Consider the following 57,671-nt stretch of genomic DNA (forward strand, 5'->3'; position numbering starts at 1 on the left):
TTTGATTGTCTTTTTTTATTTTATATCAATTTCAGTATGGTTATTCAACCAGTCTTTTGCCATTTCGAATGCAGATAAATTTTTGCTCAATTCTAGTGGTTTCTCCTTAAGTAATTTTAAAAATTGTTGATTGACTAAATCAATTGTGTAGCGTTCTGCTTGATTTAGCTGTTGTTTTTCTCGGTTTGAAGCGTAATAATTATTTTTATTAATAAAATTGAAATAATCATTGACCAATTCCCAAAGTTCAGGAATTCCTTTTCCGATTAATCCAGAACCGATAATTGATTTTCTTTTCCATTGAGAAGATTTGGTTGGTAAAAATTGCAATGAACGAACAATGTCTAATTTTGCATCTTTCACTAATTTTTCTTGAAATGAATCTGATTTATTAACGAAAATCAAATCAGCCATTTCCATAATTCCGCGTTTTATTCCTTGTAAATCATCTCCAGAACCCGGAAGTTGAAGAAATAGGAAGAGATCTGAAATTTCATTTACTAAGGTCTCAGATTGTCCAACACCAACAGTTTCAATCAAAATATTTTCAAATCCTGCTGCTTCACATAATAAAATTGCTTCATATGTACGTGACGTAACACCGCCTAAAGAGCCGTTAGAGGCGCTTGGACGTATATAAGCATTCTCTTCTCGAGATAAGTCTTCCATGCGTGTTTTGTCGCCTAAAATACTTCCTTTGGAAAGTGAACTACTAGGGTCAATAGCTAAAATTGCTACTTTTTCATCTTTACTCAGAATATATTTCCCCAGAGATTCGATAAAAGTACTTTTACCAACACCAGGAATTCCAGTAATGGCAATTCTTTTTGACGTTATGGAAACAGGTAATAAACTAATGATATGTTGCGCTAATTTTAAATCGTCTAAACGATTGCTTTCGGCAAGTGTAATAGCTCTTGATAAGGCAAAACGATCACCTTCTTTTATTTTTTGAGCAAGTATTTCGGGGTCAATTTTTCGCATAAGACACAATCTTAGATTAAAGATAAAGTCTTAATTAAGAATAAAAAAATACAATCGAGATTTGTGAAATTATTTTATATAGCTCTTGTATTAATTGGTGTAAAAAATAAAATGAATATAAATGAATATCTATTTAAAATTCAGTTGTATAAACTTTATTAATTCGTGATTATGAATTTTTTTGTTCCGCTTTAATTCTTTTTATAAAAGCAGAAGGAGATTCGTTCATTATTTGAGTAAAAGTTGTCGTAAAAGTACTGTGAGAAGCAAATCCGCAATCGCTTGCTAAATAGCTTACTTTCGTATTAATGTATTTCGGCTCATTTTGAAGTCGATTTACAATGTAATTTACTCTCAACTCATTCAAATAAGAATTAAATTGTTTTTGACGATGAGTTTTAATGATTTCGGAAAGGTATTTTGTATTCGTTTCAAATTGTTTTGATAATGAAGCAAGATTAATATCTTTCTTAGTAAAGCCTTTATTCTTCTCAAATAATTCTAATTTTCGAAGTAAATCATTTTCGGTTTTAGATGAAATGCTAAGATTATTCATTGGTTTTTCCTCAATGATAACCTCTGTTGGCGGAGTTGGAGGAATTATTTTATTTGTAACCTCTTGTTTGATTGGTTCAGAAGGAATTTCTTTAATTTCTTTTACAGAATTAATTTCTTCAGTAGAAATTTCAGTTGATTGTTTAGTTTTTTTGGAAACAAAGTAAATAATTAATCCTAAGATAATTATAGCTAAAACTATTAATGAAATGATTAACCAAGTTTCCATTTTTGTAAAATTTATATTCCGAATTAATAAAATAAAACCAATTGATAATCATTAAAATACTTGTTTTTTTCTGATTATACTATTGTAAAAATACTCCGAAATTTTGAAATAAAAAAGGCTAACTTTTAAGAGTTAGCCTTTTTTTGAAATTCATCTTTGCTTGGAGAACAACCACAGCCTTTTGAGCATCCGCCTCCTTTTGAGCTAAATGAGCTTCTAATTAATTTTACAACATACCAAACTGCAAATCCAAAAAGGAAAGCGATAAAGATATATTGTATCCAAATATTGTCCATACTATTATTTTAAAAAATGATATGCAATGAATGCAACTACATATGCTAAACCTGTCATAAACCCTGTCTGAATCAATGTCCATTTCCAAGAATTTGTTTCTCGTTTTACGATCGCAATTGTACTCATACATTGCATTGCGAATGCATAAAATAACAACAACGAAACTCCTGTAGCAAGGTTGTATGCTGGTTCTCCTGTGTTTTGATTAATCTCATTTTTCATACGAAGAAGTAAACGATCTTTTTGACCATTGTCCTCAACATCAACCTCTCCTAAACTATAAACTGTTGACATCGTTCCGACAAAAACTTCACGCGCTGCGAATGATGAAATTAAACCAATTCCCATCTTCCAATCGTATCCTAAAGGCTCTACAACTGGTTCTATAACTGATCCTAATCTCCCTAAATATGAATGTTCTAATTTGTAAGAAGCAATTTCATTTGCCAAATCTTCTTCATTCATTTTCGGATGATGAGCAGTTACAATTTCTTCTGCATTTTTGAATTGTTCTCCAGGTCCGAAAGTTCCTAAAACCCAAAGAATAATCGAAATTGCAAATATGATTTTACCCGCATCAACTAAAAATCCTAATGTTTTTTCCCAAACATTAATTCCAACATTTTTCCAATCAGGAAGTTTGTATGTTGGCATTTCTAAAATTAGGTAACTTTTATGTTTCGCTTTAATGATTAAATTTAATAAAATAGCACTTCCTAGTGCGCCTAAAACACCTAAAATGTACATCACAAATAACGCCAAAGCTTGGTAACTTAATCCGAAAATATGTTCGTCGGGAATAACCAAAGCAATTAAAACGATGTAAATTGGTAAACGAGCCGAACACGTCATAAAAGGCGTTACAAGTATCGTTAATAGACGTTCTTTATCATTTTCGATATTACGCGCAGACATGATTGCAGGAACGGCACAGGCAACACCAGAAATTAATGGAACGACACTTTTTCCACTTAAACCGAATGGTTTTAACCATCTGTCCATTAAATAAACCACGCGACTCATGTAGCCCGTTTCTTCCATTATTGAAATGAATAAAAACAAAATGGCAATTTGCGGAACGAAAACGGCAATCCCTTCTATACCTGGAATTATTGCACCTCCAATAATTTCGTTGATAGGTCCTTCGGGAATTAAGCTAATTGCTTTTTCGTCGATCCAACCAAATAAATCTTCGACCATTGTCATTAATGGTGCAGACCACGTATAAACAGCTTGAAAGATTAATAATAAAATTCCTAAAAAGATGATGTATCCAAAAATCGGATGAATTAATGTTTTATCAATTTTATCGGTTAAGGTTTCATTTCCGTCAAAATTATACGAAATAATATCGTTTAATTTATCCTCTAAAATTTTATTTCGATCTAATGCTTCTTTAACTTGTAATCGTTTCGAAACAATAGAATTTTCTTTCTTAATTGTATCTAATTTACTTAGATTTTCTTTCGATTCGAACGGAACTTCTTTCTGAGAAAGATATTGCCAAGCTAAATAATCAGATTTAAGATTAAATTCATTCTTGATTTTTTCTAGAATAGAAAGATGCTCTTTCGGAATTTCGTAATGACGATTATATGGAGTTGCTTCTTTTGTAAAAGCTTCTACCAATTCATCAATTCCTTCGCTTGTACGCGCGTTTGTTAAGTATATTTTTGTTTGAAGAAAATCTTCTAACTTTTTCAAATCAATATTTAGTCCCTTGCTTTTGATTTCATCTTTCATATTGATGACAAAAATCGCAGGAACTTCTAAATCTCTAACTTGTTGATACAACAAAATCGATCGTTTTAGATTAGATGGTTCACCAACAACAACCGCCAAATTTGGGTAATGGTTATTGGTTTTGTCTCCTAAAGTTTTGAAAACAATTTCTTCATCCAAAGAGCTTGGATAAATTGTATACGTTCCGGGAAAATCTGTAATTTGGAATTTATTTCCATTTCGTTCTATTTTACCTTCGCGTTTTTCTACCGTCACACCAGGGTAATTCCCAACTTTTTGACGAAGATTTGTTAATTTATTAAATAACGAAGTTTTACCAACATTTGGGTTACCAATTAAGGCAATTTTATAATGATTCATTATTTTTTTGTTATCAAAATTTTATCGGCTTCGTTTCTTCTTAAAGCTAAAACAGACTTGTTAGAGATGATACTAATGCAAATAGGACCACCAAACGGAGCCTTATTTTTTACCAATAAACTTGTTCCCGGAATAAAGCCCATTTCGTAAAACTTAGCAGGTATGTCTTCTGTACTAAATCCAGTTACAACTGCTTGTTCACCAATTTTTAAATCTTTTAAAGAATAATTTTCAACCATTTCTACCAATCTATCTATGATTTTACTATATGCAAAGATATTTATTTTTAATTAATCCAAATAGAAGATATGTCATAGTTTTTTTATCTTTCTAATTAAATTTCAATGAATTCAAGTGTCTAAATTCAAAAATTTGATTATCTTTGCACTCAATTTTCATTTATAAACATTAATTTATGTACGCAATTGTAGAGATAGCAGGGCTTCAATACAAAGTTGAAAAAGACCAACAATTGTTTGTAAACCGTTTAGCTGGTGAAGCAGGTGACGAAGTAAAATTCGACCGTGTTTTATTAACAGATAACGGAACAATCACTGTCGGCGCCCCAGTTATAGACGGAGTTACCGTAGTAGCTAAAATCGTTGAACACGTGAAAGGAGACAAAGTAATCGTTTTCAAAAAGAAAAGAAGAAAAGGTTACCAAAAGTCTAACGGTCATCGTCAACAATTCACTAAAATTGAAGTAGCTTCAATCGGTTAAGATTGAGCTGAGATTAATTATTAACTCTTAAAAACAAAACGAAATGGCACATAAGAAAGGGGTCGGAAGTTCGAAAAATGGTCGTGAATCACATTCGAAACGTTTAGGTGTTAAAATTTTTGGTGGACAAGCAGCAATCGCTGGTAACATTATTGTTCGTCAAAGAGGTACTCAACATCATCCTGGTGATAATGTAGGAATCGGTAAAGATCACACATTATTCGCTTTAATTGACGGAAAAGTAGTTTTCACTAAAAAACGTAACGATAGATCTTACGTTTCAGTTGAACCATTATCTTAATTGATAATTCGACAGCGAAAATGCTAACAATATAAAAGCTCGAACTTATTGGTTCGAGCTTTTTTTGTTCTTAAAAACTAATCAATCCCTATAGCGTTTTCGTTATATACATCTTTTGATTTAAGATTAATTTTTATATTTTGTTTAAGTAACATTTCTCGAAGAGATTTTCTTCTGTACATTGGATCAATAAACTGTATAACTCCTTTTTTATCAAAAAATATTGCAAAAGTTGTTGGATTATATGAAAACATATTCTCAGAATCTAAAGTCTTTAATTCTTCTGATTTAACAGGTTTTAAAAATGAATATTTTTTAAAATTAATGTGATTAGAGTCAATAATTATAATAGAATAACCTTTATACTCAAATTGAGAATACTCATGGGGAGGAATAATAAAAGGAAGTTTTTTCTCATAAAACATAACTTCTATACCAAAATTTGAAAAATATATTTCTTTTTCTGGATCTGTTTTAGAAAGCTTCATTAATAAAAATTTATCCATTTTGTTGTTTTTAGAATCTTTTTCGCCTAATTCAATAAATACATCTATCGTTTTTTGAAGTTGTTTGTCTTTATAAACAGAATTGAATGTTGATGAACATGAACAAAAAAATAGAATAAATGAAAGTAAAAAGTATTTCATAACTAGTTAATTAATAGAACTAAAATACAACTTATTTCAACCAAAAAAGCACTCAATTCCTTGAATGCTTTTTTGATTTTATATTTGATGAGAAACTGAAATAAATTCAGTCTAAAACTACTCTTCGTCTTCCGTTTCAACTCCCCAACCTTGTGCTGTTAATGGAACCATTTGTTCGCTTCCGCGTGTAATCAAATAGTTTTCTTCGTTTTTACCAGTTACATGACCAATCACCGTTAAATGCGGATTTCCTTTGATTTTTTCAAAATCTTTTTGATTAATTGTAAACAGCAATTCATAATCTTCTCCACCACTTAATGCACATGTTATTGGATTAATTTTGAACTCTTCGGCTGTACGAATCACAATAGAATCTAACGGAATTTTTTCTTCGTAAATATTAATTCCAACACCACTTTCTTTCGAGAGATGAATAATTTCAGAAGATAATCCGTCCGAAATATCAATCATAGAAGTTGGTTTAACTTTCAATTCTTTCAAAAGATTGATAATATCCAAACGAGCTTCTGGTTTTAATTGACGTTCAATTAAATATGAATAGTTTTCGAAATCTGGTTGATTATTAGGGTTTACTTTTGATACTTGTGCTTCGCGTTCTAATACTTGCAAACCAAGAAAAGAAGCACCTAAATCACCAGAAAGTACAACCAAATCATTTTCTTTTGCACCATTTCTATAAGCCAAATCTTTTTCTGGAGCAGAGCCAATCGCCGTCATGCTCAAAACAAGTCCGCTAACAGAAGAAGTTGTATCGCCGCCTACAATATCAATATTGTATTTGTCGCAAGCGTATTTCATTCCGTTGTAAATTTCGTCCACAGCTTCTATCGTAAAACGATTCGAAATTGCCATCGAAACCAACAATTGTTTTGGAATAGCATTCATCGCCAAAATATCACTAATTGCCGTCACAACCGCTTTATAACCCAAGTGACGCAAAGGCATGTACGACCAGCTAAAATTTACACCTTCTACCAACATGTCAGTAGAAACCACAATTTTATCTTTTTTGTAATCAAGAACAGCTGCATCGTCGCCAATTCCTTTAATAGAACTTTCTAATTTGATCGGAAAACCTTCTTTGATTTGATTAATTAAACCAAATTCTCCAATTTCGGCTAAACTTGTTTTTGAAACGTTTTTATCTTCTAACATGATTTTATTTTTGAGTAAAGATTGAAGGATCTATATTTTCTGAACGAAAAGGTAAATTGATAATATCTTGTTTCGACATTGTTTTCACGGTTTGTCCTTCAAATGATTTTTTAATATTTTCTAACATTTCTGTTGGTGGTGCTTGCATTTTTCTTTTCGACATCGAAAACCAAACACCTGTCAATTCAGAATGACAAAGATGTACACCATCTTGGTTATATAAATTATGAATAAATTGATAAATCATTCCATCTTCCGACATTCCACCAATTTCTACCGAAATATAAATTTCTTCACCTTCCATTGCTTCCTTAAAAAAGGAAAATTGTTCGTGCAAAATAGCTGGTCCAATTCCATATTCAGCCAAATTTTTCATCGAAATGCCATAATCTCTCAAAAAAGCAATACGTGCAAAACTTGTAAAATTCATATACGAAGCGTTCGCTAAATGGCGATTAGCATCCAAATCTGACCATCGAACAATGGTTTTTTGAAAATATTTATTATTCATGAATTGAAAAATTATTTAAGGTACAAAGTTACGGATTACTATTTACACGAAAATGATAATATTTTTAATCATCGTAAATAATAAAAAACAATAAGATTTAACATCAAATTAAAATATAGATATTTAATATTTTGTATCTTTAAAAAGCTATTAAACAGACAGATTATGAAAAAAATATTATTTCCAACAGATTTTTCAGAAACAGCAAATAATGCGTTTTTGTATGCGTTAAATTTAGCCGAAAATCAAAATGCAGAATTGTATGTTTTGCACGCTTTTCAGTATCCAATGGTAAGCGGAGGAATCGATGCTGGTATTTTGCAAGATGTTTATAATACAATTGAATTAAATAATTTCGAGAATTTAAAAGATCATATTCCGTTCTTGAGAAAAATGGCTGAGGACAATGGTTTTGCAAATGTTGATTTGAAATTTTTTGTAAAAGAAGGAATGCTTTCGTTTGTGTTGCCAACATTTATCGAAGATGAAAAAGTAGATTTTGTGGTAATGGGAACAACAGGAAATACAGGATTTGACAAAGTTCTTTTTGGTTCGAATACGATGAATGCAATCAAACATCTTAAAATTCCAGTATTGAGCGTGCCAAATGGTTACGAATTCAAAGGAATAAATAACATCGGATTTACGACAATTTTCCAAGATAAAGACCGCAAAGCCTTAGATTATTTAACAGAAATCGCTTATCGTTACAAAGCAAAAGTGCATTGTTTACACGTTTCGAAAGATGGAAATTATGATATTCCGACGCTTAATCATTGGAAAGAATATTATAAAGATGAGCCTGTAGATTTTTCTATTTATACTGCGGATGAATCTGTAGATGCAGTTTTGGAATTTATTAAAGAAGAAAAAATTGATTTGTTGACAGTTGTTAGCCGTAACAAAGGCTTCTTTGAGAAATTATTTTCGCCAAGTTTTACAAAGAAAATTTTGACGCAACACAACGTGCCTTTGTTTGTTTTCCACGAATAAGATAATTTATACTGAATATACAAAGCTCAATCTATAGAAATAGATTGAGCTTTTTTCGTGTTGAAATGAAATTATTCGTAACTTTTGAGTACAAAACACGAAAAGATGAAAAAAATATTGTTCCCAACAGATTTCTCAGAAACTGCCAATAATGCCTTCTTATATGCACTAAATCTTGCAAAAAGTATCGATGCACAAGTTTATGTGTTGCATGTTTACGAATTGCCAATGATTACTGGAAGTTTGAGTGCTGGATTGATTCAGAATGTATATGAAACTGTAGAATTAGGAAGTTTTGACAACTTCAAAGATAATATTCCGCAACTAAGACAAATTGCTGATGAAAATGGTTTGAATGAAATTCCAATCAAGTTTATCTTAGAAGAGGGAAATTTCTTATACATTCTACGCGAAATTATTGGTGAAGAAAGTGTTGATTTTGTGGTGATGGGAACGGACGGAAATACAGGAATTGAGAAAATGCTTTTCGGTTCGAATACGATAAATGCGATTACATCGATGAAAGTTCCAATTCTTAGTATTCCGCATGGAATGTCTTTCAAAGGATTTAAGAATATTGGTTTTACCACAGTTTTTGATCAAAAAGATAAAGATGCGTTGAAGTATTTGATTGAGATTGCAAATCGTCATCATGCAAAAATTCATTGTATGCACGTTTCGAAAGACGGAAAATTTAATCAACAAGCAATGAAAGATTGGCAAGATCAGTTTGCTGGAGATCCAATTGTATTCGAAGTTTATCATGATGCAGATCCTGTAAACGCGGTGTTGGATTTTATCAAGGAAAAACAAATCGACTTGTTGACGGTTGTGAGTCGCAATAAAGGATTTTTTGATAAGATTTTTTCGCCAGGATTTACAAAGAAAATTGCAAATAAAAATATTACACCTTTGTTCGTTTTTCATGAACAAAAGTCTTAAAAGGAAATGTGAAAACATTTCCTTTTTTTGTCAAAAATTCTGTTAAAAATAAAACTTTACCTTTGCCTCGTGAAAAAAATAGCCATAGTAGGAGGTGGTGCAGCAGGATATTTTGTTGCAGCAAACCTTGGAAAAACTGTAGGACAACAAACTATATTGTTTGAACAAGCAAACTTACCGCTTCAAAAAGTACGCATTTCGGGTGGAGGAAGATGTAATGTGACGCATGCATGTTTTGATCCGCTTGATTTGGTCGAATTTTATCCGCGAGGAAAAAAGGAATTATTAAGTGTTTTTTACACGTTTCAACCGGGTGATACAATGGCTTGGTTTGATGAGCGCGGAGTAGAATTGAAAATAGAAGACGATAACCGTATTTTTCCTGTTAGTGATTCTTCACTTTCGATTATAGAGGCTTTGACAAAAGCGGTTGATCAAAATAAAGTACAATTGAATTTCTCGGACGGTGTGCAAGAGATCAATAAAGTTGATGGAGGTTATGAGTTGATAACAAAATCAGGAAAACATTTTTTTGAAACGGTGATTGTGACAACAGGAAGTACGCCTAAATTTTGGAAAAGTTTGAAGAATTTAGGTTTGAAAATTGTTCAGCCAGTTCCTTCTTTATTCACATTTAATTGCAAAGACCCTCGAATTGAAGGTTTGATGGGAATTTCTTTCGAGAATGCTGAAGTCAAAATTAATCAACAAAAATTAGAGGCAGAAGGTCCATTGCTAATTACACATTGGGGATTTAGTGGTCCGGCGATTTTGAGATTATCGGCTTGGGGTGCTTTAAAATTAAATGAAAGCAATTATAAATTTGAGACTGAAATCAATTTTGTAAATCAATCTAAAGACGAAATCATTTCATTTTTGAATGATAAAAAACAAGTTGATGCCAAGAAAAATGTGCATAAAAATAATCCATTCGATTTTCCGAAACGTTTTTGGTTTAGTATTCTGAGCTATTGTAGTGTAGATGAAAACAAGGTTTATGCAGATTTATCGAAAAAACACATCGAAGCAATTGCAACAGAATTGACGCAAGGGAAATACCAAATTAATGGAAAAAGTACGTTCAAAGATGAGTTTGTGACGGCTGGTGGAGTAGATTTGAAAGAGATTGATTTTCATTCGATGCAAGCAAAAAAAATCCCACAATTGTTTATGGCCGGTGAGGTTTTAAATATTGATGCCATAACAGGTGGGTTCAATTTTCAGGCGTGTTGGTCTGAAGGATATATTATATCTGAAAAAATCAAAGAAATTTATCAATAGTGTATATTTTACACGAATGTTATTCTGGCTGAAAGCCTTAAGAATAAAGATTTTTTCAAAATTTATTATGTTAACATAACATTATTATAAAATTATGTTATTTTTGTTTAAAGGAATTATTAAAAACGAACAAAAAATATGAAGAAAATTTTCTTAACCTTAGCATTAATCGGCTTATCTTCTTCTGCATTTGCAGGTGGATACCGAGTTGCTTTACAAGGAGTTCGCCAAGCAGCATTGGGGGGAACTTCTGCAACACAAACTCACGATGCGAGTGTTGCGTTTTATAATCCTGCAGGTTTAGCTTTTGTTGATAGTAAATTGAGTATTGCTGTCGGAGGTTTTGGTGTAAAAACTGACGTAAAATGGCAAGATCCAATGACGTTACAAAAAGCAGAAACAGATAATAAATTAGGAACACCAATGTATTTGGCAGTTAGTTACAAGCCTGTAGATGATTTAGCAATTGGATTGAGTGTTACGACACCTTTTGGTAGTTCGGTTACGTGGCCAGAAGATTGGCAAAACAAAGCAAATATTACACATATTGACTTGAAAGCATTCAATATTCAGCCAACGGTTGCATATCGTTTTTCTGATTGGTTTAGTTTGGGTGTAGGTTTCATTTATACACACGGAACAGCTAAATTAGAGAAAGTACAAACAGTTGCTGGAAATGATATTAAACTTAAATTAGAGGATAAAGATGCTCATGGTTTAGGATTTAATGTTGGAGCAATGTTCAAGCCAACAGATAAATTTGGAGTTGGAATTGCGTACCGTTCTAATGTAGATATTTCTGCAAACAAAGGTGATGTTACATGGTCGAATGTTCCTTCTGGAATTGCATCTAATGTGCCTTTTAATACAGATAAATGGAATACAACTTTACCATTACCATCAGAGTTTACATTTGGAATGTCTTACAAAGTTTTACCACAATTAGAACTTTTTGGAGATGTAGTTTGGCAAAACTGGACACGTTATAAAAGTTTAGATATCAATTTATATAATGATGCTTCTAATACTTTCTACACATCATCTTCTACGAAAAACTGGAAAGACAATACATTATTCCGTTTTGGAGCTGAGTATACTTTCAGCGAGATGATTGTTGGACGTGTTGGTTATTATCACGATAAATCGCCAGTGCCATCAGCTTATTGGTCATCAGAAACACCAAGTTCTAACTTAAATTCAGTTTCAGCTGGATTAGGATTTAGATTCGAGTCAGGATTTAATGTTGATTTATTTGGATCATATGTAAAAGGAGACGAAAGACATATTGATAATATTCAACAAAACTTCTCTGGAGATGTTAAAATGCGTGCTATAAACTTTGGTTTAGGCGTATCGTACAACTTAAAATAAGACAAAAATGAAACACTTAAATAAAATAGTATTAGTTGCATTAGCTGCTACGATGTTTAACTGTAGCGAAGATTTCGAACATCCAATTGAAGATATTCAAGTTTCTGCTGGTGAAGCAAACTTTTCTACATATATCGCATTAGGAAACTCGTTAACTTCTGGTTATAGAGATAATGCATTGTACAAATCTGGACAAGAAAATTCTTACCCAAACATGTTAGCTGGATTGATGAAAGCTGCAGGAGGAGGAGAATTTAAAATTCCATATATGTCAAATGATACAGGTGGATTTACTGATTTACCAGGTTTTCCAGGTAAATTGAATTTACAAATTGTAAATGGAGCTTTAACACCAGTTCCAAGTGCTGCGGGTGGAGCTTTAGATATCTTAGCAGATAAAGGAAAGTTTCAAAATATGGGAGTTCCAGGTGCTAAGTCTTATCATTTAGTTGCGCCAGGTTATGGAAATCCAGCAGGCTTAAAAACTGATCCAGCAACAGCGAATCCTTATTTTGTACGTTTTGCAAGTGGTGCGACAACTTCTGTAGTTGCAGATGCAGTTGCTCAAAAGCCAACATTTTTCTCTTATTGGATTGGGAACAATGATGTATTAGGTTATGCAACATCTGGAGGAGTTGGAGTAGATCATAATGAAACAAATAATGTTGATCCAAGAACTTATGGAAGTAATGATATTTCTAATGTAAATGTGGTAAAATCTACAATTAATGATGGATTAAAAGCATTAACATCGGTAGGAGCAAAAGGAGTTATTGCAAATATTCCTTCTGTAACATCTATTCCATATTTTACAACGGTTCCATACGCGCCATTATCACCTGCAAACCCAAGTTTTGCATCAATGATTGATGAATTGAATGCAACTTATGCAGGATTAAATCAAGTATTTGATGCGGTTGGAGCTTCAGAAAGAAAAATCTTTTTTTCTAAGAATGCTGCAAGTGCTGTAGTAATTAAAGATAAAGATTTAGCAGATTTATCAGCTACAATCACTGCTGCACTTACTCCTAAAATTGGAGCTGCAAAAGCAACTTTATTTGGGATGATTTATGGTCAAGCTCGTCAAGCAACAGCGAAAGATTTATTGGTTTTAACTTCTTCTTCTGTAATTGGAAAAGTTGATACAAATCAAGTTGCAGCGTTAATGAAATTAGGATTAACTCAAGAAGAAGCTGGTAAATTAGCAGTAGTAGGTGTTAGTTATCCAATGACAGATAATTATGTATTAACAGCAAAAGAAACTGCGAAAGCAGAAGCAGCTGTAATTAAATACAATGCAGCAATTGCTGAATTAGCAACTGCTTATAATTTAGCTTTAGTTGATACATATTCTGAAATGAAAAAATTAAGTTCTCAATCAGGAATTAAATATTACGGACAAACATATACAACAACTTTCGTTTCTGGTGGAGCGTTCTCATTAGATGGAGTTCACTTAACAGGAACTGGATATGCAATTGTCGCAAATATGTTTGCTGATGCAATCAATAAAAAATATCATTCAACTTTAAGACATGTTTACCCAGGGAATTATCCAGGTATTGCAATTCCTTAATTGGATGTTTAGATAATAAAAAATCCGCTCATCGAGCGGATTTTTTTATTTGATTATTTTTTTAGAAATAATTATTTCAATTCTTCATTTCGCATAAATTCTTCTGCTTTTTCGACCATATTTTTCGATCCACAAAAGAAAGGAATGCGCTGGTGTAATTCTGTAGGTTCAATATCCATAATGCGTTGGAAACCGTCAGAAGCTTTTCCTCCAGCTTGTTCTGCAATAAAAGCCATTGGATTACATTCGTACAATAAACGTAATTTTCCGTTCGGATTATTTGTTCCAGAAGGATAAATATAAATTCCTCCTTTCAACATGTTTCGGTGAAAATCTGAACATAAAGAACCGATGTAACGAGAAGTGTACGGACGATCTTCTTCATCTGCCTGACAATATTTGATGTAATTTTTAACTCCTTGAGGGAATTTCACGTAATTACCTTCGTTAACTGAATAAATATGTCCATCTTCTGGAATACACATATTTGGATGAGATAAATAAAACGTTCCAATTCCTGGGTTTAATGTAAATCCATTTACACCATTTCCTGTTGTGTAAACCAACATTGTCGATGTACCGTAAATCACATATCCCGCAGCAACTTGCTTGTTACCTGGTTGTAAGAAATCTTCTTTTGTAACAGGTGTTCCAGGTTCAGAAACACGGTGGTAGATAGAGAAAATTGTTCCAACAGAAACATTTACGTCGATGTTTGATGAGCCGTCAAGTGGATCAATCAATACAACATATTTACTGTTTTTTGAATTTTTTGAAGGTTGAATCGCGATAAAATCTTCGTTTTCTTCCGAAGCAATACCACAAACAACTTCGCGTTGCGACAACGTTTCGATAAACGTATCGTTTGCGAAAACATCTAATTTTTGTTGTTTTTCTCCTTGGACATTTTCATTTCCGAATTCGCCTAAGATATTTACAAGTCCTGCTTTGTTTACTTTATAATTAACAACTTTTGTCGCTAACTTAATAGAACTCAGCAATCTAGATAGTTCTCCGGATGAGTAAATAAAATCTGCTTGATTTTCTATGATAAACTCTCCAAGAGTTTGATGAGAATTAGTATTCATAATTATGTTTTGCTGGTCAAATATCGGAATAATAACTCAATTTTATATCATTTCAAACGTTTGAAATTAATCTAAATACGTGAAAATCATCATTCAAATTTATTTTTTATTTTAATTAAATTCGGTCAACATATAAAGTGTAGTTTGGTTATATTTGCAAGTTAAATATTTACAAAAAAAAATTTTTATAGAAATGAAAGTTTTCAAATTCGGTGGTGCTTCGGTGAAAGATGCAGCCGGCGTTAGAAATGTTGCGAGTTTATTGCAATCTGTTGGTTACGAAAATACATGTATCATTGTTTCTGCTATGGGCAAGACAACAAATGCATTGGAAGAGGTAGTCAAACGCTATTTTGAAGAACAAGATTTCGAAAAAACAATTAACGAAGTAAAAGAACAACACATTGCTTTAGCGACAGAATTATTTGATAATCCAGCTGAGGTTTCGAACGAAATTTCGCAATTTTTTGATGATATTGTTTCGTTTTTAAGACGTAACAAATCACCAAATTATAGCTATGTGTATGATCAAGTGGTTTGTTGTGGAGAGTTAATCTCGACAAAAATCATCAGTATGTATCTTAATTCGATACAAATTAATAACGAATGGTTAGATGTTCGCGATTATATCAAAACAGATAATACATATCGTGAAGGAAAAGTAAATTGGGCATTAACAGAAGAAAGCATTAAACGTTTACCAAACACAGGTTTGTTTATTACCCAAGGTTTCTTAGGTTCTGATCCAAACTTTTTCACAACAACTTTAGGGCGTGAAGGTTCAGATTATTCTGCGGCGATTTTTGCTTATTGTTTAAATGCGGATAGCATGACGATTTGGAAAGATGTTCCTGGAGTTTTGAATGCTGATCCACGTTATTTTGATAATGCTGAGTTGTTAAATCATATTTCTTATGAAGAAGCAATAGAGTTGGCGTATTATGGTGCATCTGTTATTCACCCGAAAACGTTACAGCCGCTTCAACAAAAAGAAATTCCTTTCTTCGTAAAATCATTTATTAATCCTACAGAAGCAGGAACAGAGGTAGCGAAAGGTCAACCATTAGATCCAAAAGTACCTTGTTTTATCCTAAAAAGAGAGCAACATTTGATTCGTTTATCAAGTAAAGATTTCTCTTTTATTACAGAAGATAAATTGAGCGGAATTTTCAATAAACTATATGATTATCAAATCAAAGTAAATTTGATGCAAAATTCAGCAATTTCACTATCTTTATGTTTGGAGGATAAATATGACAACTTAGAAAAGTTTGTTGCAGATATGAACGAAGAGTATAAAGTGCAAGAAGAAAACAATGTTTTATTGTACACAATTCGCCATTTTGATGCAGATTCTGACAAAGTTGTTTCAAAAGAAAAAGAATTATTGCGACAAACAGTGCGCGAAACATTACAAATAGTTGTTAAAGCTTAAATGAGTTTAATCACGACACAAGATATCTATTCAGCTTCGGGTCTTTCTAAAATTGGTGTTTTAGGAAAGCCTGTAGCTTGGGCATTGAAAAAAGTTTTCAGTATAGATCAGTTAAACGATTTGTACAATCGTGGAAAGCATTTGAAATGCGAACCTTTTTTGGATTATTTGATTGATGATTTGGGAATGGATTACGAAATCCATGAAGAAGATTTGAAACGTATTCCAAAAGAAGGACCTTTTATTATTATTTCTAATCATCCGCTTGGAGCTTTGGACGGAATTATTTTGATGCATTTTATGTCAAAAATTCGTCCTGATTTCAAGGTGATGGGTAATTTTTTATTGCAAAAAATTAAACCATTAGAACCGATGATTATTCCAGTTAATCCTTTCGAAACACGTAAAGATGCATACAGTAGCCTTTCAGGAATGCGCGATGCGTTAAAGTTGTTGAGAGCTGGAGGTTGTTTAGGGATTTTTCCTGCGGGAGAAGTTTCTTATCGTGATGAAGATAGTAAAATTATCGACAGAGAATGGCAAGAATCAGCGATGAAGTTGATCAAAAAAGCGAAAGTTCCTGTTGTTCCAATGTTTTTTAGAGCGCGAAATAGTAATATTTTTTACCGTGTAGCGAAGATTCATCCAGATTTTCAAACGGCAATGTTGCCAGCTGAAATGATGAAGAAAAGAACACGACCAATTCAGATTCGTATTGGAAAACCAATTTTACAAAAACAACAAGACGAGCATGTGTCTATAGAAGATTATTCTGAGTTTTTGAGAAAGAAAACATACATGCTTTCGTCTTATTACAAACAAAAAAGAAGTTTAACTCAAGTATTGAAAAACCCTTCGAATATTGAGTTGAAAATGCCGAATTTACCAAGCTTATCTTCTTCTAGTAAAAAGGTTAAGCCGATTATTTCGGAAACAGCTTTAGACTTATTAATTCAAGATATTGAAACTTTACGAAAAGATGAACAAGCATTATTGTTTACAAATAATAATTACGAATGTTTCTTTTCTACAGCTCAACAAATTCCAAATATATTAAGGGAAATTGGTCGTTTACGCGAGATAACATTCCGTGCGATAGGTGAAGGTACAAATGATGAAATTGACCTTGATCGATTTGATAATCATTATCACCATTTATTTTTGTGGGATAAGGATACGAATAAAATTGTTGGAGCATATCGTATGGCGATTGGTTCGGAAGTGTATGAAAAATATGGAATTAATGGATTTTATGTTCATGAATTATTCAATTTTGATCCAGAAATTCATCCTTTCTTCAAGAAATGTATCGAAATGGGACGTGCATTCGTTTCAGCTGAGTATCAACAAAAACCGATGCCATTGTTCTTATTATGGAGAGGAATTGTGCATGTAACGTTGAGAAATCCAAATCAGAAATTTATTATTGGAGGAGTGAGTATTAGTAATCAGTTTTCTGATTTCTCAAAATCTTTGATGATCGAATTTATGAAATCTCATTATTATGATTCTACTGTAGCGCAGTATGTGAGAGCGAAAAATGAGTTTAAAGTTAAGCTGAAAGAGGAAGATAAAGAATTTATTTTTGATGAATCTGAAGCTGATTTGAATAAATTTGACAAGCTAATCGATGAGCTTGAACCAAATATGTTGAGATTACCTGTTTTGATTAAGAAATACATCAAACAAAATGCAAAAGTGATTGCTTTCAATGTTGATCCTAAATTTAATGATGCAATTGATGGCTTAATGTATATTAGAGTTTCGGATATTCCAGAATCTACTGTTCGTCCTGTTTTAGAGGATATTCAAGCAGAACTTGATAAAAAAATACAATCAGGAAAATTTGACGGAAATCTTATCTAAGGTTTCCGTTTTTTTATGTATATTATGTAGTAAATTTATTACTATGAATTTTACATTTTGTCTACTTTGCACATTATTCTTGATGAATAGTTGTATTCCAAAAAAATCAGAAGCGCCAATAGACTTTAATTTAGAGCAAGAGTCTACACTTAATTTAAGAGATTATGGAACACCTATTTCTACTATTCCAATATTAAGTTATCCTAATACTGAACAAAAAAAAGAAGTAGGAAGCGATGCTTTGGTTGGAATATCGATAGAGAATGCTGACCAATATTTAAGTCAGCTTATTGATGCAGATAAGATTGTTCTAAATGAGAAAAAGATTCGGCTGATTATTGATTATCCCCTTAAAAAACCTGTAAGTTTTGATCTTCAGAATGACAAGGGTTTTACGCGACGAGATTTGATTTTAACGATACAGGAAAAGTATAAATAAGTTTATAAAGAAGAAGAGGAGTCTGCTGATACAAAACCAATTCCTTTAGAAAAACGTGAAGGTTTAATCAATCGAAATGAAACGAATGGTAAATATGGGATTTGGGGTCATGATTTAATCGATTTGTATTTAACGGATATCGAAGTTTATAAAGATGATAAAGGAGAGGTGACTCTCGTTTTGTATATAGATTCGTAAATTTAAGACATAAAAAATGCGCTCAACCTAGTTGAGCGCATTTATATTTTAGCTTCGCTATAAATTATTTAGCAACTGCTGTAGAATCTGCTGCTGGAGCTGCAACTGCTGCCGAATCAGCTACTGGAGCTACTGCTGAATCAACTACTGCTGAATCAACTACTGCTGTAGCTGAATCTGTAGCTGGTGCTTCTTCTACTGGTGCTTCTTCAGTTTTCTCTCCACAAGATACTGCTCCTAATGATAAAGCTGCTACTGCAACTACTGCGAAAAATTTTTTCATCTTTTTAAATTTTAATCGATTAATTTGATATGTCAAAGTTAGAATGATTTTGACCCGATATAATAAAAAATCATTGTAATTATTTTGTAAAACGATTTTTATTTTACAAAATATAGAATTACAATTATTTAAACGTTGAAATTTTCCGAAATTATAAAATTTATAAAACAAAAAAATCCTCAAATTCTATAATTCGAGGATGATTTTTTGATGTATTTTAAATGATTATTTTAAAACTTGTGCTTCTAATTTGAATTTTTCGATTTTATTTGAAATTAAATCCAACCTCAAATTATGAATACTTCCGATATGCGAAGTCTGAAATTCTTTGTGCGGTACATAGGTTCCGTTCTCTACTGATAAACCAACTTCTCTGTAAGCATCACGGAAAGGTGTTCCATTTTTGATCGCTTCATTAATATTTTCAACGGTATAAATCGGATCATATTTTTCCTGATTCATATAGTTATCTTTAATCTGAAGCTGGGGAATCGCAAATGTTAAGATGTCAATAATATTATCAAACTGCATCATTGGTTCGAATAATATTTCTTTCAAAATTTGATAATCGCGGTGATATCCACTTGGAAGATTATTAATCGTCATCATAATATCATTCGGCAATGCCTGAATTCTATTGCAATGCGCACGAGTTAACTCAAAAACATCTGGGTTTTTCTTGTGTGGCATAATCGATGAGCCTGTTGTCATTTCGTTTGGCAACTTCACAAAAGCTAAATCTTGTGAATTGTATAAAACCAAATCGTATGACATTTTAGATAAAGTTCCACAAATCATTGCCAAAGCTGTCGCAACAGATTTTTCTGTTTTTCCACGAAGCATTTGTGCACCAACAGAAGAAACTAAGATTTCTGAAAAACCTAATTCTTGCGTTGTTTGTAAACGGTCAATTGGGAAACTTGTTCCGAAACCTGCACCTGAGCCCAAAGGATTTTGATCAGAAATTTTATATGCAGCCTCAAAAAAGTATAAATCCGTCAACAAACTTTCTGCATAAGCAGAAAACCACATTCCAAAACTACTTGGCATCGCCGCCTGAAAATGCGTATATCCTGGCAATTGATGATTCTTAAATTCATCTGCTTTTTGTAAGAAAATCTCAATTAAATTGACAATTTTCTCTGTTGTATGTTTTAAGTACTCTTTTTCAAAAAGTTGAATTGCAACCAAAACTTGATCATTTCGAGAACGCGCAACGTGAATTTTTTTTCCAGCATCGCCAGTTTTCTCAATTAAAAAAGCCTCAATTTTTGAATGTATATCTTCGTAATTTTCGTCGACTTCGAAATTATTTTCCGCAATCAGAACCAAAACTTCATCCAAAGCAATTTGCAAAGCATCATTTTCTTCATTGGTAATCAAACCTGTTTTTGCCAGCATATTTGCCTGCGCTTTCGACGCTAAAGCATCGTATTTTGCAAGATGAGCATCTAATTCTCTGTCTTTTCCAACAGTAAATTTTTCGATTTTATCATTAATGGTAAAACCTTTGTCCCAAAGTTTCATATCTATAATAATGAATTAAGGGCGCAAAGTTAGTAAAAAGTTGTATAATATCTCATTAAAGTTGTATAATTATTAATAATCATAAATATTTATTCATATTGAATATTTTTGATTGTTTTTTGAGAATGTTTAGACGATTGATAGCATTTCGAAAGATTGATTATTGAATGTTTATTAATATTTCGAAATAATTCAATTTCGTAAAAAAATGACCCAAAAATTATGGAGTTGATATTTTAAGAACCTTTTAATTTTTAACTTCTATTTATTTACGTTTAAAACATTGTTAAAGTGAAATTTAGACCTTTTTTATAATAATTCTAAATTATTGAAATATAACTAAAATATATCATTCTTTGATGAAAAATCTTTACTATAAACGTAATTTTGTGTACCAATTTATAGCTAAACGCGTATTTGTTTAGATGATTGTTAATGTAAGTTTTAGAATAAAACTCAGACTCAAATGCTTATGTATGTTGAGTTTGTGTGAGTTAAATTATTAAAAATTACCCTCCGAAAAAATTACATACTTAGTTTGTATTCTGATAACAGTGGTTGCCTATGCCAAAAATGATTTTTGTTGAAAATAATTTTTGCATAAGATGTGACGATACAGCGAAGTGTTATTATATAATTCATTTTGATTGGATGAAATCAGGTGTAAGTAGCTTGGTTTTAAACAATCTTTAATATTAAAAAGAAAAGATAGATAATTATGAGTCTTTACCAAGAGTATCTTAACGAGATTGAAGAAAGAAAAGGTCAAGGTTTACATCCAAAACCAATTGATGGTGCAGAATTACTAAGTGAAATCATTAATCAAATTAAAGATGTTAACAACGAATACCGCGAGGATTCTGTTAAATTCTTTATCTATAACACATTGCCAGGAACAACTTCTGCTGCAGGTGTAAAAGCAAAATTTTTAAAAGAGATTATTTTAGGAGAAGCTACAGTTGCTGAAATTACACCAGCTTATGCTTTCGAATTGTTATCTCACATGAAAGGAGGACCATCTATCGAGGTTCTTTTAGACTTAGCTTTAGGAAACGACGAAGCAATTGCAAAACAAGCTGCTGAAGTTCTTAAAACACAAGTTTTCTTATACGATGCAGATACAGCGCGTTTAGCTGATGCTTTTAAAGCAGGAAATGCAATCGCAAAAGATATTTTAGAAAGTTATGCAAAAGCAGAGTTCTTTACTGAATTACCAGCAGTTGCAGAAGAAATTAAAGTAGTTACTTACATTGCTGCTGAAGGTGATATTTCTACGGATTTATTATCTCCAGGTAACCAAGCGCACTCTCGTTCTGATAGAGAATTGCACGGCCAATGTATGATTACGCCAGCTGCTCAAGCGGAAATTAAAGCATTACAAGCGCAACATCCTGATGCTTCTGTGATGTTAATTGCTGAAAAAGGTACAATGGGAGTTGGTTCTTCTCGTATGTCAGGTGTTAACAACGTGGCTTTATGGACAGGAAAACAAGCATCGCCTTACGTTCCTTTCGTAAATATTGCGCCAATTGTTGCAGGTACAAACGGAATTTCTCCAATTTTCTTAACAACTGTTGATGTAACAGGAGGTATCGGAATCGATTTGAAAAACTGGAAAAAACAAGTTGATGCAAACGGTGATGTAGTTCGTAACGAAGCGGGCGATCCTGTTTTAGAAGAAGTTTATTCAGTTGCTACAGGTACTGTTTTAACAATCAATACAAAAACTCAAAAATTATACAATGGAGACCAAGAGTTAATTGATATTTCAAGATCATTGACTCCTCAAAAAATGGAATTTATCAAAGCGGGTGGTTCTTACGCAATCGTTTTTGGTAAAAAAATCCAAACATTTGCTGCTCAAACTTTAGGTATCGAAGCTCCAGCAGTTTTCGCTCCTTCAAAAGAGATTTCAAATGATGGTCAAGGTTTAACTGCAGTTGAAAAAATCTTCAATAATAATGCAGTAGGATCTACTCCAGGAAAAGTTTTACATGCTGGTTCTGACGTTCGTGTTAAAGTAAACATTGTTGGTTCTCAAGATACAACTGGTTTGATGACATCGCAAGAGTTAGAAGCAATGGCTGCTACAGTGATCGCTCCAACAGTAGATGGTGCTTATCAATCAGGATGTCACACAGCTTCAGTTTGGGATAAAAAAGCACAAGCTAATATTCCTAAATTGATGAAATTTATGAATGATTTCGGTGTAATTACAGCGCGTGACCCTAAAGGTGAGTATCATGCAATGACTGACGTTATCCACAAAGTATTGAATGATATTACAATCGACGAATGGGCGATTATCATTGGTGGTGACTCGCACACACGTATGTCTAAAGGTGTTGCTTTCGGTGCCGATTCAGGAACTGTAGCATTAGCTTTAGCAACTGGTGAAGCTTCTATGCCAATTCCAGAATCTGTAAAAGTAACATTCAAAGGAGAGATGAAACAACACATGGATTTCCGTGATGTGGTTCACGCTACTCAAGCTCAAATGTTGAAACAATTTGACGGTGAGAATGTATTCCAAGGTCGTATCATCGAGGTACACATCGGTACATTATTAGCGGATCAAGCGTTTACATTTACAGACTGGACTGCAGAAATGAAAGCGAAAGCATCTATCTGTATTTCTCAAGATGATACATTAATCCAATCGTTAGAAATTGCGAAATCTCGTATCCAAATCATGATCGAGAAAGGAATGGACAACAAAAACCAAGTGTTACAAGGATTAATCGACAAAGCAAACAAACGTATCGAAGAAATTAAATCGGGTGCTAAACCTGCTTTAACTCCAGATGCAAATGCTAAATATTACGCTGAAGTAGTAATCGACTTAGATATTATCGAAGAGCCAATGATTGCCGATCCAGACGTAAACAATGCTGATGTTTCTAAACGTTATACACACGATACAATCCGCGATTTAACTTACTATGGTGGAGATAAACACGTAGATTTAGGTTTCGTAGGATCTTGTATGGTTCACAAAGACGATTTAAAAATCGTTTCTCAAATGTTACGTAATGTAGAAAAAGCGAATGGTAAAGTTGAGTTCAAAGCTCCTTTAGTTGTTGCGGCGCCTACTTACAACATCATCGACGAATTGAAAGCAGAAGGTGATTGGGAAATGTTACAAAAATACTCAGGATTTGAGTTTAGTGACTTATTGCCAAAATCTACTGCGCGTACAGAATACGAAAACATTATGTACTTAGAGCGTCCTGGTTGTAACTTATGTATGGGTAACCAAGAGAAAGCGGAAAAAGGAGATACAGTAATGGCGACATCTACACGTTTATTCCAAGGTCGTGTGGTTGAGGATAGAGATGGTAAAAAAGGAGAATCTTTATTAGCATCAACTCCAGTAGTTGTTTTATCAGCGATTTTAGGACGTATTCCTAATATTGAAGAATATAAAGCTGCTGTAGAAGGTATCAACTTAACAAAGTTTAAACCAATTTCAATGAACTAATCGTTCGTAGAAAATGATATATTAAAGGCTAACATTTCGGTGTTAGCCTTTTTTTTGTTATAAATATATAATCTTGCAAATAAATAAGTTAGAATTGATTTAAATAAGGTTATTAACCATTTATACACGTTAAATATTAAATAATTCAGTATATTGGGGTATGTTTTTTGATAAATTAAAACCAATTAAATAAATCAATTATTATGGCATTTGATATAAATATGATTAAAGGCGTTTATGCCAAAATGCAAGAACGTGTAGATGCTGCGAAAACTATCGTAGGTCGACCTTTAACGTACTCAGAAAAAATTTTATATGCTCACTTGTTTGACGGAAAACCAACGCAAGCGTATACAAGAGGAGAATCTTATGTAGATTTTGCGCCAGATCGTGTAGCAATGCAAGATGCAACTGCTCAAATGGCTTTGTTGCAATTTATGCAAGCAGGAAAAACAAAAACGGCTGTTCCTTCTACGGTTCACTGTGATCACTTGATTCAAGCTAAAGTTGGAGCAAAAACCGATTTACAAGAAGCAATCAATAAATCATCAGAAGTATTTAATTTCTTAGAATCAGTTTCTAATAAATATGGAATTGGATTCTGGAAACCAGGTGCAGGAATTATTCACCAAGTAGTATTAGAAAACTATGCATTTCCAGGAGGAATGATGATTGGTACCGATTCTCATACGCCAAATGCAGGTGGATTAGGAATGGTAGCAATTGGTGTTGGTGGTGCCGATGCTGTTGACGTAATGTCTGGAATGGCTTGGGAATTAAAAATGCCAAAATTAATCGGAGTTAAATTAACAGGTAAATTATCTGGTTGGGCTGCTCCCAAAGACGTTATTTTAGAAGTTGCTGGACGTTTAACTGTAAAAGGTGGAACAGGAGCAATTGTAGAGTATTTTGGAGAAGGAGCTGAGTCTTTATCTGCAACAGGTAAAGGAACAATTTGTAACATGGGTGCAGAAATTGGAGCAACAACTTCAATCTTCGCTTATGATGATGCTTCAGAAAGATATTTAAGAGCGACTGATCGTAATGATGTAGCAGATGCTGCAAATGCTCACAAATCTTATTTACGTTCTGATGATGAAGTTTATGCAAATCCTGAAAACTTCTATGATCAATTAATTGAAATCAACTTATCTGAATTAGAGCCTCGTTTGAATGGTCCTTTTACGCCAGATTTAATGACACCAGTTTCTAAAATGAAAGAAACTGCAGCAGCTAATGGTTGGCCTTTAGATGTTGAATGGGGATTAATCGGTTCTTGTACAAACTCTTCTTACGAAGATTTGACGCGTGCTGCTTCGATTGCGCAACAAGCTTTAGACAAAGGTTTAGAAGCAAAATCATCTTTCGGAATTAACCCAGGTTCTGAGGTAGTTCGTTATACAGCCGATCGTGATGGTTTATTAAAAACTTTCGAGGATTTAGATGCAGTTATCTTTACAAATGCTTGTGGACCTTGTATTGGTCAATGGGATCGTGAAGGAGCGGATAAAGAAGAAAAAAATACAATCGTTCACTCATTCAACCGTAACTTCAAAAAACGTGCGGACGGAAATCCAAATACATATGCTTTCGTAACATCTCCTGAAATGGTTGCAGCGATTGCAATTTCTGGACGTTTAGATTTTAATCCATTAACAGATAAATTAATCAATAAATTTGGTGAAGAAGTAATGTTAGATGCTCCAAAAGGAGAGGAATTACCAACAAAAGGTTATGCTTACGAAGATAATGGATATCAAGCACCAGTTGAAGACGGTTCTCGTGTAGAAGTGATCGTAAATCCAAATTCTGAGCGTTTACAATTATTAGAAGGTTTCAAACCTTGGAATGGTGAAAACATTATGGGTGCTAAATTATTAATAAAAGCATTTGGTAAATGTACAACTGACCATATTTCTATGGCTGGACCTTGGTTACGTTTCCGTGGACACTTAGATAATATTTCGAATAATACTTTGATTGGTGCTGTAAATGCATTCAATCAAGAAACAAATTCAGTTAAAAATCAATTAACAGGAGAATACGGACCAGTTCCAGACACTGCACGTGCATATAAAGCGGCAGGTGTACCTTCTGTAATTGTTGGTGACGAAAACTACGGAGAAGGTTCTTCTCGTGAGCATGCGGCAATGCAACCACGTCATTTAGGTGCTGTAGCAGTATTAGTACGTTCTTTTGCACGTATCCACGAAACAAATCTTAAAAAGCAAGGAATGTTAGCGTTGACATTTGCGGATAAAGCAGATTATGATAAAGTACAAGAAGATGATACAATCAACTTTATAGACTTAACAGAATTTGCACCAGGAAAACCTTTGACAATCGAGTTTGTTCATGCAGATGGATCTAAAGATTTAGTTGTAGCAAATCATACATACAATGCACAACAAATTGAATGGTTCAAAGCTGGATCAGCATTAAATTTAATTAAAGCGCAACAAGCGTAACAATTATTTCAACATAAAAAGTAAAAGCCGATGTATTTCTACATCGGCTTTTTTTATTGAATTCTGTAAATAATTCTTTTATAAAAAGAAGCTCTAATCAAATTGATTAGAGCTTTTGAGGTTCCTAGCGGATTCGAACCGCTGTGGACGGTTTTGCAGACCGCTACCTAGCCTCTCGGTCAAGGAACCATTCCCGTTCTTTTGGACTGCAAATATAGCAATAATTTCAGAAAAAAAAAGTTTAATACGATTTTTCTAAAATAACACTCACTTTTTCTACATGCCCACCAATAGGAGGATTCAGCTTTGATAATTTTACTCTTGCATATGTAACATTCGTAAGTTCTTGACCTATACGATCTAACACTCTTTTACAAACATGTTCCAAAAGTTTTGAACGAATACCTACTTCTTCCTTCACAATTTTATTTAACGAAACATAATCCAAAGCATCAACCAATTCATCCGATTCTGTTGCTTTCGTAAAATCTGCATGCGCTTCCAAATCAACCAAATAATCAGAACCAATGCGCGCTTCTTCATCTAAACATCCGTGATTCGAATATATTTTTATATTTTCTAAAATAATTACTCCCATAGTTCAAAGATAAAAAAAGACTTGCGTATTTCTACACAAGTCTTGTATTGTTTAATTTTTTTAAACCTTATTATTTTGCAGATGCAAATCTTTCCGCAACTTTATCCCAGTTAATTACAGAGAAGAAAGCCTCGATATAATCAGGACGACGGTTTTGGTAATTTAAGTAATAAGCATGTTCCCAAACATCTAATCCTAAAACAGGAAATCCTTGTACATCAGCAACAGGCATCAAAGTAGAATCTTGATTTGGAGTTGATGTTACAACTAATTTTCCATCTTTTACGATTAACCAAGCCCATCCAGAGCCAAAGCGTGTTGCAGCAGCTTTAGAAAACTCATCTTTGAAAGCTTCAAAAGATCCAAAAGCAGCGTTAATTGCATCAGCAACTTCTGCAGTTGGTTGATTAGCACCACCTGGAGTTAAAATTTCCCAGAATAAATTGTGATTGTAAAAACCACCACCATTGTTACGAACAGCTGGTTTGTCAGTTCCTTTTGCTAAAATTTCTTCGATTGTAGCGTTTGCTAAATCAGTTCCTTCAATAGCAGCATTCAAGTTATTTGTATACGCAGCATGGTGTTTGTCATGGTGAATTTCCATTGTTTTTGCGTCAATATGAGGTTCTAATGCATCAAATGCATAAGGTAATTTTGCTAATTCAAAAGCCATAATATTTATTTTTTAGATTTAATTTTCTTGTATAAAGATACACAATAACTCAACAAATATGATTCCGAAATGATAGAATTTTAACATTATTTAATAGTAAAAGCTTATTTTAGTAAAAGATTCTAAATTTTTGAAATGAAAATACTTTGGAAAATAATAAAATGGTTCATCATAATCATTTGTGTATTAATCCTAATTCTTTATGCAACAGGGAATGACTACATTTTTCGTGGCGTAAAATTAACCTATATGAAAGGTGAAAGCACTGCAAATATCAACGATTACAAAGATTTTGATAACAATGTAATTTTGGCAGGTGCACCGCGAGTTTGGCATCAACATTTAGATTATAATCAATTTCCGTTGTCAGCTAACTTCGAAAAAGAGATGAACGATTTCGGAACTGCTGGATTGGTTATTATAAAAGATAATCAAATTTTGAGCGAATATTATTTTAATGGATATGCGCAAAATGATATTACCAATTCTTTTTCGATGGCGAAAACATTCACAACAATGATGTTAGGAAAAGCGATTGAGCAAGGTTATATCAAAAGTTTAGATCAAAAAATAACAGATTTCATTCCAGAATTTAAAGATGATAAATATGGAGCTGAATGTACAGTTGGCGATTTATCTGCGATGACATCTGGTTATGATTGGGACGAAGATTATTATTTTCCGCTCAATCCTACTGCAAAAGCGTATTATGGCGATGATATCGTTAAACAAATGTTAGATCGAAAATTTGTTTCTCAACCTGGCGGACATTTCAAATATCAATCGAGTGACACGCAATTATTAGGAATTGTGATTGAACGCGCAGTGAAAAATAAATCGTTATCACAATATTTTCAAGAAGAATTTTGGCAACCAATGGGCATGGAATTAGATGCGCAATGGTCGAAAGATAATCCGAAAGGAATGGAGAAAACCTATTGTTGCTTCAATGCGACAGCGCGAGATTTTGCAAAACTTGGACAATTATTATTGAATGATGGAAATTGGTACGGAAAACAAATTTTGGATTCAACATTTGTTCAGAAAATGGTTTTACCAAACAAAAAAGCGTTCGGACCAAATGAACCAAAAATTTATGGTTATTCAGTTTGGATGGATTACAATTACAAAACGTCTTTTTATGCGATGTTAGGACATTTGGGACAACGTATCATTGTAATTCCTTCAGAAAAATTAGTTGTTGTTCGAACTGGAAAAACACACAATGATCAGCCAAATAATCGTCCAATTGCAGATGGTGATGTTTATCGATTGGTAGACGAAGCGATACGAATTAATCAAAAAGTGAAAGAAAATGATCCAACGAATTCCTTACAGTAAAATATTATTTTTAGATATAGAAACGGTTCCACAAACTGATGATTGGAATCTTTTGACTGAAAGAACACAAGCTCTTTGGGAAAAGAAAACAGCTTATCAACGCAATAATAACGAGATTTCTCCTGAAGAATTTTACCACGAACGCGCTGGAATTATGGCAGAATTCGGGAAAATAGTCTGTATTTCGGTCGGAATTGTTGTCAAAGATTCTTTTATTCACATCAAAAGTTTTTATGGACATGATGAGAAAAAATTGTTAGAAGATTTCAATTCAATGTTGATTGAAAACTTTTTTAAGCCTGATCATATTTTATGTGCGCACAACGGAAAAGAATTCGATTTTCCGTACATCGCTCGCCGAATGATGATTAATCAAATTGAAATTCCAGCTATTTTGCAATTATTTGGTAAAAAACCATGGGAAGTTCAGCATTTGGACACAATGGAGTTATGGAAATTTGGTGATTACAAGAACTTTACATCATTAGATTTATTGGCAAATGTTTTCGAAATTCCTACTCCGAAAGATGATATCGATGGTTCGCAAGTTGCGCGTGTATATTACGATGAAAACAATGTAGAACGCATCAAAGATTATTGTGAAAAAGATGTTGTAACCTTGATTAATGTTTTCAGGAAAATGCGCTACGATCAACCTTTACAACGAAAAGAAGATTTATAAAAACAAAAAATCCGCTATAAAGCGGATTTTTTTGTTTTTATATTTAATGATTAATTTTCATCATCTTCTGCAGAATCTGGTTCATCGCGGAAGTTTTCAATCAATTCATCTTTCACTTTCAATTGTACTTGTTCAACAGAGTTTCGGTACATTTTGATAATTGTTCCTGTATATTCTTCCAAATCAATCAAATCTCCTTCCGTTAATTCCTTATCAGGATAACATTCAGAAATCAATCCAGCCAACGTATCATAATGTTCGCTTTCTTCGAATCTAAACGGCACTAAACGATTAATATCGCTTATCGCATTGTGTGCATTTATATTATAAACACCTTCAGAAACACGAGAAACAATAGGATCTTCGTTATCATATTCGTCTTGAATTTCTCCAACCAATTCCTCCAAGATATCTTCCATCGAAACAATCCCTGCAACTTCACCAACTTCATTTGTTACAATTGCAATTTGCATATGTTTTTTCTGAAATTGTTTCATTACATTTTTAATCAACGCATTTTCTGAAATAAAAATTGGCTCACGCAACAATCCTTCAATTTCAGTTTGATTTGGATTTTCTAACAATTGCTTGATTAAATCTTTTGCGTAAATGACACCTTTTATATTATCAAATTCTTCTTCGTAAACTGGATAACGCGAATAACCTTCGTTAATCGCATAATCTAATGCATCTTTTACAGAAGTATTAATATTAATTGCAGAAACATTTTTTCGTAAAGTTTGAATATTCATCACACGACGATCATCAAACTCAAACACATTTTGAATTAAATTACGCTCAGATTCCTCAATTGCTCCACCTTCAGAACTCTCTGTAATAATCATTTTCAACTCTTCTTCTGTGTGAATTTCACCTCCATGAATAGGATGAATTCCAATCGCACGAAGAATTACATTTGCCAAACCATTCATTAACACAATAAGCGGTTTGAAAACAAAATAAAATGCACGAAGTGGCCAAGCTACTGTAAATGTAGTTTTCGTTGGATACTGAATTGCGATAGATTTCGGTGCTAATTCACCAAAAACAATGTGCAAAATAGTAATGATAACGAAAGCTGCTGGAAACGCAACATTATGCGCAATCGCTGTCCATGAAGGAGAAGTTAAACCAACTACTTCAAAAAGTTTTACGATTACAGGCGTTAAAGAGCTTTCTCCAACCCAACCAAGACCAAGCGAAGCTAATGTAATACCTAACTGTGTTGCGGCAAGATAAGAATCTAAATGATTAACGATTCGTTTTGCAGCATTTGAAGTTCTTTCGTTAATATCTTGATTAACTTCAATTTGTGACGAACGTACTTTTACAATTGCAAACTCGGCTGCAACGAAAAAACCATTTAATAAAACAAGGAAAATTGTAAGCAAAAGTTTTGCTACAGAAATTTCATCGGCGACATTGTGATTAGCGACTAAAAACAATGTCGAAATCTGGGAGTATGTATCCATTCTTCGAATTTAAAAAACTGACTTGTTATAAGTTTTTATAAGTCAGTAAATCAATACATCTAAATTAATAAAAAAAATTAAAAATCACAACGTTTTGATTCGTAGCAAAATTACAAAATTTATAAATACAAAATCTTAGAAATTATTGATTCGAGAAAATGACTAAAAAATCACTAAATTTCCACTTCATTTACCAAGCAACAATTTGCCATGCAAAAGCAAGATTTACATTATATTATCGAGGTCAAAAATTTATCAATTTCTTTTGGAGATAAACAAGTTCTGAATAACATCAATTTCAAAGTAGAACAAGGTGATACATTAGGAATTGTTGGAGAATCTGGATCTGGAAAGTCGTTAACTTCATTAGCTATTATGGGTTTATTGTCTCCTAATGCGATAATTCATCCCGAAAGTGAAATTCTTTTTCGTCAAGATGATAAAATGATAGATTTGCTTAAACTTTCACCTAAAGAACTGGAAGAAATAAGAGGAAATGAAATCGGAATGATTTTTCAAGAACCGATGACTTCTCTAAATCCAAGTTTGCGTTGCGGAGAACAAGTGGAGGAAGCGATTCGTTTGCATCAAAATTTATCGAAAGAAGAAGCTAAAAAGAAAGTTCTTCATCTTTTTGAACAAGTGAAATTACCAAATCCCGAACGTATTTATAAAGCTTATCCGCACGAATTATCTGGTGGACAAAAGCAACGTGTAATGATTGCAATGGCGATTTCTTGCGAGCCGAAATTATTGATTGCCGATGAACCTACAACTGCTTTGGACGTTACAGTACAAAAAGCGACGTTAGATTTATTGAAAGAATTACAAGAAAAAAATAACATGAGTATGTTGTTTATTTCTCACGATTTGGGCGTGATTGCTAATGTTTGTGAAGAAGTTTTGGTGATGTTTCGTGGTGATGTTGTGGAACAAGGAAATGTAGAAACAATTTTTAATCATCCGAAAGAAAATTATACAAAAGGATTAATTGCTTGTCGACCTCGATTGGATGAACGTGCAAAACGTTTACCTACGGTAAACGTTTTCTTAGAAAATCCAAATTTCGAAACTGAGATCTATACAGAAGAAGAACGCGAAACTTTTCACGAAAAAATTTATGCAAATCCTCCAATTTTAGAGGTTAAGAATTTGAAGAAATACTTCTATCCTTCGACTTTATTTGGAAATGCAACAATCCCGAATGTAAAAGCTGTAGATGATATTTCGTTCAAAGTATATCCAGGTGAAACAATGGGCTTGGTTGGCGAATCGGGTTCTGGAAAAACAACCTTGAGTAGAACGGTTTTGTTATTAGAAAAATCAACTGCCGGCGAAATTTATTATAATGGTATAGATATTACGAAACTAAAAAAAGAGCAAATTCGTAAATTAAGAAGAGAAATTCAGATTATTTTCCAAGATCCATATTCAAGTTTAAATCCTCGCCAAACCATTGCGCAAATTATTACAGAACCAATGCAAGTGCATAATATTGGTCTGAATAAAGCTGAGCGATTAAAAACGGCTTCATCTCTTTTACAAAAAGTGGGTTTATCAGATCAAGATTTGAACAAATATCCGCACGAATTCTCTGGTGGGCAACGTCAACGTATCGGGATTGCTCGTGCTTTGGCTTTAAATCCTAAATTTATCATTTGTGATGAATCTGTTTCTGCGTTGGATGTTTCTGTTCAGGCACAAGTTTTGAATTTATTAAATGATTTGAAAACAGAATTTGGATTTACCTATATATTTATCTCGCACGATTTGGCGGTTGTAAAATATATGAGCGATCAATTATTGGTGATGCAACACGGAGAAATGAAAGAATTGAACGATGCAGACAAGGTTTATGCGCATCCGACAACAAACTATACCAAAGAATTGATAGAAGCGATTCCAAAGCTATAAAATGAATCTGTATAAAAGCAAAAAGCGTTTGAAGTTTATTTCCTCAAACGCTTTTTTATTGATCGCAATAAATCAATATAAACTAAACTATTTCAAAATAAAAAAAGCATCCAAATCTGAATGCTTATTTGTAGTCCCTAGGGGAATCGAACCCCTCTTTCTAGAATGAAAATCTAGTGTCCTAACCGATAGACGAAGGGACCTCCTTTCGTATTATTGTGGTGCAAAAATAAACGTTTATTTTTTATTACCAAACAATTTCCGAAAATTTTATACTATTTTTTTTAATCAAGTCAAATTGTAGTCCCTAGGGGAATCGAACCCCTCTTTCTAGAATGAAAATCTAGTGTCCTAACCGATAGACGAAGGGACCACTTAATATGAATTAATTAATTCGAATATTCTTTATTTTGAATGAACGTCATTTTGTGTTGGGAGTTGTAGAAAAGTCGATGTATAATTCTAATAATTTGAACCAAGTTGAATTATACAGCGACATTTTCATTCCCGATTAATCATCTAAACATTATGATTAACCTTTACAAACAAAACACAAAAAACAATTTCCTTTACACAGTATTCTACTGGTTGTTTAAAAAATCAACAACTATGAACAAGGAAAAAAAAGATTGCAATAATGCAATCCATCTATTAATTTGTAGTCCCTAGGGGAATCGAACCCCTCTTTCTAGAATGAAAATCTAGTGTCCTAACCGATAGACGAAGGGACCACTTTTATTTTATTAAGCTAATCCCGCAATATGTTTTGCTAACTTTGATTTTAAGTTTGAAGCTTTATTCTTGTGAATAATGTTTCTTTTTGCTAACTTATCAATCATTGAAGAAACTTTTGGAAAAACTGTTTCTGCTTCATTTTTATCAGACTCAGATCTTAAAGCTTTAATAGCTGTACGAGCTGATTTGTGATAATATTTATTACGATCGCGTCTTACCGCTGATTGTCTAATTCTTTTTAATGCTGACTTATGATTTGCCATAACTTAAATCTCTTTCTATTTTAGTTCGGCAAAGATATAAACAAATATTTTATCTCGCCAAATTAATTTAATAATTTTCTAAAACACTTTTATGTAGCCCATAGGAGAATCGAACTCCTGTTTCCAGGATGAAAACCTGATGTCCTAACCACTAGACGAATGGGCCGCATGACGGCTTAACCACTTGTTGTGAAAAGCGAGTGCAAATGTAGAACTATTTTTTGTAGTTCCAAATTTATTTGAAAGTTTTTTTGAATAGATTTTTGTTAAAAAATGTTAAGGAAGTTAATATTTTGTCAAAACATCTCTTATATATAATGAGTTATATTTTTAACAATTACTTTAGCGGTGCTATTAAAATTTATACAAACGAATACTCAATATATGAAAGCATCGATATTAGGTGTAGCTGCAGTGGTTTGCACGATGTTTATTACATCATGTTCATCTTTAACCCCAGTTAGTGAAGCTACAGAATATTCTTCGAGAAGTTTCGTACCGAAACCAAGAGCTATTGAAGCTCAAGCTAAAATAATCAATAAACATGCCAATTTAGATGTTACACCAATAGAAATTAACGATGAAGCGAAATCTATGGTTGTGTTAAACAGCGTTTTAGAAGAAACGAATGAATTGTTTGCAGGGTTTTTATTAAAAGAAGCAGAAACGTATATTGGTACACCTTACCGATACGGAGGCACAACAAGAAGTGGTATTGATTGTTCTGCCTTTGTTAGAAACGTTTTCGAAACTTTCAATAAAAATTTACCTCGTGTATCTGCTGATCAGGCAAGAGAAGGCTTTACAGTTAGTACAGACGAAGCAAAAGAAGGAGATTTAGTTTTCTTTGCAACAAGAGGTCGTGGTAGAGTTTCGCATGTAGGAATTGTTCATGGAAGAAATAAAGATGGAGTTTTAGAATTCATTCATTCATCTACTTCTCAAGGCGTTATGGTATCTTCTTTAAATGATAGATATTGGGGACCAAAATTCTTATACGTAAAAAGAATATTATAATAGTATAATTTCATTATCATAAAAAAAAGCATCAAGATTACTTGATGCTTTTTTTATGTCTTATTTTTTATTTTCGATGTTCTCGTAAAATCATCACAAATAATACAATTAATGGAACAATCATTCCTAAAATATAATACATATTGATTTGTAAAATCGTTGGATAAAATAATATTGCAGATAATAATCCCACAATTGCTCCACCTAAATGTGCTGAATGTCCGATGTTACCTAAATTAGTTTTCATCCCGTAAACTGAATATCCTAAATATAATATTCCGAAAATCCAAGCTGGAATTGGTAAAGCAAAAAACAATCTTAACTCCATTTCAGGAAAAGCTGCAATCGCAGCAAACAAAATTCCTGTTACTCCGCCTGAAGCTCCTACTGCCGAATAAAAAGTTTCTTTCTTATGAATTAACAACGACAATAGATTTCCGCCAATAACCGATGCTAAAAAAACTAAAAGAAACATTCCGTAACCTACATTTAGTTTAGCATTCGAAAAGTCGCCTAATAAAAATCCTTCTGGACTCGCAAAAAATCCGATAACAGGATTTGCAAAAAAGTAAAGAGTTAACATATTGAATAACAAATGAGTGAAATCAACATGCAAAAATCCTGAACTTAAAATTCTATAGTATTCCTTATTATATAATATCGACCCAACTTGGAATTTATATTTTTCAAAGAAAGCTAAATCGTTAAAACCTTTCCAACTTACCAAAACATTCAGTCCAATAACGACTAATGCCACAATAGAGATATCTCCCATTATTCTTCTATATTTTCTTCTTCATTATTATTCTCCTCAATTGCATCAAATAGCGTCGGCTGCGGCTCTTCTTCTGGTTCTTCCTCTTCTTCAGGTTCTTCGAAAGGAAGCGGTTCCAACACATTAATTTGCTTTAATTTATACGTTGTCAATTGATTTCCTTGCGCTTTGATTCCTTTAACGGTAATAAATTCTTCTAAATTTATTACTTCTGGTTCTTTTTCTAAACCTTTTACTTTCGGGAAAATCAACTCAATAACTGGTAAATAATCGGTCGAAACAACTTTGATTGAAGATTTACCATCTTCTAACGTATAAAAAGCTTGTGGAGAAAAGGTATCTTCTAAAAGAAAACGTTTCACGAAATAACGATCTTTTTCTGCATCATAATACACGCAAGAAATCGGTTTTGCAGGTTTCCATTTCTCGATAATCTCTAAATCTTCGTCAAAACGATTACTCAAATCAAACGAAACCAATTTCGCTTCACCTTTTTTATTAATCGTTAAAATTTTATCATCACCTTTGAAAGAACCTAATAAAAGTCCCAATCCATCGGCATTTAGACGTTTTGTATCCGTATCAAACCAAATTTGACGAGGCGCTAAAGTCGAAACTCCCTCCTCTTTCAATTCTACTTTTTTGATTGGATATTTTGTCACTAAATTACCTTTTGATGCACGACCTTTAATCGCTAAATCAGCAAAATTTATATCGAATTTTAACTTTTTGATTCGTTGATGAGTTTTCAGAATAATTGATACAACTTCCGCTTCACCATTTGGATTCGCTGAAAAATACAACACTTCCGAACCTTTGTTACCAGCCGTTAAATCGTATTCTTTGTCTCGCGTAATTCCTGTTACAGCAAAACGTTTTTGATAAGCCGGACCATTTTTACCATCGCGATAAATCAAGTTATAAATAGTACGTTTATCATTTTTGTGCCAAATTCCGACATGAATAATTCCTTTTCCAACAAAAGTTTTTGCATCAACTTTTGTCACAATCATCGAACCATCATGTTTGAAAACCACAATATCATCAATATCAGAACACTCGAATAAATACTCGTCTTTTTTCAATGAAGTTCCGATAAAACCTTCGTTTCTGTCCACATAAAAACGTGTATTTGCAACGGCAACTTTTGTCGCATCAATCGTATCAAATGTTCTAATTTCTGTTTTACGTTCTTTTCCTTTTCCGTATTTTGTCTTTAGGTTTTTGAAATAATCGATCGCATAATCAATCAAATTTGCTAAATGATGTTTTACATTCTCGATTTTATCTTCTAATGATTCAATAAATTGTTGTGCTTTATCTAAATCAAATTTTGAAATACGTTTGATTCGAATTTCTGTTAAACGCGTAATATCTTCTTCCGTAACTGGACGAATTAAATGCGCAATATGTGGCTTCAGCCCTTTATCAATCGCAGAAATTACACCTTCCCATGTTTCTTCTTCTTCGATATCGTGATAAATTCTATTCTCGATAAAAATTCGTTCCAACGAAGAAAAATGCCATTGTTCTTGCAGTTCATCTAACTCAATTTCTAACTCTTTTTTCAACAATTCAACTGTATTGTTTGTATTGTGAATTAAAATTTCAGAAACTGTTAAAAATTCTGGTGTTTGTTCATTAATCACACACGCATTTGGCGAAATAGAAATCTCGCAATCCGTGAATGCATACAATGCATCAATTGTTTTGTCTGGACTACTTCCTGGAACAAGATGAATTAAAATCTCAACTTCAGCCGCTGTATTATCTTCAATCTTTTTGATCTTGATTTTACCTTTATCATTGGCTTTCAAAACCGAATCAATCAAAGATCCTGTCGTTGTTCCGTAAGGAATTTCCGTAATTTTTAGCGTCGTTTTATCTTCTTGCAAAATCTTTGCACGAATACGCACTTTACCTCCACGCAATCCATCATTATAGTCAGAAACATCAACCAAACCAGATGTTAAAAAATCTGGGAAGATTTGAAATTTCTTTCCTTTCAGATGTAAAATTGACGCATCAATTAACTCATTGAAATTGTGCGGTAAAATCTTTGTTGACAAACCAACTGCAATTCCTTCCACTCCTTGTGCCAAAAGCAAAGGAAATTTGATCGGAAGATCGATTGGTTCTTTATTACGACCATCATAAGACGGTTGCCATTTTGTAGTTTTTGGATTATAGACAACTTCTAACGCAAATTTAGTCAATCGAGCTTCGATATAACGCGACGCAGCCGCTCGGTCACCAGTGTAGATATTTCCCCAGTTTCCTTGCATATCGATCAACAATTCTTTTTGACCAATTTGAACCATTGCATCAGAAATCGCCATATCACCATGTGGGTGATATTTCATCGTATTTCCTACAATGTTCGCAACTTTGTTATATCGTCCGTCTTCCAACTCGCGCATTGAATGTAAAATTCTACGCTGAACTGGTTTCAAACCATCGTAAATAGATGGAATTGCTCGTTCTAAAATTACATAAGAGGCATAATCAAGAAACCATTCTTGGTACATACCAGAAACCTTCTTGATGCTCTCTTGATTGTCTTGCATCATGTTAAATAGCTACTTCTACATTGTTTTTGATCATACAATTAGACTCTACAATTTTGTCTAATTCAGTCAAAATAATATTAATATTTCGATTAGAAATGAATGCTAAACGAAATTTGACTTTTGTTAAATTGGTAGGATTCTTTTTACTGTTAATATAAAAGACAACGTTCTTTGAAAGAATTCCTTTCTGAAAATCGTATTTGATCAATTTATATTTCGGTAAATCGATTTTGTTTGTTTTTGAATCTAAGAAGGATAAAAATCCTACATTCTTCGTTTCAAAAGTTATGGTTTCACCTTTTGTGTCGATTGCAAAAAATTGATTTCCACTTTTATAGCTTACATAAATAAGTAATGCTATAAAAATTGCGACAACATAAGGTGGTATTATGTGATACTTGTAAGGTAAAATACCGGTATACATAATAAGGTTTAGAATGATTAAAATAACGATGGTGAGATTCAGTATTTTGAACAACTGAATGACCTTTTTATTATTTTTCTTCATAATTGATAGGTGTTTTTAGGTTAGGATTGGTTTGGTTTTTATTTAATTTTTAATAGATTCTATGGCTAAGTTGTTAATAATAAATTCTTGTCTAGTTGGTGTATTTTTTCCCATGTAAAATTCTAAAAGACTTTCGATAGTTTGATCTTTTCCAATCATTACAGGCTCTAAACGAATATCTTTTCCGATAAAATGCTTGAACTCGTCTGGCGAAATTTCACCTAATCCTTTGAATCGTGTAATTTCAGGATTTTTAACTTCTTCCAACGCTTTTATACGTTCAGGCTCAGAATAACAATAACGTGTTTCCTTTTTATTTCTCACACGAAAAAGTGGCGTTTGCAAAATATACAAATGACCTTCTTTGATTAATTCTGGGAAAAATTGTAAGAAAAATGTAATAATCAACAAACGAATATGCATTCCATCGACGTCAGCATCAGTTGCAATTACAACATTATTGTAACGTAAATCTTCTAATCCTTCTTCGATATTTAGCGCCGCTTGCAAAAGATTGAATTCTTCGTTTTCGTAAACGATTTTCTTTGTCAAACCATATGAATTCAACGGCTTTCCTCTCAAACTAAACACCGCTTGCGTTTCTACACTTCTACTTTTGGTAATCGATCCACTTGCCGAATCTCCCTCGGTAATAAAAATAGTTGTATCTAAACGTAATTCCGCTTTTGGATCGTTATAATGTTGACGACAATCGCGCAATTTCTTGTTATGTAAACTAACTTTTTTCGCTCGATCACGCGCTAATTTTCGAATTCCAGAAAGTTCTTTTCGTTCCGTTTCCGATTGTTTAATTTTACGTTCTAATGCTTGCGCAACTTCTGTATTTTTGTGTAAAAAGTTGTCAAGATTTGTTTTGATAAAATCATTAACAAACGTACGAACCGTTGTCATTCCTGGTCCAATCTCATTCGACCCAAGTTTAGTTTTGGTTTGTGATTCAAAAACGGGTTCAATTACTTTGATCGAGATTGCTCCAATAATTGATTTCCTAATATCCGCAGGATCGTAATTTTTGTTATAAAATTCGCGAACCGTTTTCACAACCGCTTCTTTGAAAGCTGTTAAATGCGTTCCTCCTTGCGTTGTATTTTGTCCATTCACAAAAGAATAATACGTTTCCGAATATGATTTCGAGCTATGCGTCATCGCAATTTCGATATCTTCTCCTTTCAAATGGATGATATCATAAATTGTTTCTTCCTCGATATTATCTTTCAATAAATCTTTCAAACCATCTTTCGAAAAGAATTCTTCTCCATTGAAAATAATTTTCAATCCTGGATTTAAGTAAACATAGTTTTTCAACATTTTGTCTACATATTCTTTTCTGAATTTAAAATTCAAGAAAATCGATTTATCTGGGATAAATGTAATTTTAGTTCCTTTTCGTAAAGATGTTTCTTTTTCATCTTCTTGATTTGCTAAAATCCCTTGCTCAAACTCTGCAATACGTGTTTTTCCATCTCGAATAGATTGCACTCGAAACGATGTTGACAACGCATTTACAGCTTTTGTACCAACACCATTTAAACCAACCGATTTTTTGAAAGCTTGTGAATCATATTTACCACCTGTATTCATCTTAGAAACGGCGTCAACCATTTTTCCAAGCGGAATTCCACGTCCATAATCACGAACCGTTACCTCATCTTCGCGCAGATTAATTTCGATTGTTTTTCCTGCACCCATCACAAATTCATCGATACAGTTATCTACAATCTCCTTCAACAAAATATAAATTCCATCATCTTGAGACGAACCATCTCCCAGCTTCCCAATATACATCCCAGGTCGCATGCGAATATGTTCGCGCCAATCAAGGGTTTTGATATTGTCTTCCGTATAATTTACTTGTTGATCTAATTCTGACATTTGAGTTGTTGAGTGTTAAACGAGTTTTACAAAAATAAGAAAAAATTTCCTAAAAATATTAAGGTTCATTGTTTTGATTTTGAGCAAAAACGACCTAATTTACCAATATGATAAAATCTAAACTACCCAATGTTTCGACAACCATTTTTTCGGTAATGAGTCAATTGGCAAATGAACATCAAGCGATTAATTTAGCGCAAGGTTTTCCTGACTTTAATGCAGATTCTGAATTAATTAGTCGTTTAAATTATTATTCAACACAAAATTACAATCAGTACGCGCCAATGACTGGCGTCGAAAAATTGCGTGTATTACTTTCAGAAAAATATTCTAATCTTTATCAATCTGATTACGATTTTCAGAATGAAATTAACATTACGAGTGGTGCAAGTCAAGCGATTTTTAATGTTGTTTCTACATTAATTCATCCAAATGATGAAGTAATTATTTTTGAACCTGCTTACGATTTATATCAACCAACGGTTGAATTATTTGGAGGAAAAATTGTTCCAATTCAGCTAAAATATCCTGAATATTCTATCGATTTTGAAGAATTGAAGAAAAAAATTAATGATAAAACGAAATTGATTATCGTTAATAATCCGAATAATCCAACTGGAAAAATTTTATCCGAAAATGATTTAAAACAATTTGAACAAATCCTAAAAGATTCAAATTGTTATTTGCTTGCAGATGAAGTTTATGAGCACATTACATTTGATGGAAAATCGCATCAAAGTTTTGCAAAATTAAAATCAGTAAAAGACAAGATTTTCATCGTAGGTTCTTTCGGAAAATTATTTCACATAACTGGTTGGAAAATCGGTTATATTTTAGCCGAAAAAGAATTGATGAAAGAGTTTAGAAAATGTCACCAATTCAATACTTTTTCTACGCATACACCATCACAATATGCAATTGCAGATTATTTAGAAAAACCTGATCATTACTTGCATTTGAATGATTTTTTTCAACAAAAAAGAGATTTATTTGTTAAAGGTTTAGCTTCAACAAATTTTGAAGTTTTGCCTTGCGAAGGAACTTATTTTGTAAGTGCAAATTATGCTAAAATAAGTGATTTATCTGATGATGAGTTTGCAAAACAGTTAACCATCAAAAATAAAGTTGCGACAATACCAATTTCAGCATTTTACCATGATAAAACAGATAACAAAGTAATCCGATTTTGTTTTGCTAAAAAGGATGAAACACTTTTAATGGCTTTAGAAAATTTGAAAAGTTTGTAGAAAAATAAACGAGCTCTATTTCTAAAGCTCGTTTTTACAATTTTATTATTTTACAATTTTTCTTGAAATAACATTATCTCCAGAATAGAAATTAACGATATAAATTCCTTTTGGTAAAGCGGAAATATTTGCCTCTGACTCATCAACCTCTCTAACAAGATTACCTGACATATCAAATATTTTAATTTTTTTGACATCGTTTATTCCTGAAACTTTAACCAATCCATTATCTTGATAAACAGAAATAGTTGATTTATTAAGATCAGAAGTTGATAATTTTTCTTGCGTGACTTTTACATCATCTAAACCAATGTATAAAATATCTGTACATTTATAATGTCTGAATACCAATTGAACATCTTGTCCAGCATATTTTGAAATATCCACATTAACTGTCTTAGCAACATCAAAATATCCAGCATCTAATGTTTCTTCAAAAGCTGCTGTTTCTGTACCAGTAAAAGTTGAATTTGCAGGAATTACATAAACCGCGTAATGTTCTTCAAAAAAACCTTCTTCATTATCTGCAGCAGAAACCTTAAAAGTCAATTCTGTTTTGTTTCCTTCAGGAATTTTAAAAACTGGACTTGTTAATGTATTATCAGGTGTTAAAGCCTCAAAAAACCATGACCAAGACCAAGCAAAAGAACCACTAAAAGAAGGAGTTTCAGCTTCTGCAGCATCTACAAACTCCCAAGTATCTTCGTCTCCATCTAATTCTCCAATCGTCCACAATGCTTGTCTTTCTGGGGTATCAAAGTTTTCTTCAAAAACGACTGTTTGTGCAAAAAGTTGAGGAGTCAAAAATAGACATCCTATAAAGAATAAATTTTTAATCATATGTGTTAATTTTTATAAAAAATAAATCTATAAAAAAAGGTTGATAAAACTAATTTATCAACCTTTTTTTATCAATACTTTGAATTTAATTCATTTTACAACTCATTTTATTATATATTCTTTAAATATTTATGTCACAATTATAAATAGGCTATTCATTTTAATGAAACAAAAAGCTCAATCTTTCGATTGAGCTTTTTATATAGATATAATTTAAATCTTAAACATTAAACAAGAAATGCATAATGTCACCATCTTGTACGATGTATGCTTTTCCTTCTACGTTCAATTTTCCTGCTTCACGACATTTAGATTCAGATCCGTAAGTAATAAAATCTTCAAATTTAATAACCTCTGCACGAATAAATCCTTTCTCGAAATCAGTGTGAATAACTCCTGCCGCTTGTGGTCCTGTAGAACCTTTTCTGATTGTCCAAGCACGAACTTCTTTTACACCTGCTGTGAAATATGTTTCTAAATCTAACAATGTGTAAGCAGAACGAATCAAACGATTAACACCTGGCTCTTCTAATCCTAATTCTTCTAAGAAAATTTGACGCTCATCAAACGTTTCTAATTCATTGATGTCAGCTTCAATTTGTGCCGCTAAAATCAACACTTCTGCGTGTTCATCTTTTACAGCTTCTTTTACTTTTTCTACCCACTCGTTTCCGTCTTTTGCAGCAGATTCATCTACATTACATAAGTACAAAACTGGTTTAGAAGTAATTAATTGTAACGAATCCACAATTTCTTGCTCTTTTTCGTCCAAATCCATTTCACGAACATTTTTCAACTCTTCTAAATGAGCGATTACAGCTGTTAAAACTTCTACAACTTTTTGTTCGTCTTTATTTCCCGCTTTTGCTGCTTTTTTAGATTTATCGATACGTTTTGTAACGGTATCCAAATCTTTCAATTGCAACTCAATATCAATTGTTTCTTTATCACGTAATGGATTAATAGAACCATCAACGTGTGTAATATTTTCGTTTTCGAAACAACGTAAAACGTGAATAATTGCATTACACTCGCGGATATTTCCTAAAAATTGATTTCCTAAACCTTCTCCCTTACTTGCTCCTTTTACCAAACCAGCAATATCTACAATTTCTACAACCGCAGGCACAACGCGCTCTGGATTTACAATTGCTTCTAACTGATTTAGACGAGTATCTGGTACAGAAACTGTTCCTACATTTGGTTCAATTGTACAGAAAGGATAATTCGCCGATTGCGCTTTTGCATTCGACAAACAGTTAAATAAAGTAGATTTACCAACATTAGGCAATCCAACAATTCCACATTTCATATATGTTGTCTCTTTTTTTAATGATTGAATATTAGAAAGATGTTCTAATAATTTTGTGCAAAGATAATGATTTCCATTAAATTTATTTAACCGAAGAAACTCTGTTCAATTTTATGTTTAATACATTTCCAGAATATGATTTCATTTCACCATAAAAACAATCGCAAGTCGCATTATAAGCCAAATCATAATAATTAGAAGTTTTATCAAGATTTATCTTTCTGAATTTGAGTTGAGGAAATTTAAACACAATAGAATCTGTCACATCTTTTTCATAACCATCCTGAAAATCAAATTCTATTTTCAATTTTGATTTATTTCTCGAAACATCCATAATCGCATCACTTTTCGACAAAGGAACTTCTACCACTTTCGATTTATAATCCAAAAAATCTTGTTTCCATTTTCCTTCAATTGTTTTTATGTTATTGGATGCGCAACTTGTGAGAAATAGCAAAAAGATAAATCCTAAAAAATGTTTCATAAGTGTTAATTTTTTATTGAAAATACAATTATTTATTTACATTTACTTAAATACTTATTACAATGAAATTAAAAGCCTTAATCGTAAGTTTTATGATTGCTTTCGCAGGAATCGTAAACGCGCAAACAGCAACAGAAATATTAACTAAAGCTCAAAACCAAGCGAAAGTTGAAAATAAAAATGTCTTTTTAATTTTTCATGCTTCGTGGTGCGGATGGTGTAAAAAGATGGAAAAAAATATGGACGATCCAGCTGTGAAACCATATTTTGATGCGAATTATGTCAAAACATTTATTACTGTACAAGAACGTGCAGAAAAGAAAAATTTAGAAACGCCAGGAGGAGATGCTATCAATGAGAAATTAGGTGGAAAAGATCAAGGTTTACCTTTTTGGGTAATTTTAAATTCGACTGGAAAAGTTCTAGAAGATTCTCGCGTAAATGGAGAAAATCTTGGAGGCCCAGCTTCTGAAGAAGAAGTAAATCATTTGATTACAAAACTTGAAAAAACAACGAAAAACGATAAAGTTGATCCAGAAAAAATCAAAGAAGTTTTTATCTTGAAAAAGAAATAATTCATAAAAAATCCGCTCAATGAGCGGATTTTTTATTGCGTTAAAACATGAAAAGCTTCTTCCAAGTTTTTATATTGTCCTTTAAACTCTTCTATCGGTTGATCTGCCACAATTTTACCTTTATTCAACAAGATTACACGTGAACAAAGCGCTTCTACTTCTTGCATAATATGCGTTGAAAGTATCACCGTTTTTTCTTTTCCAATCTCTTTAATTACTTCTCTAATTTCGATAATCTGATTTGGATCTAAACCATTTGTAGGTTCATCTAAAATCAAAATTTCTGGGCTCGAGATAATCGCTTGCGCCAATCCAACACGTTGTTTATATCCTTTTGATAATTGATGAATTTTCTTATGTTTTTCTGGTAATAAACCTACTTTTTCGATGACTTCATCAATTTTTGATTTAGGCACATTTCGAATATTTGTGACAAATTCCAAATACTCTTTTACATACATATCCATGTACAATGGATTATTTTCTTGCAAAAATCCAATCAACTTTTTCGATTCAATTGGCTGCGTCGAAACATTAAAATCATTCACAGAAATTTCACCAGAATCTGCATTTATTGCATTGGTAATGCTTTTCATCAATGTCGATTTTCCTGCTCCATTTGGTCCAAGTAAGCCAACAACTTCGCCATTATTGATAGAAAACGAAACTTTGTCTAAAGCCACCTGTTCACCGTATTTTTTTACTAAATCTGTAATGATTATTCCCATTTGATGAAAAATTTTCGATAAAATTAGCAAAAAAGATTTGGATAACTGAAAAATTATTTTTTAGATTTGTAGAACAATTAGAAAAACGAAATGGCAACATTCAATTATTTTAACGCATTCTTTTTTTACTTTTTTGGATATTATCCAGGAGAGCAGGGACTGCGTTGTCAAAATTGATTGTTAACATTCATAATAAGATAATATAAAGTCCCGCAATTTGTGGGACTTTTTTTTTGAAAAAAAATGAAAGAAAGAGTTGCAATACAAGGTTACATTGGTTCATATCATCACGAAGCAGCTAATAATTATTTAGGAAATGACATCGAAATTGTAGAATGCGACACATTCAAAACTTTAGCAAAGTCACTTGCAAAGGTAAAAGTTGACAAAGCAATCATGGCAATTGAAAACACAATTGCTGGAGCAATTTTACCAAACTATGCGTTACTAACGAAATACAATTTGAAAGTTGTTGGAGAAATTTATTTATCAATCCAACATCAATTGATGGTCAAAAAAGGACAAACTTTAGACGATGTAAAAGAAGTTCGTTCGCACCAAATGGCATTGTTACAATGTGATAAGTTCCTTGAAAAACATACAACATGGCGAGTTGTAAATGATATCGACACCGCATTAACAGCCAAAGATATTGTAGAACAAGATTTGAATGATGTTGCAGCAATTGCGTCGAGAAAAGCGGCCGAAGTTTATGGATTAGACATTTTAGCTTCGAGTATTCAGACGTTTCAAGATAATTTTACTCGATTTTTTGTATTGCAACGCGAGCATAACGATTACGAAGATTTCAACAAAGTTTCGATGCGTTTTTCTGTTCCACACCAGTCTGGTGCTTTGGTTGATGTGTTAAATCAAATTGCAGAATGTGGAATAAATATGGACAAAATACAATCTGTTCCGATTATTGAAAAACCTTGGGAATACTCTTTCCACATTGATATTACGTTCGAGCAAAAAGAACAATACTATGAATTGCTTGGAAAAATTGCACGAAAATTAACGGATTTAGAAATATTAGGCGAATATAAACTGGGAGAAAAATGATAGCAGAAGCCCAACGATTACAAAGTGTTCAGGAATATTATTTCTCGAAAAAATTACAAGAAATAACGAACATGAAAACCGACATTCCAATTATTTCATTAGGAATTGGAAGTCCAGATTTACAACCTCATCCAGATGTGATCGAGGAATTAATCAAAAGTTCACAAAGCGGAATCAATGGCTATCAGAGTTATCGTGGAGTTCCAGAAATGCGCGAAGCTATGGCAAGTTTTTACAAAAACAAATTTGATGTAGACGCCAATCCTTCAACTGAAATTTTACCATTAATGGGATCTAAAGAAGGAATTATGCACATTTCGATGGCTTTTTTGAATGAAGGTGATAAAGTTTTAATTCCAAATCCTGGCTATCCAACCTATTCATCGGTTACAGAATTAGTTCAAGCAGAACCGTTGTTTTACGATTTGAAAAATGAAAATGATTGGCTTCCAGATTTTGATCAGTTAGAAAAACTAGCCGAACAAAAACCGAAAATCATGTGGCTTAATTATCCACATATGCCAACAGGGGCAAAAGCTCCGAAAGACGTTCTTAGAAAATTAGTAGAGTTTGCAACTCGTCACAATATCTTAATCGTAAATGATAATCCGTATAGTTTTATTTTGAACGATGAACCAACAAGTATTTTAGAAATTGAAGGCGCAAAAGATGTTTGCATTGAATTAAATTCATTGAGCAAAACCTTTAATATTGCAGGTTGGCGAGTAGGAATGGTGATTGGAAAAGAAAGTTTTATCAATTCTATTCTAAAAGTGAAATCAAATATGGATTCGGGAATGAATTTTGCGATACAAAAAGCCGCGACAAAAGCTCTTTTAGTTGATGATTCTTGGTACGATGAGTTGACAAAAGTTTATGCAGAAAGACGAAAAATTATTTGGGAAATCGCTGATATCTTAAATGTAAAATATAATCCCAATGCAGCAGGAATGTTTATTTGGGCTAAACTTCCGGAAGGAAAAGATGATAAAGAATTTATTGATGACATTTTATACGATAAAAAAGTATTTATCACGCCAGGAAGTATTTTCGGAAGTAATGGTGAAGGATTTATAAGATTTTCACTTTGCGCACCTGTTGAGAAGTTGATTGAAGTAAAGAAAAGATTAGAAGCATGAAAACAATTTCAGTAATCGGTTTAGGATTAATCGGAGGTTCGTTTGCTTTAGCACTAAAAAAAGTTGGTGTTGCCGAAAAAATAATCGGTGTTGATCAAAATATTGAACATCAAATACAAGCTTTAGAATTAGGAATTGTGGATGAAATTGCTCCTTTGAATGAAGCGCTTTCTCAGTCAGATTTAGTTGTAATTGCAGTTCCAATTAATTCAATTCAAAATGTTTTACCAGAAATTTTAGATCAAATTAATGATAAAACAATTGTAATGGATATGGGATCTACAAAAGCTGGAATTTGTAAAAAAGTTGCAGATCATCCCAAAAGAAAACAATTTGTTGCGACACATCCAATTGCAGGAACAGAAAATTCTGGACCAAAAGCTGCTTTTCCTGAATTGTTTTTAAACAAAGTTGCGATTTTATGTGATGTTGAACAAAGCGAAAAAGAAGCGGTAAAAAAAGTGAGAAAAATTTATCAATCGCTTTGGATGAATGTCAAAACCATGACTTCGGAGGCACATGATGCACACATTGCGTACGTTTCTCATCTTTCGCACATTACGTCTTTCGCTTTGGGGCAAACGGTTTTGGAAGAAGAAAAAAATGAAGATGCAATTTTTGACATGGCTGGATCTGGTTTCGAATCTACGGTTCGTTTGGCAAAAAGTTCACCAGATATGTGGACGCCAATTTTGATTCAGAATCGAGAAAATTTACTCAATGCTATTGATGCTTATCAAACTCAAATTTCTAAAATTAGAAAAATGATCGAAGAAAAAGATGCCGAAGATATTCATCAATATTTAAAAAACACAAACGACATACGTCGAATATTAAATAAATAATTACTCTCAAATAAAATAAATATTAAATCTTAAATTTGTAAATGTTATGGAAAATAATAACTGGATAAAAGAATACGACAAACCAATGATCATCGCTGGACCTTGTAGTGCAGAAAGTGAAAAACAAATGATGACAATCGCTGAAGATTTGGACAAAGATTATGTGCAAGTTTTCCGTGCGGGAATTTGGAAGCCTCGTACTAAACCAAACTGTTTTGAAGGAGTTGGAGCAATCGGGTTAAACTGGTTGAAAAAAGTAAAAGACGAATTCGGAATGAAAATCGCAACTGAAATTGCTAATGCAAATCACGCAAAATTAGCTTTAGAATATGATGTTGACGTTTTATGGATTGGTGCTCGTTCTACAGTAAATCCTTTTACAGTACAAGAAATTGCAGAAGCTTTACGCGGAACAGACAAAACAGTTTTGGTTAAAAATCCTGTAAATCCAGATTTAGATTTATGGATTGGTGCTTTGGAACGTTTAGAAGGTCAAGGAATCAAAAATTTAGGTGCTATTCACCGTGGTTTCTCAACGTACAAAAAGACAAAATACCGTAACAATCCGCAATGGCAAATTGCGTTAGATTTCAAAAACAAATTGCCAAACGTGCCAATTATTTGTGATCCATCACATATTTGCGGAAACAGAACAGGATTATTTGATGTTGCACAACAAGCCTTCAACTTCGAATACAATGGATTGATGATCGAAACGCATAACAATCCTGATGAAGCTTGGTCTGATGCAGCGCAACAAGTAACACCAGCTCGTTTATTAGAAATCTTGAAAGATTTAGAAATTCGTGTTTCTGATGATCCAGATGCAATTTACAAAACTGGAATTCAAAATTTACGTCATCAAATTGATGAATTAGATAATTCTATTTTAGATGCAATTGCTCAACGTATGAAAGTTGCAAACTCTATTGGAGAATTGAAAAAAGAACATAATGTGGCAGTTTTTCAGCCAGATCGTTGGAAACAAATCAAAGATAATTCTGTAAAAGCAGGAGTTTCTTTAGGTTTATCTGAGGATTTTGTTGACAAATTATTGCAAGCAATTCACCAAGAATCTGTTGCGCAACAAAACCAAATTATGGTAAAAAAAGAAGAAAAAATTTAAACAATATTGAAAGGAATTGTCATAAAATCTACTGGTAGTTGGTATCATCTTCTTACGGAAGATGGTACAACTTATCAGGCAAGAATTAGAGGGAAATTTAGAATAGCCAATATCAAACATACCAACCCAATTGCTGTTGGAGACGAGGTTGAGTTTGAGATTGACAAAGATGATATTGCAGTCATTACAAAAATTCATAATCGCAAAAATTATATCATTCGAAAATCTGTTAATCTATCCAAAAAAACGCACATTATTGCATCTAACATTGACGTTGCTTTTTTGGTTGTAACGCTTTCTAATCCCAAAACTTCGTTTGGTTTTATTGACCGTTTTTTGATTACTGCTGAGGCTTATCATATTCCAGTTGTGATTTTATTCAACAAAATGGATTCGTACACGGAAGATGAAATGGCTGAGTTAGAAATTTATAAATCAATTTACAATTCTATCGGTTACGAAAGTCTTGATATTTCTGCTGAAACAGGACTAAATTTAGACCTTGTAAAAGATCGAATGAAAGATAAAGTGAGTTTGGTTTCGGGACATTCTGGAGTTGGAAAATCAACGTTATTGAATACTTTAAATCCTGATTTAAACCTAAAAACGCACGAAGTTTCTGATTTTAATAGCAAAGGACAACATACCACAACTTTTGCACAGATGTACGAATGGCCTTTTGGAGGTTTCATTATCGATACGCCTGGAATTAAGGAATTTGGTTTGGTTCATATCGACAAAACCGAATTACAAGGTTATTTTCCTGAAATTTTAGAATTGAAACACAATTGTAAATTTGATAATTGTATTCATGTTAACGAGCCAAAATGTGCTGTGCGTGATGCAGTAGAAAATGGAGAAATCGCAGTTTCTCGCTACGAAAATTATCTCACTTTTTTAGAAGAAGATATTTATACCGAAAAATAATAAAAAAGCCGTTTCTTATGAAATGGCTTTTTTATTTTCTCAAATTACGGTTTCACGTAAAAATAATTCAATTTCTAATTTTATTTTTGTTAAAATTAATTGAATGAGCAATTTATCCGTACAAATCGCTTTAGATTTTGTGGAATGTACAAAGGAGCAAAAAGAAAGATTTTTGTTGCATTTAGAAGATTTAAATTGGAAACCATTAAATCCAAATAAATTGTGGATTGCTGAATTTGATAATTCTGAAAATAAAGAAAATAAACTAAAAAATATAGAACAAGAAATCATCAAAGCAAAAGAAATATCAAAGCTCTATGAGTTAGATTATGCGATAATTGCAGATGAGGAAATCTATTTTAACCAACTAACTTAAACATTAAGCGATTGCTTTCTAAACTTAAATTACAACAAGCGTTATTGCACATTTAATAGATGGGTTTTAACGCTTTTTTATTTGTTAATAATTTCTTAAATTCAAATCGATTTTAAATCAATAAAACTAGAATTATGCGAGTAATTTTACAGCGTGTGCAACATGCTTCTGTAAAGGTAGATGGAGAAATAACTGGGAAAATAGAAAATGGAATTTTAGCTTTGGTTGGCTTTGAGCCTGATGATACAAGGGAAGATTTTGAATGGATTTCGAAAAAAATAATTCAACTCAGAATTTTCAATGATGAAAATGATGTGATGAATTTGGATGTACAACAAACTGATGGAGATATTTTGGTTGTTTCTCAGTTTACGTTACATGCGTCAACGAAAAAAGGAAATCGTCCGTCATATATCAAAGCGTCGAAACCAGATCTAGCAAACGAACAATATGAAACATTTTTGAACGTTTTAGAGTCAAATTTCAAACCTGTGCAAAGAGGAATTTTTGGTGCAGATATGAAAGTCGAATTGTTGAATGATGGTCCAGTAACCATTTTTATCGATTCAAAGAATAAAGAATAACTTGATTAATATTGATATTGAATGAAACAAACTCTACTTTTTTCAACTTTTTTGATTAGTTCATTTTCTTTTGCGCAAAACTATGCGGTCGATCAAATTCCAGCCGATTTGATAAAAGATGCTTATGCTGTTGTGCGAAAAAATGAAGAAAAAATAGAACTTCTAAAAGTTGATGAATTAAAATACACGGAAGACGTTGTCGTAACGGTTTTGAGTAAAGCGGGCGATAATTATGTTGGTGCGCAAGCGAATTATGATCCAAACACGAAAATTGACTTATTCGAGGCAACTTTGTATGATGTAAACGGAAAGGAAATTAAAAAATTCAAAACCAAAGATTTTGGTGACCAAAGCCATGTAAGTAGTGGACAAATGTACACGGATGATCGCATCAAATATTTGAATTATACTCCAACAAATTATCCTTATACAATTCAGTATAAAATTTCTGTAACAAGCAAAAATACCATTGGAATTCCAAGGTGGTTTCCAATTAAGGCACAAAACTTATCGATTGAAAAATCTACTTATACTTTTATAAATAAAACAAATTCTATTATTCGTTTAAAAGAAAATAATTTTAACGGATTTAACATTCAAAAAACAGGAGATAACAATAATTTAAACTATACATTTAATCATATTCCTGCTTTTAATGAAGAAGATCAAATGGTTTCTTTGCGAAAAATTTTTCCACATGCAATTTTAGCATCAAATCAAATTAGTATTGATGGTGTTAAAGGAGATTTTGATAATTGGAATGATTATGGAAAATGGTTATTCAACAACTTAGTTGTAGGAAAACAAGATTTTACTCCTACTCAAAAATTAGCGTTCCAAAATATGGTAAAAGATGCAAAATCTGACGAAGAAAAAGTTCAGATTTTGTACAAACATTTGCAAAATAAAGTTCGATATATTGGCGTACAACTAGGAATTGGTGGACTTTCTCCTTTTCCCGCTTCTTATGTCGAAAGCAAAAGTTATGGTGATTGTAAAGCATTAACTAATTATACTATGTCAATGTTAGATGCTGTTGGTATTAAATCATATTACACTGAAGTACATTCAGGTCGGTCTCCTCAAGATATGACTGAAGATATGATGTATTTACAAGGTGATCACGTTATCTTGTATGTTCCTTTAAAAGGAAAAGATATTTGGTTAGAAACAACAAGCCAAACAACCCCATTCAATTATTTAGGTAATTTTACTGCAAATAGAAAAGTAATAATTGTTGATGAAAAAGGTGGAAAAATTATTCCTTCGCAACAATTCAAAACTGAAGATAATCAATTATTCGTCAATGGAAATGCAACACTTTTAGCAGATGGAACATTAAATTTTAATTTTTCTGAAACTTCAAAAGGATTGATTTACGAGAATTTTGCAAGATTTAATCAATTAAGCGAGAAAGATCTTGATGTTCGTCTAAAAAATCGTTTTTCTTATTTGCAAGGAATATCATTCAAAAAGAAAGAATTCAATAATGATTGGAAAAATGCTGTTTTTACTTCAAATTTCGAGTTTTCAGCACCAAATTATGCTAAAATACAAGGAAATAATATCATTCTGAATATTATTCCAGTGAATAAAGAAGAGACCTCTGTCAAAAAAATGAAAGATAGAAAGTTTGATTTCAACATCGAGACAGGATATGTTGACGAAGTTTTCTATACATTGACGCTTCCTTCTGGCTATAAATTGCCACAAAAATTTGATGCAATTACCGTGAAATCTGCTTTTGGAGAATATCAATTAGAAATTAATCCGAAAGAAAATAATACATTCGAAATCAAACGAATTTACAAACAATTTTCTGGAACTTTTTCAAAAGAAAAATACAACGAATATGTCGAATTTCGTAGACAAATAGCGGGATATGACAATACAAAACTACTTTTAGAAAAACTATAATACTAATATGAAAACACTATTTACAATTGTTGCGACAGTTGCAACTGTTTCGAGTTTTGCACAAGATGTAAAATTTGGAAAACTCTCAAAACAAGATTTCGAGAAAACAAAAAGTACAATTCAAGCTGATGCTCCTGCTGAAGTTTTATATGCTGATGGAAATTATAAAGTTAGTTTTAATACCAATCAAGGAGGTATTGAGCAAACAAAGAAAGTTTTTTATAGGATAATTGTTTTTGATAAAGATAAAACACCAGATGATGTTTTGAAAGTTGAAATTCCATTACGAAAAAACTCAGGGTCTGATCAAGATAAATTAATTACCTTAAAAGCGGTTACCTACAACCTTGAAAATGGGAAAATTATTGAACAAAAAGTCGAGAAAAAAGATATTTTCTTAGATAAAGTTCATCGTTTTATGGATAAACAAACGTTTACTTTTTCTAATGTAAAAAATGGATCAATCTTAGAATATACATACGAAATTATTTCTCCATTTTACGGAAATACTGATACGTGGTATTTTCAACAATCTATTCCTGTAGTTGCGAGTAATTTTACGATGCAAAATCAAGAATATTTTAATTATCAACAAGATTTGAGAGGTGGTTTTGCTCCGAAATTAACAAAAAATACGAAGAAAGAAACTTTTACTGCAAAACAAGGGGGCTTTAATGTCAATGAATTTCATCATACAAAAATGTCTATGTCTTCTCATGAATTAACTATCAATACTCAAACCTATTCATTAACTAATTTACCTTCTTATTCTCGTGAAGCTTATGTACTTAATCCGAGAAATATGTTAGCAAGTGTTCAATTTGAGTTAGCTTCTTTTGTTGCTCCTGGTAGTACTTCAGAAAATTTTTCTACAACATGGGAACGTATTGGAAAAGATTTGATGGATCATGAAGAGTTTGGTCGACAATTAAATGGAAATAACTTTTTAGATGAAACTGTAAATACTACAATTGCTGGAAAATCTACAAATATTGAAAAAGCTCAAGCAATTTTCGATTACGTAAAAAATAATATGGCTTGGAATGATTATTTAGGTCAATATACAGATAAAGGAATTCGAAAAGCATTTAACGAAAAATCTGGGAATTCTGCTGATATTAATCTTATGCTTACAACTATGTTGCGTAAAGCTGGATTAGACGCAAATCCAATTGTTTTGAGTACGTTGCAAAATGGTTTAATCAATTATTCGTTTCCTTCTCGTAGCAAATTGAATTATGTAATTGTTGGAACAACTATAGATAATGAGTTTTATTTGATGGATGCAACTGATAAAAATGCTCAAATTAATTTGTTACCAATTCGAGCAATTAACGATCGCGGATTTATGGTAAATGATAAAGGAATCAAAGAAGTTCCTTTGCGTAATTCGGTTATGACCAATGATAAAAAATCAATTACAGCTGATTTAAAAGCAGACGGAACATTAACTGGAAATTTTTCGAATGTTCGCGATAATTATTTTTATATGTTTGATAAAAGTGAAATCGCAGATGATCCAAAAGCGTTCGAAAAAGAATTTGTAGAAGATTATAATTTTGAAATTTCTGATTTTAAAACACAAGACAACAAGCAAAATTTAATTCGTCATCAATTCAAATTTGATGATATTAAAGTAGATGTGGCTGGAAATAAAATATTATTCAATCCATTTTTATTTGTTGCGAATACAAAACATAATTTAAATCTAGATCAACGTAATTATAACATTGAATTTGGAGCACCAACTACGAATACAAATACAGTTAAAATTAAAATTCCAGAAGGTTACAAAGTCGAATCTTTGCCAACAGAAAAACAATTTACAATGCCCGATCAAGCCGGTGGTTATGCATATAAAGTAATTGAGAAAGATGGTTTTATTGTCGCTCAAGCTCAAAAAGTCATTCCATATAGTATTTTGCCTGCTCAATACTACAAACCATTGAAAGAATTTTTAACAAATATTATTAATGCAGAAAGTCAGCAAGTGATTTTGGTAAAACAATAAAAAATATTCTAAACATTGAATAAAGCCAACTCCAAATACGAGTTGGCTTTTTATTTTTGTACCTTTAACTTTTAAAATTTAAAATAAGATGAGCCTTAAACAAGCACAAACAGACGTTGATAATTGGATCAAAGAACATGGTGTTCGCTATTTTAACGAGTTAACAAATATGGCACAATTAACTGAAGAAGTAGGAGAAGTTGCACGTATTATTGCACGTCGTTACGGTGAACAATCGGAGAAAGAATCAGACAAAAACAAAGATCTTGGCGAAGAATTGGCAGATGTTATTTTTGTAGCACTTTGTTTGGCAAATCAAACAGGTGTTGATTTAGAATCAGCTTTTTACAAAAAATTAGATTACAAAACAAAACGTGACCACGATCGTCATCAAAATAATGATAAATTAAAATAAATATGATTGAAATTTCTGCTCTAAAATCTCCGATAAATAATCAATTAGCCATCACAGGTTCTAAAAGCGAAAGCAATCGTTTGTTGTTATTAAGTCAATTATTTGAGAATGTTTTGACATTAGAAAATGTTTCAAATTCAGAAGATTCTCAATTAATGCAAAAAGCGTTAGCAAATAAAACTGATTTAGTTGATATTCACCATGCGGGAACTGCTATGCGATTTTTAACAGCTTATTTTTCTATTCAAGATGGACGAAAAATAACGTTAACAGGCTCTGAAAGAATGAAACAACGACCAATAAAAGTTTTGGTTGACGCCTTGAATGAGTTGGGTGCAGAAATTTCGTATCAAGAAAATGAAGGTTATCCACCTTTATCAATTGTTGGAAAAAAGATTACCAAAGATTCTATTACAATTCCTTCTAACATTAGTTCTCAATATATCTCAGCTTTATGTTTGATCGGAACAAAATTAGAAAATGGATTAACGATTAATTTGGACGGAAAAATTATTTCTGTTCCTTATATCCAAATGACAATTCAGTTGTTGAATAAAGTCGGAATTAATGCAATTTTCGAAGGAAATACAATCAAAATTCCTTTTACTGAAAACATCAAAGCTCAAACTTTACAAGTAGAATCAGATTGGAGTTCGGCTTCATACTATTATAGTTTGATTGCTTTATCACAAAATTCAGAAGTGAAGATTTCTACTTATTTCGAAGATTCTTTACAAGGAGATTCAGCTTTACAACATATTTATGCAGAAAATTTTGGTGTAATTTCAACTTTTGAAAATGGAGTTTTAACATTGAAAAATGACGAAAATTTCTCACCTAAATCTATCATTGAATTAAATTTAATCAACACTCCTGATATTGCGCAAACTATTTCGGCAACCTGTGTGGGATTGAAAGCAAAATGTCATTTAACTGGTTTAGAAACACTAAAAATTAAGGAAACCGATCGTTTGGTTGCACTTAAAAATGAGTTAGAAAAATTTGGAGCAATTATTACAATTACAAACGATTCTTTAACAATTGAGGGGTATAATAATTATACAGAAACGCCAACTTTAGCGACTTACAATGATCATAGAATGGCAATGTGTATGGCGCCTCTGGCTCAAATTTACCCAATTCGAATTGAGAATGAAATGGTTGTAG

At 32.4% G+C, this 57,671-nt stretch carries 51 protein-coding genes and 5 tRNA genes (1 of these 56 running past the window's edge); 29 read left to right on the plus strand and 27 right to left on the minus strand.

Translation table 11 applies throughout. The annotated features are described in order from the left end of the window. Positions 1–15 precede the first annotated feature (15 nt). The 4 genes from meaB to B4H69_RS15415 form a co-directional block, all read right to left on the minus strand. A complete protein-coding gene (gene meaB, locus B4H69_RS15400) occupies positions 16–984 on the minus strand; it encodes a methylmalonyl Co-A mutase-associated GTPase MeaB (RefSeq protein WP_180905669.1) in 969 nt (322 codons plus the stop codon). A 169-nt stretch (positions 985–1,153) separates the two neighbouring features. Further along, the gene (locus B4H69_RS15405) at positions 1,154–1,768 is read right to left on the minus strand and encodes a helix-turn-helix domain-containing protein (RefSeq protein ID WP_180905670.1); all 615 of its coding nucleotides are present in this window, start codon (positions 1,766–1,768) and stop codon (positions 1,154–1,156) included. Between the two features lie 300 nt (positions 1,769–2,068). Next, positions 2,069–4,168, minus strand: coding sequence for a ferrous iron transport protein B (gene feoB / locus B4H69_RS15410; RefSeq protein WP_180905672.1), 2,100 nt, complete (start codon positions 4,166–4,168; stop codon positions 2,069–2,071). Further along, entirely contained in the window at positions 4,168–4,407 is a 240-nt protein-coding gene (locus B4H69_RS15415) for a FeoA family protein (RefSeq protein ID WP_038334874.1), read from the minus strand. The genes feoB and B4H69_RS15415 overlap by 1 nt, the downstream gene beginning before the upstream one ends. Positions 4,408–4,583: 176 nt before the next feature. Between B4H69_RS15415 and rplU the strand changes: the two genes are divergently transcribed. Together rplU and rpmA are read left to right on the plus strand one after the other, a co-directional pair. Continuing rightward, positions 4,584–4,889: a 50S ribosomal protein L21 gene (rplU, locus tag B4H69_RS15420; RefSeq protein WP_038334878.1), complete on the plus strand. Its 306-nt coding sequence runs from the start codon at positions 4,584–4,586 to the stop codon at positions 4,887–4,889. Between the two features lie 43 nt (positions 4,890–4,932). Next, positions 4,933–5,190: a 50S ribosomal protein L27 gene (rpmA, locus tag B4H69_RS15425; protein WP_038334883.1), complete on the plus strand. Its 258-nt coding sequence runs from the start codon at positions 4,933–4,935 to the stop codon at positions 5,188–5,190. A gap of 77 nt (positions 5,191–5,267) precedes the next feature. Here rpmA and B4H69_RS15430 read toward each other — a convergent pair whose 3' ends face one another. The 3 genes from B4H69_RS15430 to B4H69_RS15440 all read right to left on the minus strand — a co-directional run bounded on the left by B4H69_RS15430 (position 5,268) and on the right by B4H69_RS15440 (position 7,524). Continuing rightward, positions 5,268–5,837: a hypothetical protein gene (locus tag B4H69_RS15430; protein ID WP_180905673.1), complete on the minus strand. Its 570-nt coding sequence runs from the start codon at positions 5,835–5,837 to the stop codon at positions 5,268–5,270. 117 nt (positions 5,838–5,954) lie between these two features. Further along, complete coding sequence (gene thiL / locus B4H69_RS15435; RefSeq protein WP_180905674.1) at positions 5,955–7,013, minus strand: thiamine-phosphate kinase; 1,059 nt, start codon at positions 7,011–7,013, stop codon at positions 5,955–5,957. 4 nt (positions 7,014–7,017) lie between these two features. Then, positions 7,018–7,524: an acyl-CoA thioesterase gene (locus B4H69_RS15440; protein ID WP_038334897.1), complete on the minus strand. Its 507-nt coding sequence runs from the start codon at positions 7,522–7,524 to the stop codon at positions 7,018–7,020. 165 nt (positions 7,525–7,689) lie between these two features. Between B4H69_RS15440 and B4H69_RS15445 the strand changes: the two genes are divergently transcribed. From B4H69_RS15445 to B4H69_RS15465, 5 genes are all read left to right on the plus strand, one after another. Continuing rightward, a complete protein-coding gene (locus B4H69_RS15445) occupies positions 7,690–8,517 on the plus strand; it encodes a universal stress protein (protein WP_038334907.1) in 828 nt (275 codons plus the stop codon). Between the two features lie 105 nt (positions 8,518–8,622). Continuing rightward, complete coding sequence (locus tag B4H69_RS15450; protein WP_291094806.1) at positions 8,623–9,459, plus strand: universal stress protein; 837 nt, start codon at positions 8,623–8,625, stop codon at positions 9,457–9,459. A gap of 69 nt (positions 9,460–9,528) precedes the next feature. Beyond that, complete coding sequence (locus B4H69_RS15455) at positions 9,529–10,740, plus strand: NAD(P)/FAD-dependent oxidoreductase (RefSeq protein ID WP_219034270.1); 1,212 nt, start codon at positions 9,529–9,531, stop codon at positions 10,738–10,740. 138 nt (positions 10,741–10,878) lie between these two features. Continuing rightward, positions 10,879–12,111, plus strand: a complete 1,233-nt coding sequence (locus B4H69_RS15460; protein ID WP_114998309.1) for an OmpP1/FadL family transporter — start codon at positions 10,879–10,881, stop codon at positions 12,109–12,111. A gap of 7 nt (positions 12,112–12,118) precedes the next feature. Next, a complete protein-coding gene (locus tag B4H69_RS15465; protein WP_291094810.1) occupies positions 12,119–13,687 on the plus strand; it encodes a G-D-S-L family lipolytic protein in 1,569 nt (522 codons plus the stop codon). Positions 13,688–13,758: 71 nt separating this feature from the next. Here B4H69_RS15465 and fbp read toward each other — a convergent pair whose 3' ends face one another. Further along, positions 13,759–14,775 carry a class 1 fructose-bisphosphatase gene (gene fbp / locus B4H69_RS15470; RefSeq protein ID WP_221854420.1) on the minus strand — a complete coding sequence of 339 codons (1,017 nt, stop codon included), beginning with the start codon at positions 14,773–14,775 and terminating at the stop codon, positions 13,759–13,761. Between the two features lie 193 nt (positions 14,776–14,968). Here fbp and B4H69_RS15475 point away from each other — a divergent pair, with 193 nt between their 5' ends. From B4H69_RS15475 to B4H69_RS15485, 3 genes are read left to right on the plus strand one after another with little or no spacing between them, the layout of a single operon-like run. Beyond that, positions 14,969–16,210 carry an aspartate kinase gene (locus tag B4H69_RS15475; protein WP_180905681.1) on the plus strand — a complete coding sequence of 414 codons (1,242 nt, stop codon included), beginning with the start codon at positions 14,969–14,971 and terminating at the stop codon, positions 16,208–16,210. Next, on the plus strand, positions 16,211–18,076 hold the full coding sequence (locus B4H69_RS15480; RefSeq protein WP_291094813.1) for a lysophospholipid acyltransferase family protein: 1,866 nt from the start codon (positions 16,211–16,213) through the stop codon (positions 18,074–18,076). It begins immediately after the preceding gene. 43 nt (positions 18,077–18,119) lie between these two features. Further along, positions 18,120–18,515 carry a hypothetical protein gene (locus B4H69_RS15485; protein WP_291094815.1) on the plus strand — a complete coding sequence of 132 codons (396 nt, stop codon included), beginning with the start codon at positions 18,120–18,122 and terminating at the stop codon, positions 18,513–18,515. 262 nt (positions 18,516–18,777) lie between these two features. On the opposite strand, the gene B4H69_RS15490 is transcribed toward B4H69_RS15485, so the two are convergent. Both B4H69_RS15490 and argH read right to left on the minus strand, forming a co-directional pair. Continuing rightward, a complete protein-coding gene (locus B4H69_RS15490; RefSeq protein WP_052217768.1) occupies positions 18,778–18,996 on the minus strand; it encodes a hypothetical protein in 219 nt (72 codons plus the stop codon). Positions 18,997–19,221: 225 nt separating this feature from the next. Continuing rightward, positions 19,222–20,523 carry an argininosuccinate lyase gene (argH, locus tag B4H69_RS15495; protein ID WP_038334946.1) on the minus strand — a complete coding sequence of 434 codons (1,302 nt, stop codon included), beginning with the start codon at positions 20,521–20,523 and terminating at the stop codon, positions 19,222–19,224. A 718-nt stretch (positions 20,524–21,241) separates the two neighbouring features. Here argH and B4H69_RS15500 point away from each other — a divergent pair. After that, positions 21,242–24,004: a bifunctional aconitate hydratase 2/2-methylisocitrate dehydratase gene (locus B4H69_RS15500; RefSeq protein ID WP_180905685.1), complete on the plus strand. Its 2,763-nt coding sequence runs from the start codon at positions 21,242–21,244 to the stop codon at positions 24,002–24,004. Between the two features lie 203 nt (positions 24,005–24,207). Further along, positions 24,208–26,472, plus strand: a complete 2,265-nt coding sequence (locus B4H69_RS15505) for an aconitate hydratase (RefSeq protein WP_280045419.1) — start codon at positions 24,208–24,210, stop codon at positions 26,470–26,472. A 118-nt stretch (positions 26,473–26,590) separates the two neighbouring features. Here the strand turns inward: B4H69_RS15505 and B4H69_RS15510 are convergent. The 3 genes from B4H69_RS15510 to B4H69_RS15520 all read right to left on the minus strand — a co-directional run bounded on the left by B4H69_RS15510 (position 26,591) and on the right by B4H69_RS15520 (position 27,743). Further along, a tRNA-Cys gene (locus B4H69_RS15510) sits at positions 26,591–26,661 on the minus strand. A 52-nt stretch (positions 26,662–26,713) separates the two neighbouring features. After that, positions 26,714–27,070, minus strand: coding sequence for a dihydroneopterin aldolase (folB, locus tag B4H69_RS15515; RefSeq protein ID WP_180905687.1), 357 nt, complete (start codon positions 27,068–27,070; stop codon positions 26,714–26,716). A gap of 70 nt (positions 27,071–27,140) precedes the next feature. Further along, positions 27,141–27,743 (minus strand): superoxide dismutase, encoded by a 603-nt coding sequence (locus B4H69_RS15520; RefSeq protein WP_038334988.1) that lies wholly within the window; start codon positions 27,741–27,743, stop codon positions 27,141–27,143. Between the two features lie 135 nt (positions 27,744–27,878). Here B4H69_RS15520 and B4H69_RS15525 point away from each other — a divergent pair, with 135 nt between their 5' ends. After that, positions 27,879–29,084, plus strand: coding sequence for a serine hydrolase domain-containing protein (locus tag B4H69_RS15525; RefSeq protein WP_180905688.1), 1,206 nt, complete (start codon positions 27,879–27,881; stop codon positions 29,082–29,084). Further along, positions 29,059–29,766 carry a 3'-5' exonuclease gene (locus B4H69_RS15530; RefSeq protein WP_180905689.1) on the plus strand — a complete coding sequence of 236 codons (708 nt, stop codon included), beginning with the start codon at positions 29,059–29,061 and terminating at the stop codon, positions 29,764–29,766. Before B4H69_RS15525 ends, B4H69_RS15530 begins: the two co-directional genes overlap by 26 nt. 50 nt (positions 29,767–29,816) lie before the next feature. On the opposite strand, the gene B4H69_RS15535 is transcribed toward B4H69_RS15530, so the two are convergent. Further along, the gene (locus tag B4H69_RS15535; RefSeq protein WP_180905690.1) at positions 29,817–31,238 is read right to left on the minus strand and encodes a hemolysin family protein; all 1,422 of its coding nucleotides are present in this window, start codon (positions 31,236–31,238) and stop codon (positions 29,817–29,819) included. A 177-nt stretch (positions 31,239–31,415) separates the two neighbouring features. Here B4H69_RS15535 and B4H69_RS15540 point away from each other — a divergent pair, with 177 nt between their 5' ends. Then, on the plus strand, positions 31,416–33,152 hold the full coding sequence (locus tag B4H69_RS15540) for an ABC transporter ATP-binding protein (RefSeq protein ID WP_291094926.1): 1,737 nt from the start codon (positions 31,416–31,418) through the stop codon (positions 33,150–33,152). A gap of 131 nt (positions 33,153–33,283) precedes the next feature. Here the strand turns inward: B4H69_RS15540 and B4H69_RS15545 are convergent. From B4H69_RS15545 to B4H69_RS15565, 5 genes are all read right to left on the minus strand, one after another. Further along, a tRNA-Glu gene (locus B4H69_RS15545) sits at positions 33,284–33,355 on the minus strand. Positions 33,356–33,453: 98 nt separating this feature from the next. Next, a tRNA-Glu gene (locus tag B4H69_RS15550) sits at positions 33,454–33,525 on the minus strand. Positions 33,526–33,811: 286 nt separating this feature from the next. Continuing rightward, positions 33,812–33,883 (minus strand) — tRNA-Glu (locus tag B4H69_RS15555). Positions 33,884–33,895: 12 nt separating this feature from the next. Next, on the minus strand, positions 33,896–34,150 hold the full coding sequence (rpsT, locus tag B4H69_RS15560) for a 30S ribosomal protein S20 (RefSeq protein WP_038334974.1): 255 nt from the start codon (positions 34,148–34,150) through the stop codon (positions 33,896–33,898). A gap of 94 nt (positions 34,151–34,244) precedes the next feature. Continuing rightward, a tRNA-Glu gene (locus tag B4H69_RS15565) sits at positions 34,245–34,316 on the minus strand. Positions 34,317–34,534: 218 nt separating this feature from the next. Between B4H69_RS15565 and B4H69_RS15570 the strand changes: the two genes are divergently transcribed. Next, positions 34,535–35,167: a C40 family peptidase gene (locus B4H69_RS15570; RefSeq protein ID WP_038334971.1), complete on the plus strand. Its 633-nt coding sequence runs from the start codon at positions 34,535–34,537 to the stop codon at positions 35,165–35,167. A gap of 67 nt (positions 35,168–35,234) precedes the next feature. Here B4H69_RS15570 and B4H69_RS15575 read toward each other — a convergent pair whose 3' ends face one another. The 4 genes from B4H69_RS15575 to B4H69_RS15590 all read right to left on the minus strand — a co-directional run bounded on the left by B4H69_RS15575 (position 35,235) and on the right by B4H69_RS15590 (position 40,913). Next, positions 35,235–35,942 carry a rhomboid family intramembrane serine protease gene (locus B4H69_RS15575; protein WP_038334968.1) on the minus strand — a complete coding sequence of 236 codons (708 nt, stop codon included), beginning with the start codon at positions 35,940–35,942 and terminating at the stop codon, positions 35,235–35,237. Beyond that, complete coding sequence (locus tag B4H69_RS15580; RefSeq protein ID WP_291094821.1) at positions 35,942–38,509, minus strand: DNA gyrase/topoisomerase IV subunit A; 2,568 nt, start codon at positions 38,507–38,509, stop codon at positions 35,942–35,944. Before B4H69_RS15580 ends, B4H69_RS15575 begins: the two co-directional genes overlap by 1 nt. 4 nt (positions 38,510–38,513) lie before the next feature. After that, positions 38,514–38,936 (minus strand): hypothetical protein, encoded by a 423-nt coding sequence (locus B4H69_RS15585; RefSeq protein ID WP_280045421.1) that lies wholly within the window; start codon positions 38,934–38,936, stop codon positions 38,514–38,516. Positions 38,937–39,062: 126 nt separating this feature from the next. Further along, positions 39,063–40,913 carry a DNA topoisomerase IV subunit B gene (locus B4H69_RS15590; protein WP_280045422.1) on the minus strand — a complete coding sequence of 617 codons (1,851 nt, stop codon included), beginning with the start codon at positions 40,911–40,913 and terminating at the stop codon, positions 39,063–39,065. Between the two features lie 107 nt (positions 40,914–41,020). On the opposite strand from B4H69_RS15590, the gene B4H69_RS15595 reads away from it, so the two are divergent. After that, positions 41,021–42,160, plus strand: a complete 1,140-nt coding sequence (locus tag B4H69_RS15595) for a methionine aminotransferase (protein ID WP_114998290.1) — start codon at positions 41,021–41,023, stop codon at positions 42,158–42,160. Between the two features lie 45 nt (positions 42,161–42,205). Here B4H69_RS15595 and B4H69_RS15600 read toward each other — a convergent pair whose 3' ends face one another. From B4H69_RS15600 to B4H69_RS15610, 3 genes are all read right to left on the minus strand, one after another. Further along, positions 42,206–43,000: a T9SS-dependent choice-of-anchor J family protein gene (locus B4H69_RS15600; protein WP_180905696.1), complete on the minus strand. Its 795-nt coding sequence runs from the start codon at positions 42,998–43,000 to the stop codon at positions 42,206–42,208. A 220-nt stretch (positions 43,001–43,220) separates the two neighbouring features. After that, on the minus strand, positions 43,221–44,312 hold the full coding sequence (ychF, locus tag B4H69_RS15605; protein WP_180905697.1) for a redox-regulated ATPase YchF: 1,092 nt from the start codon (positions 44,310–44,312) through the stop codon (positions 43,221–43,223). 82 nt (positions 44,313–44,394) lie between these two features. Continuing rightward, the gene (locus B4H69_RS15610; RefSeq protein WP_180905698.1) at positions 44,395–44,796 is read right to left on the minus strand and encodes a hypothetical protein; all 402 of its coding nucleotides are present in this window, start codon (positions 44,794–44,796) and stop codon (positions 44,395–44,397) included. A 62-nt stretch (positions 44,797–44,858) separates the two neighbouring features. On the opposite strand from B4H69_RS15610, the gene B4H69_RS15615 reads away from it, so the two are divergent. Beyond that, the gene (locus B4H69_RS15615; RefSeq protein WP_180905699.1) at positions 44,859–45,371 is read left to right on the plus strand and encodes a thioredoxin family protein; all 513 of its coding nucleotides are present in this window, start codon (positions 44,859–44,861) and stop codon (positions 45,369–45,371) included. A gap of 32 nt (positions 45,372–45,403) precedes the next feature. On the opposite strand, the gene B4H69_RS15620 is transcribed toward B4H69_RS15615, so the two are convergent. Then, on the minus strand, positions 45,404–46,099 hold the full coding sequence (locus B4H69_RS15620) for an ABC transporter ATP-binding protein (RefSeq protein ID WP_291059781.1): 696 nt from the start codon (positions 46,097–46,099) through the stop codon (positions 45,404–45,406). A 243-nt stretch (positions 46,100–46,342) separates the two neighbouring features. On the opposite strand from B4H69_RS15620, the gene B4H69_RS15625 reads away from it, so the two are divergent. The 11 genes from B4H69_RS15625 to B4H69_RS15675 all read left to right on the plus strand — a co-directional run. Further along, positions 46,343–47,164, plus strand: a complete 822-nt coding sequence (locus B4H69_RS15625) for a prephenate dehydratase (protein WP_291094825.1) — start codon at positions 46,343–46,345, stop codon at positions 47,162–47,164. Next, positions 47,161–48,303: a pyridoxal phosphate-dependent aminotransferase gene (locus B4H69_RS15630; protein WP_291094827.1), complete on the plus strand. Its 1,143-nt coding sequence runs from the start codon at positions 47,161–47,163 to the stop codon at positions 48,301–48,303. The genes B4H69_RS15625 and B4H69_RS15630 overlap by 4 nt, the downstream gene beginning before the upstream one ends. Continuing rightward, positions 48,300–49,148: a prephenate dehydrogenase gene (locus B4H69_RS15635; RefSeq protein ID WP_291094828.1), complete on the plus strand. Its 849-nt coding sequence runs from the start codon at positions 48,300–48,302 to the stop codon at positions 49,146–49,148. The genes B4H69_RS15630 and B4H69_RS15635 overlap by 4 nt, the downstream gene beginning before the upstream one ends. Before the next feature lie 46 nt (positions 49,149–49,194). After that, the gene (locus B4H69_RS15640) at positions 49,195–50,274 is read left to right on the plus strand and encodes a bifunctional 3-deoxy-7-phosphoheptulonate synthase/chorismate mutase type II (RefSeq protein ID WP_280037813.1); all 1,080 of its coding nucleotides are present in this window, start codon (positions 49,195–49,197) and stop codon (positions 50,272–50,274) included. Positions 50,275–50,280: 6 nt separating this feature from the next. Then, the gene (gene rsgA / locus B4H69_RS15645) at positions 50,281–51,201 is read left to right on the plus strand and encodes a ribosome small subunit-dependent GTPase A (RefSeq protein ID WP_180905703.1); all 921 of its coding nucleotides are present in this window, start codon (positions 50,281–50,283) and stop codon (positions 51,199–51,201) included. A 103-nt stretch (positions 51,202–51,304) separates the two neighbouring features. Further along, a complete protein-coding gene (locus B4H69_RS15650) occupies positions 51,305–51,577 on the plus strand; it encodes a hypothetical protein (RefSeq protein WP_180905704.1) in 273 nt (90 codons plus the stop codon). 134 nt (positions 51,578–51,711) lie between these two features. Continuing rightward, positions 51,712–52,161: a D-aminoacyl-tRNA deacylase gene (dtd, locus tag B4H69_RS15655; RefSeq protein ID WP_180905705.1), complete on the plus strand. Its 450-nt coding sequence runs from the start codon at positions 51,712–51,714 to the stop codon at positions 52,159–52,161. 21 nt (positions 52,162–52,182) lie between these two features. Then, positions 52,183–54,078 (plus strand): DUF3857 domain-containing protein, encoded by a 1,896-nt coding sequence (locus B4H69_RS15660; RefSeq protein WP_180905706.1) that lies wholly within the window; start codon positions 52,183–52,185, stop codon positions 54,076–54,078. A gap of 7 nt (positions 54,079–54,085) precedes the next feature. Beyond that, positions 54,086–56,089, plus strand: coding sequence for a DUF3857 domain-containing protein (locus B4H69_RS15665; RefSeq protein ID WP_291094832.1), 2,004 nt, complete (start codon positions 54,086–54,088; stop codon positions 56,087–56,089). A gap of 88 nt (positions 56,090–56,177) precedes the next feature. Continuing rightward, a complete protein-coding gene (locus tag B4H69_RS15670; RefSeq protein ID WP_038333238.1) occupies positions 56,178–56,504 on the plus strand; it encodes a nucleotide pyrophosphohydrolase in 327 nt (108 codons plus the stop codon). 2 nt (positions 56,505–56,506) lie between these two features. Then, positions 56,507–57,671: the 5' portion of a 3-phosphoshikimate 1-carboxyvinyltransferase gene (locus B4H69_RS15675; protein WP_180905709.1), read on the plus strand. It continues 65 nt past the right edge of the window; 1,165 of the gene's 1,230 nt are visible here — the first part of the coding sequence; its start codon is at positions 56,507–56,509; its stop codon lies off the right edge, out of view.

This window comes from Empedobacter sp. UBA6745, assembly GCF_002453775.1.
GTDB lineage: Bacteria > Bacteroidota > Bacteroidia > Flavobacteriales > Weeksellaceae > Empedobacter > Empedobacter falsenii_C.

Bases quoted from the DNA above. Each gene is read 5' to 3' on its own strand.
- B4H69_RS15430 (WP_180905673.1), bottom strand. From the start codon at position 5,837: ATGAAATACTTTTTACTTTCATTTATTCTATTTTTTTGTTCATGTTCA.
- B4H69_RS15575 (WP_038334968.1), bottom strand. From the start codon at position 35,942: ATGGGAGATATCTCTATTGTGGCATTAGTCGTTATTGGACTGAATGTT.
- B4H69_RS15440 (WP_038334897.1), bottom strand. From the start codon at position 7,524: ATGAATAATAAATATTTTCAAAAAACCATTGTTCGATGGTCAGATTTG.
- B4H69_RS15625 (WP_291094825.1), top strand. From the start codon at position 46,343: ATGAAAGAAAGAGTTGCAATACAAGGTTACATTGGTTCATATCATCAC.
- B4H69_RS15595 (WP_114998290.1), top strand. From the start codon at position 41,021: ATGATAAAATCTAAACTACCCAATGTTTCGACAACCATTTTTTCGGTA.
- B4H69_RS15480 (WP_291094813.1), top strand. From the start codon at position 16,211: ATGAGTTTAATCACGACACAAGATATCTATTCAGCTTCGGGTCTTTCT.
- B4H69_RS15505 (WP_280045419.1), top strand. From the start codon at position 24,208: ATGGCATTTGATATAAATATGATTAAAGGCGTTTATGCCAAAATGCAA.
- B4H69_RS15415 (WP_038334874.1), bottom strand. From the start codon at position 4,407: ATGGTTGAAAATTATTCTTTAAAAGATTTAAAAATTGGTGAACAAGCA.
- B4H69_RS15670 (WP_038333238.1), top strand. From the start codon at position 56,178: ATGAGCCTTAAACAAGCACAAACAGACGTTGATAATTGGATCAAAGAA.
- meaB (WP_180905669.1), bottom strand. From the start codon at position 984: ATGCGAAAAATTGACCCCGAAATACTTGCTCAAAAAATAAAAGAAGGT.
- B4H69_RS15580 (WP_291094821.1), bottom strand. From the start codon at position 38,509: ATGCAAGACAATCAAGAGAGCATCAAGAAGGTTTCTGGTATGTACCAA.
- rpsT (WP_038334974.1), bottom strand. From the start codon at position 34,150: ATGGCAAATCATAAGTCAGCATTAAAAAGAATTAGACAATCAGCGGTA.
- B4H69_RS15535 (WP_180905690.1), bottom strand. From the start codon at position 31,238: ATGGATACATACTCCCAGATTTCGACATTGTTTTTAGTCGCTAATCAC.
- B4H69_RS15665 (WP_291094832.1), top strand. From the start codon at position 54,086: ATGAAAACACTATTTACAATTGTTGCGACAGTTGCAACTGTTTCGAGT.
- thiL (WP_180905674.1), bottom strand. From the start codon at position 7,013: ATGTTAGAAGATAAAAACGTTTCAAAAACAAGTTTAGCCGAAATTGGA.
- B4H69_RS15620 (WP_291059781.1), bottom strand. From the start codon at position 46,099: ATGGGAATAATCATTACAGATTTAGTAAAAAAATACGGTGAACAGGTG.
- B4H69_RS15650 (WP_180905704.1), top strand. From the start codon at position 51,305: ATGAGCAATTTATCCGTACAAATCGCTTTAGATTTTGTGGAATGTACA.
- B4H69_RS15465 (WP_291094810.1), top strand. From the start codon at position 12,119: ATGAAACACTTAAATAAAATAGTATTAGTTGCATTAGCTGCTACGATG.
- B4H69_RS15530 (WP_180905689.1), top strand. From the start codon at position 29,059: ATGATCCAACGAATTCCTTACAGTAAAATATTATTTTTAGATATAGAA.
- B4H69_RS15590 (WP_280045422.1), bottom strand. From the start codon at position 40,913: ATGTCAGAATTAGATCAACAAGTAAATTATACGGAAGACAATATCAAA.
- B4H69_RS15500 (WP_180905685.1), top strand. From the start codon at position 21,242: ATGAGTCTTTACCAAGAGTATCTTAACGAGATTGAAGAAAGAAAAGGT.
- argH (WP_038334946.1), bottom strand. From the start codon at position 20,523: ATGAAACTTTGGGACAAAGGTTTTACCATTAATGATAAAATCGAAAAA.
- B4H69_RS15445 (WP_038334907.1), top strand. From the start codon at position 7,690: ATGAAAAAAATATTATTTCCAACAGATTTTTCAGAAACAGCAAATAAT.
- rpmA (WP_038334883.1), top strand. From the start codon at position 4,933: ATGGCACATAAGAAAGGGGTCGGAAGTTCGAAAAATGGTCGTGAATCA.
- fbp (WP_221854420.1), bottom strand. From the start codon at position 14,775: ATGAATACTAATTCTCATCAAACTCTTGGAGAGTTTATCATAGAAAAT.
- B4H69_RS15405 (WP_180905670.1), bottom strand. From the start codon at position 1,768: ATGGAAACTTGGTTAATCATTTCATTAATAGTTTTAGCTATAATTATC.
- rplU (WP_038334878.1), top strand. From the start codon at position 4,584: ATGTACGCAATTGTAGAGATAGCAGGGCTTCAATACAAAGTTGAAAAA.
- B4H69_RS15610 (WP_180905698.1), bottom strand. From the start codon at position 44,796: ATGAAACATTTTTTAGGATTTATCTTTTTGCTATTTCTCACAAGTTGC.
- B4H69_RS15525 (WP_180905688.1), top strand. From the start codon at position 27,879: ATGAAAATACTTTGGAAAATAATAAAATGGTTCATCATAATCATTTGT.
- B4H69_RS15570 (WP_038334971.1), top strand. From the start codon at position 34,535: ATGAAAGCATCGATATTAGGTGTAGCTGCAGTGGTTTGCACGATGTTT.
- B4H69_RS15475 (WP_180905681.1), top strand. From the start codon at position 14,969: ATGAAAGTTTTCAAATTCGGTGGTGCTTCGGTGAAAGATGCAGCCGGC.
- B4H69_RS15660 (WP_180905706.1), top strand. From the start codon at position 52,183: ATGAAACAAACTCTACTTTTTTCAACTTTTTTGATTAGTTCATTTTCT.
- B4H69_RS15485 (WP_291094815.1), top strand. From the start codon at position 18,120: ATGAATTTTACATTTTGTCTACTTTGCACATTATTCTTGATGAATAGT.
- B4H69_RS15460 (WP_114998309.1), top strand. From the start codon at position 10,879: ATGAAGAAAATTTTCTTAACCTTAGCATTAATCGGCTTATCTTCTTCT.
- dtd (WP_180905705.1), top strand. From the start codon at position 51,712: ATGCGAGTAATTTTACAGCGTGTGCAACATGCTTCTGTAAAGGTAGAT.
- B4H69_RS15600 (WP_180905696.1), bottom strand. From the start codon at position 43,000: ATGATTAAAAATTTATTCTTTATAGGATGTCTATTTTTGACTCCTCAA.
- B4H69_RS15630 (WP_291094827.1), top strand. From the start codon at position 47,161: ATGATAGCAGAAGCCCAACGATTACAAAGTGTTCAGGAATATTATTTC.
- B4H69_RS15615 (WP_180905699.1), top strand. From the start codon at position 44,859: ATGAAATTAAAAGCCTTAATCGTAAGTTTTATGATTGCTTTCGCAGGA.
- B4H69_RS15635 (WP_291094828.1), top strand. From the start codon at position 48,300: ATGAAAACAATTTCAGTAATCGGTTTAGGATTAATCGGAGGTTCGTTT.
- B4H69_RS15450 (WP_291094806.1), top strand. From the start codon at position 8,623: ATGAAAAAAATATTGTTCCCAACAGATTTCTCAGAAACTGCCAATAAT.
- B4H69_RS15490 (WP_052217768.1), bottom strand. From the start codon at position 18,996: ATGAAAAAATTTTTCGCAGTAGTTGCAGTAGCAGCTTTATCATTAGGA.
- B4H69_RS15640 (WP_280037813.1), top strand. From the start codon at position 49,195: ATGGAAAATAATAACTGGATAAAAGAATACGACAAACCAATGATCATC.
- feoB (WP_180905672.1), bottom strand. From the start codon at position 4,168: ATGAATCATTATAAAATTGCCTTAATTGGTAACCCAAATGTTGGTAAA.
- B4H69_RS15585 (WP_280045421.1), bottom strand. From the start codon at position 38,936: ATGTATACCGGTATTTTACCTTACAAGTATCACATAATACCACCTTAT.
- B4H69_RS15520 (WP_038334988.1), bottom strand. From the start codon at position 27,743: ATGGCTTTTGAATTAGCAAAATTACCTTATGCATTTGATGCATTAGAA.
- ychF (WP_180905697.1), bottom strand. From the start codon at position 44,312: ATGAAATGTGGAATTGTTGGATTGCCTAATGTTGGTAAATCTACTTTA.
- folB (WP_180905687.1), bottom strand. From the start codon at position 27,070: ATGGGAGTAATTATTTTAGAAAATATAAAAATATATTCGAATCACGGA.